At 57.9% G+C, this 57,671-nt stretch carries 47 protein-coding genes, 1 pseudogene and 2 riboswitches; of the genes and pseudogenes, 28 read left to right on the forward strand and 20 right to left on the reverse strand.

The window, feature by feature from the left end; genetic code table 11:
* The coding region (locus JFN91_RS06385; protein ID WP_199388380.1) for an Ig-like domain-containing protein at positions 1-1,883 on the reverse strand (1,883 nt) is incomplete at its 3' end.
* Positions 1,884-2,207: 324 nt separating this feature from the next.
* Between JFN91_RS06385 and JFN91_RS06390 the strand changes: the two genes are divergently transcribed.
* From JFN91_RS06390 to JFN91_RS06400, 3 genes are read left to right on the forward strand one after another with little or no spacing between them, the layout of a single operon-like run.
* A complete protein-coding gene (locus tag JFN91_RS06390) occupies positions 2,208-3,302 on the forward strand; it encodes a glycosyltransferase family 4 protein (RefSeq protein WP_199388381.1) in 1,095 nt (364 codons plus the stop codon).
* Positions 3,303-3,317: 15 nt separating this feature from the next.
* Positions 3,318-4,448, forward strand: coding sequence for a glycosyltransferase family 2 protein (locus tag JFN91_RS06395; RefSeq protein WP_199388382.1), 1,131 nt, complete (start codon positions 3,318-3,320; stop codon positions 4,446-4,448).
* The gene (locus JFN91_RS06400) at positions 4,445-5,056 is read left to right on the forward strand and encodes a YdcF family protein (RefSeq protein WP_199388383.1); all 612 of its coding nucleotides are present in this window, start codon (positions 4,445-4,447) and stop codon (positions 5,054-5,056) included. Before JFN91_RS06395 ends, JFN91_RS06400 begins: the two co-directional genes overlap by 4 nt.
* 56 nt (positions 5,057-5,112) lie before the next feature.
* Here JFN91_RS06400 and JFN91_RS06405 read toward each other — a convergent pair whose 3' ends face one another.
* Positions 5,113-5,598: a fibronectin type III domain-containing protein gene (locus JFN91_RS06405; protein WP_199388384.1), complete on the reverse strand. Its 486-nt coding sequence runs from the start codon at positions 5,596-5,598 to the stop codon at positions 5,113-5,115.
* A gap of 633 nt (positions 5,599-6,231) precedes the next feature.
* A riboswitch (cyclic di-GMP riboswitch) is annotated at positions 6,232-6,308 on the forward strand.
* Between the two features lie 76 nt (positions 6,309-6,384).
* Between JFN91_RS06405 and JFN91_RS06410 the strand changes: the two genes are divergently transcribed.
* The 3 genes from JFN91_RS06410 (at position 6,385) to JFN91_RS06420 (ending at position 9,724) form a co-directional block, all read left to right on the forward strand.
* The gene (locus tag JFN91_RS06410) at positions 6,385-7,518 is read left to right on the forward strand and encodes an Ig-like domain-containing protein (protein ID WP_199388385.1); all 1,134 of its coding nucleotides are present in this window, start codon (positions 6,385-6,387) and stop codon (positions 7,516-7,518) included.
* 140 nt (positions 7,519-7,658) lie between these two features.
* Positions 7,659-7,735: riboswitch (cyclic di-GMP riboswitch) on the forward strand.
* A gap of 94 nt (positions 7,736-7,829) precedes the next feature.
* On the forward strand, positions 7,830-8,984 hold the full coding sequence (locus JFN91_RS06415; protein WP_199388386.1) for an Ig-like domain-containing protein: 1,155 nt from the start codon (positions 7,830-7,832) through the stop codon (positions 8,982-8,984).
* Between the two features lie 38 nt (positions 8,985-9,022).
* Positions 9,023-9,724, forward strand: a complete 702-nt coding sequence (locus tag JFN91_RS06420) for an Ig-like domain-containing protein (protein ID WP_199388387.1) — start codon at positions 9,023-9,025, stop codon at positions 9,722-9,724.
* 265 nt (positions 9,725-9,989) lie between these two features.
* Here JFN91_RS06420 and JFN91_RS06425 read toward each other — a convergent pair whose 3' ends face one another.
* Positions 9,990-10,715, reverse strand: a complete 726-nt coding sequence (locus JFN91_RS06425; protein WP_199388388.1) for a Crp/Fnr family transcriptional regulator — start codon at positions 10,713-10,715, stop codon at positions 9,990-9,992.
* A 260-nt stretch (positions 10,716-10,975) separates the two neighbouring features.
* On the opposite strand from JFN91_RS06425, the gene prsK reads away from it, so the two are divergent.
* Together prsK and prsR are read left to right on the forward strand one after the other, a co-directional pair.
* The gene (prsK, locus tag JFN91_RS06430; RefSeq protein ID WP_199388389.1) at positions 10,976-13,048 is read left to right on the forward strand and encodes an XrtA/PEP-CTERM system histidine kinase PrsK; all 2,073 of its coding nucleotides are present in this window, start codon (positions 10,976-10,978) and stop codon (positions 13,046-13,048) included.
* 10 nt (positions 13,049-13,058) lie between these two features.
* On the forward strand, positions 13,059-14,417 hold the full coding sequence (gene prsR, locus JFN91_RS06435; RefSeq protein WP_199388390.1) for a PEP-CTERM-box response regulator transcription factor: 1,359 nt from the start codon (positions 13,059-13,061) through the stop codon (positions 14,415-14,417).
* A gap of 34 nt (positions 14,418-14,451) precedes the next feature.
* Here prsR and JFN91_RS06440 read toward each other — a convergent pair whose 3' ends face one another.
* The 8 genes and pseudogenes from JFN91_RS06440 to JFN91_RS06470 form a co-directional block, all read right to left on the reverse strand.
* Positions 14,452-15,477 (reverse strand): radical SAM/SPASM domain-containing protein, encoded by a 1,026-nt coding sequence (locus JFN91_RS06440; protein ID WP_199388391.1) that lies wholly within the window; start codon positions 15,475-15,477, stop codon positions 14,452-14,454.
* A gap of 236 nt (positions 15,478-15,713) precedes the next feature.
* Positions 15,714-15,944 carry a hypothetical protein gene (locus tag JFN91_RS06445; protein ID WP_199388392.1) on the reverse strand — a complete coding sequence of 77 codons (231 nt, stop codon included), beginning with the start codon at positions 15,942-15,944 and terminating at the stop codon, positions 15,714-15,716.
* 227 nt (positions 15,945-16,171) lie between these two features.
* Positions 16,172-18,424: a methyl-accepting chemotaxis protein gene (locus tag JFN91_RS06450; protein WP_456237437.1), complete on the reverse strand. Its 2,253-nt coding sequence runs from the start codon at positions 18,422-18,424 to the stop codon at positions 16,172-16,174.
* A gap of 959 nt (positions 18,425-19,383) precedes the next feature.
* Positions 19,384-21,108 (reverse strand): choice-of-anchor D domain-containing protein, encoded by a 1,725-nt coding sequence (locus JFN91_RS06455; protein ID WP_199388394.1) that lies wholly within the window; start codon positions 21,106-21,108, stop codon positions 19,384-19,386.
* A gap of 223 nt (positions 21,109-21,331) precedes the next feature.
* A complete protein-coding gene (locus tag JFN91_RS22250; RefSeq protein WP_328746019.1) occupies positions 21,332-22,867 on the reverse strand; it encodes a VTT domain-containing protein in 1,536 nt (511 codons plus the stop codon).
* A 45-nt stretch (positions 22,868-22,912) separates the two neighbouring features.
* Positions 22,913-23,110: pseudogene (locus tag JFN91_RS22480) on the reverse strand (4Fe-4S dicluster domain-containing protein); the annotation flags it as partial.
* A gap of 52 nt (positions 23,111-23,162) precedes the next feature.
* Complete coding sequence (locus JFN91_RS06465) at positions 23,163-24,098, reverse strand: sulfurtransferase (RefSeq protein WP_236015014.1); 936 nt, start codon at positions 24,096-24,098, stop codon at positions 23,163-23,165.
* Positions 24,099-24,364: 266 nt separating this feature from the next.
* Positions 24,365-24,760, reverse strand: coding sequence for a hypothetical protein (locus JFN91_RS06470; RefSeq protein ID WP_199388397.1), 396 nt, complete (start codon positions 24,758-24,760; stop codon positions 24,365-24,367).
* Positions 24,761-25,340: 580 nt separating this feature from the next.
* Between JFN91_RS06470 and JFN91_RS06475 the strand changes: the two genes are divergently transcribed.
* Both JFN91_RS06475 and JFN91_RS06480 read left to right on the forward strand, forming a co-directional pair.
* The gene (locus tag JFN91_RS06475) at positions 25,341-26,609 is read left to right on the forward strand and encodes a M20 family metallopeptidase (RefSeq protein ID WP_199388398.1); all 1,269 of its coding nucleotides are present in this window, start codon (positions 25,341-25,343) and stop codon (positions 26,607-26,609) included.
* 63 nt (positions 26,610-26,672) lie between these two features.
* Positions 26,673-27,329, forward strand: coding sequence for a trimeric intracellular cation channel family protein (locus JFN91_RS06480; RefSeq protein WP_199388399.1), 657 nt, complete (start codon positions 26,673-26,675; stop codon positions 27,327-27,329).
* Between the two features lie 165 nt (positions 27,330-27,494).
* Here JFN91_RS06480 and JFN91_RS06485 read toward each other — a convergent pair whose 3' ends face one another.
* Positions 27,495-29,252 (reverse strand): sensor histidine kinase, encoded by a 1,758-nt coding sequence (locus tag JFN91_RS06485; protein WP_199388400.1) that lies wholly within the window; start codon positions 29,250-29,252, stop codon positions 27,495-27,497.
* A 245-nt stretch (positions 29,253-29,497) separates the two neighbouring features.
* Here JFN91_RS06485 and JFN91_RS06490 point away from each other — a divergent pair, with 245 nt between their 5' ends.
* A complete protein-coding gene (locus JFN91_RS06490) occupies positions 29,498-29,725 on the forward strand; it encodes an ABC transporter permease family protein (protein ID WP_199388401.1) in 228 nt (75 codons plus the stop codon).
* Between the two features lie 116 nt (positions 29,726-29,841).
* Positions 29,842-30,834, forward strand: a complete 993-nt coding sequence (gene chrA / locus JFN91_RS06495; RefSeq protein WP_199388402.1) for a chromate efflux transporter — start codon at positions 29,842-29,844, stop codon at positions 30,832-30,834.
* A 95-nt stretch (positions 30,835-30,929) separates the two neighbouring features.
* Here chrA and JFN91_RS06500 read toward each other — a convergent pair whose 3' ends face one another.
* From JFN91_RS06500 to JFN91_RS06520, 5 genes are all read right to left on the reverse strand, one after another.
* A complete protein-coding gene (locus JFN91_RS06500; RefSeq protein WP_199388403.1) occupies positions 30,930-31,466 on the reverse strand; it encodes a DUF2939 domain-containing protein in 537 nt (178 codons plus the stop codon).
* A gap of 537 nt (positions 31,467-32,003) precedes the next feature.
* Entirely contained in the window at positions 32,004-32,216 is a 213-nt protein-coding gene (locus tag JFN91_RS06505) for a type II toxin-antitoxin system HicB family antitoxin (RefSeq protein ID WP_199388404.1), read from the reverse strand.
* 709 nt (positions 32,217-32,925) lie between these two features.
* A complete protein-coding gene (locus tag JFN91_RS06510; protein WP_199388405.1) occupies positions 32,926-33,984 on the reverse strand; it encodes a DUF354 domain-containing protein in 1,059 nt (352 codons plus the stop codon).
* Between the two features lie 78 nt (positions 33,985-34,062).
* Positions 34,063-34,680 (reverse strand): hypothetical protein, encoded by a 618-nt coding sequence (locus JFN91_RS06515; protein ID WP_199388406.1) that lies wholly within the window; start codon positions 34,678-34,680, stop codon positions 34,063-34,065.
* Between the two features lie 421 nt (positions 34,681-35,101).
* Positions 35,102-35,356, reverse strand: coding sequence for a hypothetical protein (locus JFN91_RS06520; RefSeq protein WP_199388407.1), 255 nt, complete (start codon positions 35,354-35,356; stop codon positions 35,102-35,104).
* Positions 35,357-35,538: 182 nt separating this feature from the next.
* Here JFN91_RS06520 and JFN91_RS06525 point away from each other — a divergent pair, with 182 nt between their 5' ends.
* The 6 genes from JFN91_RS06525 to JFN91_RS06550 are packed head-to-tail and all read left to right on the forward strand — an operon-like array spanning position 35,539 to position 41,632.
* Positions 35,539-35,997 carry an acyltransferase gene (locus JFN91_RS06525; protein WP_199388408.1) on the forward strand — a complete coding sequence of 153 codons (459 nt, stop codon included), beginning with the start codon at positions 35,539-35,541 and terminating at the stop codon, positions 35,995-35,997.
* A complete protein-coding gene (locus tag JFN91_RS06530; RefSeq protein ID WP_199388409.1) occupies positions 35,994-36,236 on the forward strand; it encodes an acyl carrier protein in 243 nt (80 codons plus the stop codon). The genes JFN91_RS06525 and JFN91_RS06530 overlap by 4 nt, the downstream gene beginning before the upstream one ends.
* Complete coding sequence (locus tag JFN91_RS06535; RefSeq protein WP_199388410.1) at positions 36,214-36,972, forward strand: SDR family NAD(P)-dependent oxidoreductase; 759 nt, start codon at positions 36,214-36,216, stop codon at positions 36,970-36,972. The genes JFN91_RS06530 and JFN91_RS06535 overlap by 23 nt, the downstream gene beginning before the upstream one ends.
* Positions 36,972-38,393 carry an AMP-binding protein gene (locus JFN91_RS06540; protein WP_199388411.1) on the forward strand — a complete coding sequence of 474 codons (1,422 nt, stop codon included), beginning with the start codon at positions 36,972-36,974 and terminating at the stop codon, positions 38,391-38,393. The genes JFN91_RS06535 and JFN91_RS06540 overlap by 1 nt, the downstream gene beginning before the upstream one ends.
* A complete protein-coding gene (locus tag JFN91_RS06545; RefSeq protein WP_199388412.1) occupies positions 38,390-40,723 on the forward strand; it encodes a LuxE/PaaK family acyltransferase in 2,334 nt (777 codons plus the stop codon). Before JFN91_RS06540 ends, JFN91_RS06545 begins: the two co-directional genes overlap by 4 nt.
* A 30-nt stretch (positions 40,724-40,753) precedes the next feature.
* On the forward strand, positions 40,754-41,632 hold the full coding sequence (locus JFN91_RS06550) for a polysaccharide deacetylase family protein (protein WP_199388413.1): 879 nt from the start codon (positions 40,754-40,756) through the stop codon (positions 41,630-41,632).
* Positions 41,633-41,681: 49 nt separating this feature from the next.
* Here the strand turns inward: JFN91_RS06550 and JFN91_RS06555 are convergent, their stop codons facing one another.
* The gene (locus JFN91_RS06555) at positions 41,682-42,038 is read right to left on the reverse strand and encodes a hypothetical protein (protein ID WP_199388414.1); all 357 of its coding nucleotides are present in this window, start codon (positions 42,036-42,038) and stop codon (positions 41,682-41,684) included.
* 416 nt (positions 42,039-42,454) lie between these two features.
* On the opposite strand from JFN91_RS06555, the gene JFN91_RS06560 reads away from it, so the two are divergent.
* The 4 genes from JFN91_RS06560 to JFN91_RS06575 all read left to right on the forward strand — a co-directional run bounded on the left by JFN91_RS06560 (position 42,455) and on the right by JFN91_RS06575 (position 48,052).
* Complete coding sequence (locus tag JFN91_RS06560; RefSeq protein ID WP_199388415.1) at positions 42,455-43,942, forward strand: B12-binding domain-containing radical SAM protein; 1,488 nt, start codon at positions 42,455-42,457, stop codon at positions 43,940-43,942.
* Positions 43,943-44,588: 646 nt separating this feature from the next.
* Complete coding sequence (locus tag JFN91_RS06565) at positions 44,589-45,290, forward strand: PEP-CTERM sorting domain-containing protein (RefSeq protein WP_199388416.1); 702 nt, start codon at positions 44,589-44,591, stop codon at positions 45,288-45,290.
* Positions 45,291-45,526: 236 nt separating this feature from the next.
* The gene (locus tag JFN91_RS06570) at positions 45,527-46,216 is read left to right on the forward strand and encodes a PEP-CTERM sorting domain-containing protein (RefSeq protein ID WP_199388417.1); all 690 of its coding nucleotides are present in this window, start codon (positions 45,527-45,529) and stop codon (positions 46,214-46,216) included.
* A gap of 519 nt (positions 46,217-46,735) precedes the next feature.
* Positions 46,736-48,052: a tyrosine-type recombinase/integrase gene (locus JFN91_RS06575; RefSeq protein ID WP_199388418.1), complete on the forward strand. Its 1,317-nt coding sequence runs from the start codon at positions 46,736-46,738 to the stop codon at positions 48,050-48,052.
* 249 nt (positions 48,053-48,301) lie between these two features.
* Here the strand turns inward: JFN91_RS06575 and JFN91_RS06580 are convergent, their stop codons facing one another.
* On the reverse strand, positions 48,302-48,667 hold the full coding sequence (locus tag JFN91_RS06580; RefSeq protein WP_199388419.1) for a hypothetical protein: 366 nt from the start codon (positions 48,665-48,667) through the stop codon (positions 48,302-48,304).
* Between the two features lie 290 nt (positions 48,668-48,957).
* Between JFN91_RS06580 and JFN91_RS06585 the strand changes: the two genes are divergently transcribed.
* The 6 genes from JFN91_RS06585 (at position 48,958) to JFN91_RS06610 (ending at position 56,929) form a co-directional block, all read left to right on the forward strand.
* Positions 48,958-49,509 (forward strand): hypothetical protein, encoded by a 552-nt coding sequence (locus tag JFN91_RS06585; protein ID WP_199388420.1) that lies wholly within the window; start codon positions 48,958-48,960, stop codon positions 49,507-49,509.
* Between the two features lie 276 nt (positions 49,510-49,785).
* Positions 49,786-51,342, forward strand: a complete 1,557-nt coding sequence (locus JFN91_RS06590) for a class I SAM-dependent DNA methyltransferase (RefSeq protein WP_199388421.1) — start codon at positions 49,786-49,788, stop codon at positions 51,340-51,342.
* Positions 51,332-52,666, forward strand: coding sequence for a restriction endonuclease subunit S (locus tag JFN91_RS06595; RefSeq protein WP_199388422.1), 1,335 nt, complete (start codon positions 51,332-51,334; stop codon positions 52,664-52,666). Before JFN91_RS06590 ends, JFN91_RS06595 begins: the two co-directional genes overlap by 11 nt.
* Before the next feature lie 43 nt (positions 52,667-52,709).
* Entirely contained in the window at positions 52,710-55,790 is a 3,081-nt protein-coding gene (locus tag JFN91_RS06600; RefSeq protein ID WP_199388423.1) for a type I restriction endonuclease subunit R, read from the forward strand.
* A gap of 88 nt (positions 55,791-55,878) precedes the next feature.
* On the forward strand, positions 55,879-56,451 hold the full coding sequence (locus JFN91_RS06605; protein WP_199388424.1) for a tetratricopeptide repeat protein: 573 nt from the start codon (positions 55,879-55,881) through the stop codon (positions 56,449-56,451).
* Between the two features lie 55 nt (positions 56,452-56,506).
* Positions 56,507-56,929, forward strand: coding sequence for a hypothetical protein (locus JFN91_RS06610; protein ID WP_199388425.1), 423 nt, complete (start codon positions 56,507-56,509; stop codon positions 56,927-56,929).
* A gap of 363 nt (positions 56,930-57,292) precedes the next feature.
* On the opposite strand, the gene JFN91_RS06615 is transcribed toward JFN91_RS06610, so the two are convergent.
* Positions 57,293-57,658 (reverse strand): hypothetical protein, encoded by a 366-nt coding sequence (locus JFN91_RS06615; protein WP_199388426.1) that lies wholly within the window; start codon positions 57,656-57,658, stop codon positions 57,293-57,295.
* Positions 57,659-57,671 lie beyond the last annotated feature (13 nt).

Below are 57,671 nucleotides of genomic sequence, written 5' to 3' on the forward strand. Positions count from 1 at the left end.
ACTCCGTTGCGGTAGAACTCCACCTTGGTGACGGCGACGTTGTCGGAGGCGGCGGCGGTTACCGTGACCGTCCCGCTCACGCTGGAACCGCTCGCGGGCGAGGAGACGGCGACCACCGGGGCGGTGGTGTCGGGTACCGGGTTGGCTACGCTGACCGACGAGTTCGTGGATGTGGTGACGTTGCCGACGGCGTCGTAGGCCTTGGCGGTGAGCGTGTAGCTGCCGTTGGCGACCTGGGTGGTGTCCCAGTTGTAGCTGTACGGGGATGCGGCGACGGTGGCCTGCAGCACGTTGTTCCGGTAGAACTCCACCTTGCTCACCCCGACGTTGTCACTGGCGTTGGCCGTGACCGCCACCGTGCCGCTGACCGTGGTCCCGGACACGGGGGAGGCGAGGCTTACGGTCGGGGCGATCAGGTCGTTGGAGACGTTGACCGTCAACACCTGGGACTGCCCCAGGTTCCCCGCCGCGTCGTACGCCTTGGCCGTCAGGTTGTACACGCCGTTGGCGACGGTCTTGCTGTCCCACGTGTAGGCGTAGGGAGCCATGTTGGTGGCCGAGAGCAGGGCGTTGTTCAGGTAGAACTCGACCCTGCTCACGCCCACGTTGTCGGTCGCGTTGGCGGCGATATTCACCGACCCGCTCACGGTCATGTTGTTCGCCGGGGAGGTGAGGGAGACCGCCGGGGCGGTCAGGTCGTTGGCGACGGTGACCGTGATCGTCTGCGACTGCCCGATGTTGCCCGCCGCGTCGTAGGCCTTGGTCATCAGGGTGTAGCTGCCGGCGGGGAGGGCGCTCGTGTCCCAGGAATAGACGTAGGGGGAGGAGGGTACGGTCGCCTTCAGTGCCCCGTTCACGTAGAACTCGACCTTGCTGACCCCGACGTTGTCGGTCGCGTCGGCCGTGACCGACACGGTGCCGGCAACCGTCGCGGCGTTTGCCGGGTAGGTGAGGGCGGTGCTGGGAGCCTGCATCTCGGCGACGGTCACCACGTTGGAATAGGCGCTCTCCTCACCGGCCGCGTTGTAGGCGGTGACGGCGAAGCTGTAGGAATGGGCGGGGTCGAGGCTGCCGATGGAGGCCGTGGTGACGTCGTGCACGTCAACCGGCGCTGGCCCCTGGAACGGCTGCGTCGCGGAGTCCGGCTGGTAGTGGACCTTGTAGCCGACCACGGAAGTGTCCGGCGAGGGGTCCCATTGCAGGGAAACCGAGGACGCGGAGGCCGCGCTGCTCATCCCCATGGTCAAAATGGCGGCAACCACGGCGTTGACGCACATCTTCTGCAGCCGTACCGCGTGGTTGATCTCGCTTCTGCGTACGTACCCCTCGGCGACGAGGACGTCACCGATCTTTCTGCCGGTCTGCCCCTGTTTGGCAAGAGCCCGTTCCAACTGCACGCGCGTGATGTGCCCGGTGGCGACCAGCAATTCGCCCAGTCTAAGCGGCGTATCGGCGGGAGCTCCCTGGTTCTGCTGCCAATCGAGAAGCCCCCTTAGCTGCAGCTCGGTGAGCATGCCCAGCCGCAAGAAGACTTCGCCGAGACGCTCCCCGGTCCTCTTCTGCTCCTCGATCGCCTCATCGAGTTGTGATGCTTTTATCTTCCCGGACTGTACTAAAAGGGCGCCCAGCAGTTTCCGGTCGCCTGCCGCCAGCTTCACCGCGTCCTCCATCCGGGTTAAGTGCGGCTGGATGAACAGCGGAGCGGCGACGTCTTCCGGATTCAGCACACCCATCCTGACCAGGACGCCGCCCAACAGCTCGTGGGTGGTCTTTTGCTCCTTCAGGGCTTGGTTGAGGGCGCGCTTCGACACGAATTTGCCATCGACCAGTATCTGGCCGAGCGCGCGCCTGGAAATCCGTTGGAGAAGGTTCGGGCTCTGCATGGTCAGCTCCTTTCTGCGGGAGGGGCTTCTGTCTCGCTCCGCAGTGGCGTTTTTCTAACTTACGCCTAAGAGTGCTGCAACATCGCCAAGTTCAGTCGGTAGGGACGGGGGGCTGGTAAGGTGCTGGATATCCGGGAGCTACCTGATATTGTAATTGCTTTGCGCCCGCATGGCAATGTCAACGTGATCTGTTCTTTCTCCCATTTATCTCAGCCAATTATCTCCAGGACAGGTGTTTACGCACTCGCTATGCCTAATTTGCCTATGTCATTGGGGTAGCAGATTCAGATTGCATAATTTTCATTGTGACTTTATATTTTTAGCATGATAAAGCTCTGTCACATAATCTCGGGCGACCTGTGGGCCGGCGCCGAGGTGATGGCCTGCCATCTGCTCCGGGAGCAGGCCGGGGACGCGGAGCTTCAGCTCAAGGTGCTTGTTTTGAACGAGGGACGGCTGGCCGCGGAGTTGAGGGAGGCGGGGTGCGCCGTGACCGTGCTGGACGAAAAACGCTACGGCTTCGCTTCCCTGCTCGGGCTGGTGCGCGGTCACCTTGAAAAGATGCGCCCCGACCTGATCCACTCCCACCGCTACAAGGAGAACCTGCTCGCGCTTTTGGGGAGCGCCGGACTGGGCGCCCGGCTGGTGGCCACGCAGCACGGGCTTCCCGAGACCGGGAAAGGGCGGAGCGCGCTGACCTCCATCAAGACGAACCTGAACTTCTTCCTGATGCGCGGCTTTTTCGGTAGGACGGTCGCAGTCTCGGACGATATCCGCGATTACTTCGTGACAAGGCTCGGCTTTCCGGGGCACAGGGTCCAGGTGGTGCATAACGGCGTCCCGGCGCCCCGCGGTGCGGCTCTCGCGAAAAACGACGCTGCACCCCTGTGCATCGGCTCTTCCGGACGGCTCTTCCAGGTCAAGGACTACCCCCTCATGGTCGAGGTGGCAGACATCGTGCGCCGGGAGCGCGACGTGGTGTTCCGCCTCGCGGGCGAGGGGCCCTGCCGGGACGAGATCCTCGCGGCCGTCGATCGTCATGGGCTTCGCGAAGACTTCACCCTGACCGGCCATATCGACAGGATGGAGCCCTTCTACCGGGGGCTCGATCTCTACCTCAACACTTCCCTGCACGAAGGTATCCCCATGACCATACTGGAGGCGATGGCGTGCGGGGTTCCGGTGGTCGCGCCGGCGGTAGGCGGCATCGGCGAGATCGTGTCCGACGGGGTGGAGGGGTACCTGGTACGGGACAGGGCACCCGCTTCCTTCGCCCGCCGCTTGATCGAACTCATAGATGACGCACCGCTGCGCGCTGCCATGTCACGCGCCGCGCGCCAGAAGGTGGATGCCATGTTTTCGGTCCGGAAGATGGCGCAGGACTACCAACGGGTCTACCGGGAACTCCTGGCGGACTGAAACCGGAGCGCACCCATGCCGATTCTCTTATGCAGCTGCATCTTCCTGGTCTTCTATGCCTACTTCGGCTACCCGCTCTCCTTGTACCTGCTGTCGCTGTTGCATCGGCGCGGGGTGGAAAAGGGCGACATCACGCCGAGGGTCACCTTCATCATCACCGCCTTCAACGAGGAAATGCGGGTCAGGGAGAAGCTCGAAAACACGGTGGCGCTCGACTACCCCGCACACCTGCTGCAGGTGATAGTCGCCTCCGACGGTTCGACGGACCGCACCAACGACATCGTGCGCGAGTTCGCGGGGTGTGGGGTCCAACTCGTTGAGGTGAAAAGGCGTGGCGGTAAGGAGAACGCCCAGCGTGAGGCGGTCGCCGTCGCGCAGGGGGAAATCCTCGTTTTCTCCGATGTGGCGACCATGATCGAAGCGGGCGCCCTGCGCCGGATGATGGCCAACTTCGCCGATCCCACGGTCGGCTGCGTGAGCAGCGTGGACCGGGTGCTCGGGCGGGACGGAAAGCCGTGCGGCGAAGGGGCCTATGTGCGCTACGAAATGTGGCTTAGGAAACTGGAGGGGAGGGTGAACTCGCTGGTGGGACTGAGCGGGTCCTTCTTCGCCGCGAGAAAGGAGGTCTGCCGCGACTTTTCCCCCGATATGCAGAGCGACTTCAGGACGCTTCTCAACAGCATGCGGCTTGGCTTACGCGGGGTAAGCGACCCGGAGGTGATCGGCCTGTATCAGGACGTCACGGACACCAGCCGCGAATTCGACCGCAAGGTGAGGACGGTGCTCAGGGGACTCACGGTCTTTTTCAGAAACCTCGAGTTTTTGAACCCGTTTCGCTACCGCCTGTTCGCGTACCAGTTCTGCTGTCACAAACTGCTGCGCTGGCTGGTCCCTTTCTTCCTGCTGGCATCCCTGCTGGTCAACGCGGCACTGGCCCCGGTCTCCGGCCTCTACCTTCTGCTCTTCCTGGCCCAGGCCGGCTTCTACATGTCGGCCCTTGCCGGTTGGAAAAGCCCTCCTCTGACCCGAAGCCTCGCCGTCAAATTGCCGCTGTATTTCGCCACGGTGAACCTCGCCATCGCCGTTGCCTGGCTGCGCTACCTGCGCGGCAACCGCCTGGTGATGTGGACTCCGTCGCAAAGATGAAGTTCGCGCGCATCAACATCGCGGCAGCAAGTCTCTGCTGCTTACTTTTTTTCGTGGTCATCCCGTCGTTTCCCCGGGTACGGGCCGTGCTGGCCGCCCCCTTGTGCGTCACCGATGCTGCGGCCGTGGGTGATGCCTGCTACGTGCTGGCGGGAGGAGAGAGCGTGTGGGAGCGTCTCAACGCCGCCGCCGACCTGATGCACTTGGGGCGGGTTCCCTGCATCTACCTCATGGATGATCCTTCCCGGGACCAGTACAACGTCCCGGAGGGACGCTCCTGGAGTAGGGGGAAGTGGTACGCCGGCTACCTCGTCTGGCGCGGCGTGCCGCAGGAGCGGATCCGGTTCGTTCCCAAAGCGGCGGGTTTTTTCGGCACCCGCACCGAGGCGGCAAACCTGGCTTCCTCTCTTCCCCCCGGGGTGCGTCGGGTGGTGATCGTGAGCTCCGCGCCGCACATGCGGCGGGCACTTCTGGCCTTTCGGCGCGCTCTTCCCGCCGCCGTGGCGGTAACCCCCTACGCCGCCACGGAGCTTGCCTCCAGCCAGGAGCTCTACTACCCTCTATGGATCGAGTACCTGAAGCTGGTCGTTTACAGCATGATAGCGTGACCTGAGACGCAGCGGGCCCGGTTCCATCGCGATTTTGGAACAGGGCCCCGAGGGCTTTAAAGGGACATGATGGTGACCGGGGTGGACCAATCGCCGGCGCCGGCGCTGAAGATGCCGCGCATCCGGATCCAGTAGTTCTGGCCGCTGACCAGATCGTTGATGTTTATCTTGCTGCAGGTCTTGACGTTGCAGTAGCCGGCCCAGTTGGCTTCGACGTTGGGATCTTTATCCGTCAGCTGGACCTCGTAGCTTCCTGCGCCGGCAAGCGCCCTCGCTTTGACGATGATGGAGCCCCTGCGCTCGCCGTGCTTCAGCGTGATATCCGGAAAGGGGAGCTGCCCCGGGTGGAGGGTACGGCGCTCTTTCTGGAAGTTGAAACCGCTGCTTTGCAGCGCCAGGATGTTGCCGGCGGCGACCAGTTGCACGTAGTTGGCTATTTTGCGCAAAACCTGCTTCGTTTCATCCCTTACCTGGTTGCGGTATTTGATCTTTTGCGAGTCGTGGTACTTTGACTCGTCCACCGCACGTTGCAGCCTTCCCACGCAGTCTCCCAGCTCCGCCAGGGAACACCCGACCCACGGCTCCGGAAAGTTAGGATTTCCCGTAAGGGCCATCAGGACTCTGCGGGCCAACTCAAGGAATGCAGCGATGGCACTAGGAAAGCTGATAATGACCTTGTCGTTAGGCATGGCTACCTCCACATTTAAAAAAATTAATTTAGACAGATGTTATCTCGGGATTTCACCGCGTCAAGCAAGGTTTTTTCCCGCGGGCAGCATCAGGGAGACTGCTCGACCCTGTTGCCTTTGCCGCTGATTAGGTTTGGTTTTGTGTTGAACGAGTTTGGTTTTCTGTTGAACAAGTTACGTTTTTCGCTGAACAAGTCTGGTTTTTGCCGGTGTATCTTGCCGCAACTGTTAACTTTTTCCGGACAGTCCGAAATGCAGGGTTGAAAATCACCAAGCTGAGGTTGTTTTTTTGCTGCACCGTGCGCTCTTTGGGCAGCTTGCTGAGCGCCCCAACTTTGTGAAGCTGCCGCGCAGGCGCAGAAGGGGGGTGAGCATGAAACCGAGCCAAATAAAAACAGCGGACCAGGTTCCAAGAAGCGTTTTTTTGTGATTTGAAATACAGTCGTGAAGGTCTTCTTCAGTTAGAAAGGGATAAAAAATTGAGGTACACGATAATACTAAACCATCCGCGAGGGTGGGACGGAAAGCCTACAGGGTCTCTCTGAGACAGCCGGGTCGCCGAAATGCCTGCACTACAGGTCGGTGCCCCGGTTTTTTTGCGCCTTGCGTCCGGGTTCCCGCCTCTTGTGGAGGTCACTATTGAAAGCATTCGTACCGCTGTTCCTTCTCGCTCTCATTCTCATTCCCGCCGCAGCTTTTTCGTCCTCGGTAAGCCTTCAGTGGGACCCTTCCGCCGATCCCGACCTGGCCGGTTACCGGGTTTATTACCAGGCCAACAGTCCCGTCCAGCCCTTTGCCGGCAGCGGCGCCGTGGAGGGGGCCGCCCCCATCGATGTCTCCACCGGCACCACCGCCTCCATAAGCGGCCTCGATCCCCGCAATTCCTACTATTTCGCGGTCACGGCCTACAATGCCAGCGGAGCGGAAAGCGTCTACTCCAACGTGGTACAGGTAAAGGAAATGGTGCCACCGGTGGTCGGCATCATCTCACCGGCCCCGAACGTCACCGTTACCGGCTCGGTTGCCGTCAACGTCAGCGCCGTTGACAACGTCGGCGTCACCAACGCGGAACTGTACGTCAACGGCAAACTCCTTGCCGGCGGCAACTCGGCTCCCTACGTGTTCAACTGGCCCACCGCCTCGCTGGCCCCCGGCCAGTACACTCTCACCGCAAAGGCGTACGACGCGGCCGGCAATGTCGGCACCGCCGAGCAGGTGGTCTTCGTTTCCGGGGACGCGGCGGCCCCGACGGTCACCATCACGGCGCCGTCCAGCAACAAGCAGGTAAGCGGCATCGTGACCGTGACGGCCGGCGCCACGGATAACGTGGGGGTTACCGGCCTTGCCCTTTACGACAACTCCACCCTCGTGTACGCCGCCAACCAGAGCCCGCTCAGCTACAACTGGAACACGGCCACAGCCGGCGCCGGGAGCCACACCCTGGTCGTGATAGCGTCCGACGCCGCGGGGAACGCCGGATCCTCCAGCGTGACCGTCACCGTCTCCAACGACGTCACCCCTCCCAGCGTCAACATCCTTTCCCCTTCCTCCTCCACGCTCAGCAATGCCAATCTCAAGGTCTCCGCTTCGGCCAAGGACAACGTCGCGGTTGTCAGAATGGAGGTCTACCTGGACGGGGCCCTGCTTCTTGGGACCAACTCGGGTTCCATCAGCGCATCGGCCAAGGTCGCCGCCGGCACCCATACGGTTGCCGTCAACGCCTATGACGCGGCAGGAAACAAGGGGAGCAGGACGGTCTCCGTCACCAGGTAGCCTTCGGCCCGGCGAGCGGGTCCCGCCGGGCACGGCGGGCGCTACCTGTTACCGCTTTATTAAAAACGTTGCTTTCCTTTTATAAATCAACTACTATGCGCCACCGATGGCCGTGATGAGAGGCCATCCATAACACAGGTAGACGATAATACTAAACCATCCGCGAGGGTGGGACGGAAAGCCTACAGGGTCTCTCTGAGACAGCCGGGTCGCCGAAATGCCAAGTACTGGTGCTGCGGTCCCGGCTTTTCTTTTTTCCTCCTTCCTGGCGAGAAACGCCCAAGGCCCACGCCGACCCTTGGGAGTCAACGATGGGAGTAAACGGAAAAGCGGGCTGGTCCCGCGTCGCTGCGATTTTTTCCCTCCTGCTGCTGTCCATTCCCCACAACTGTCTTGCCACCAGCGTCACGCTGGCGTGGGACCCAAGTCCCGATGCCGACCTGGCAGGGTACCGGATCTACTACCAGGCCAACAGCGACCATCTCCCCTTCCAGGGAACGGGAGCCGTGGAAGGAAAGGCCCCGGTCGACGGCGGCAAGGTGACCGTGGCGAGCATAACCGGTCTTGACCCCGCCAGCTCCTATTACTTCGCCGTTACCGCCTACAATTCCCTCGGCCAGGAGAGTGTCTACTCCAACATCGTCCAGATCCCCGAGACCCTCCCGCCGCTGGTCAGCATCATCTCCCCCGCGGACAACACCTCCGTAGCCACCGCCCTCGAGGTCAGCGCGGCCGCAACCGACAACGTCGGCATCGCCAAGGTCCAGTTCCTGGTGAACGGCACGCAGGTGTACGAGACCAGCGCCGCTCCCTATACGTATACCTTCAACGCCGCCCCCCTTGCCGGGGGGACCTATACCATCGCCGCCAGGGCCGTCGATCTTGCCGGCAATGCGGCGCTCTCGCAACCGGTGCACGTTTCCGTGCCCGGCGACGTGATCTCGCCCACCGTTTCCCTGGCGGCGCCTTCCTCCGGTAGCAAGGTAGCCGGGACCATCAACGTTTCGGCAAGCGCCGGGGACAACGTGGGGGTCACCAGGCTCGAGCTCTCCATCGACGGCACGCTGCTGCTTGGCAGCAACCAGAGCCCGGCAAGCTATCTCTGGAACACCACGAGCTTTGCCGACGGCAGCCACGTCATCACCGCCAGGGCGTACGATGCGGCCGGAAACAGCGGCGTCGCCTCCGCCACCGTCGTCGTCGACAACGGCGCCAGCCAGGCCGCCCCGCCTCCGCCTTCAACCTCAACCTCAACCTCAACCTCAACCTCGCCCCCCGCGGCTCCGCTTACCCTGGCAGACGCCCAGTTCGCGTTGCAGATCGCCTCGGGGCAGCAGATTCCTACCGTCGAGCAGTTGCAGCGCCTGGACTTGGCGCCTTATCTGAATGGCCTGTCGGTTCCCAACGGCAAGGTTGATACGGGCGATGTCGTCGTTATCCTCGCCAAGCTGACCGGAAAACTGTAACCAGGGTGAAGCTCGCGGTTTAAGCAGCAGGAGGAGCTATGCGCATTTTGAAACGATCGTTGTTGGGGGGAGGGATGCTGGTGCTGACTGCCTGCGGCGGCGGGGGAGGGGGAACGGCCTCGACTCCAGATGTCACCGCCCCGACCGTCGCGCTTTCCGCCCCGGCAAACGGTGCCACGATGACCGGGACCACGACCGTTACGGCAGATGCCGCCGACGATGTCGGAGTGGCCAGAGTCGATTTCTACCTGAACGGCGTCAAACAGGGGAGCGACACTACCGCTCCTTACAGTTACAGTTGGGACCCGTCGACACTTGCCAGGGGGAGTTACACCTGGGCTGCGAAGGCGTATGACGCCGCCGGCAACGAGCGCGACTCCGCCGCCGTTACCGTTACCGTCCCGGTTTATGCCACCATGGCTACCGTCGTGACCGGCACCGGTGCCGTCGGCACCGTATCCCTTGCCGGCATACCCGTTGCCGCACCTTACGGCGTGAACTTCATGGTCACCATGCCCGCAGGGGGCACCCTGTCCGGAGTCAGCACCTCCGGTCCCTATGCCGGTAGCGGGCTTGCCACCATCTCCGGTGCCAACAGTCTCATTCTCGCCAGCAGTCCGGTCGCCTCAGGGCAGATCATGACCATCACCTTTGCCAACGTGCCCTTCGGTGCCCAAGCCGCCGATTTCGACATAGCAGTATCAGCCGTCTATGACGGCGGCGGTAACTTGATTCAATAGGCCTGCGACGGTAAAAGTCACCCTTGGCGAAGACACCTTTAGAGAACTCGGGAAATCATCGCATATGCAGCCCACGAAGCGCTGCAGGTGTATCGACGTTCCCCCCTTTTGCGAAGGGGGGACAGGGGGGATTTGATTTGCGGGCGTGAGAGGTGTCGCCGAATTGAGCAGGTGAAGGATTCGCGCCGTCATAGCGCGCGGAAAGGAAGGGAGTTCGGAGTTGGGACCAGGATCAGCCGTAGAACGTTGAACATCCGTTGCCTTTTTACTGTCTTTTGCCGTTGCTCCGTGTATCGAAGAAGTTCTTGTTGAGCAGGATCGCCTTGCTGTCGAGGATGCTGATCACGTCCGACCTCTCCAGGCTGCGCAGCACGCGGCTCATGGTTTCGCGGGTCACCGAGGCGTAGCTGGCCATCTGCTGGTGGGTCATCTTCACGTCGATGATCACGCCGCGGTCGTCGCGGACCCCGTACAGCTCCCCCAGCCGGTCCAGCAGGGACAGCACCCGGTCCTGGGCGTTCTCCGCGTTGAAGCTCAGGATCTTGATCATCTCCCAGGATTCGCGCAGCCGGCTGCACAGCAGTTCGATGATCTTCTTGCGGATCGCGTCGTTGCTCATCAGGTGCTGCTGGAAATCGTCCTTGTGCAACAGCCCGATCACCGAGTCCTCGTGGGCGATGATGGTGGCCGGGGAAGTCTTGTTGTCCAGAAGCGACATCTCGCCGAAGAAGTCGTTCTTCTTGTGGATGGTGATGATCTGCTCTTTACCCTCGTCGTTCATCTTCACTACCCGCACCTTGCCCGAATAGATCAGGTACATGTAGCTGGAGGTGTCCTCCTCGTAAAGCACTATCTGTTCTTTTTCGTAGTTCTTTTTTCTAAACAGCTTCTCAACCTGGTCCACCTCGTTAGCGGTGAGGGACGAGAAGAAGGGTATGCTGCTGATGATGTTGGTTTCGTGCTTGTGTCTTTGCGATGTAGGACAAGTCATCACAGTGCCTCCGGCTCTCATTTTACCTCAGCCGTTCAAATGTTTAACACAAACAATTAGCACTTGTCAATTTATGCCTTAAGCTGTATAGGTATAGCAGGCACTGGCCTTCATTTCCTGTCTGTGCTGTGGCGGCTCACAGTCTGCCCGAAGGTGCTTGACGAGCGCCAAAGACATCGGCTCCGAGCTTTGACTTGGTCTTCAGCCGGCAGAGCAGATGAGGTGGGAGGGGCATCCGATGGCTCCCCCAAGAGGTGGCGATGGCGCTTATGCTGATTTCAGTGTTGCTGCTGCTGGTATCCGTGCTGCGCATCGTGCTGCTGGAGCGACGAAGCGGAGCGACAAGCTACCTAGCCGCCCCCTTTTTCGCCATAGCGGTCCTGGAACTGTTCGATTTTTTTGCCCTCAATTACTTCCAACCGGAGGTGGACTGGAAGCGCTGCGCGCTGTTCGTCGAGGCGCTTTTGCCGTCCGTGTGGCTCATCCTGAGCCTCACCTATGCCCGGGACATCCCGGAACGGGGGGTGCCGCTGAAGCACCGCCTCCTGGTCGGCGCCAGCCTGATGCTGGTGCTGGTCCCCGCGTTGCTGCCGGTAGCTTCCTTCTACTACGCGCCCGATTTTCCCGCCGAGCCGGTGCTGTTTTTGGCCGACGTCGGCTATTTCTTCTACGTCGCCATCCTGGTGCTGCTGGTGGTGGCACTGATGAACTTCGAGGCCACCCTGGCGAATGCCTCATCGGAGGCGCTGTGGCGGGTGAAGCTCGATATCGTCGCGCTCGGCTCCATGCTCGCCGTGCTCGTCTTTTACTACTCCAACGCCCTGTTGTACCGCTCCCTCAACCTGGAGCTCGCGCCGCTGCGGTCCCTTTTGTTCGTGATCGCCTCGGTGATGATGCTCTACGCCCGTTCCCACTGGCGCGGCAGCGCCCGCGTCAAGATCTCCCAGGCAGTCGTGCTGAAATCCGTGGTCATGGCGGTGGTTGCCGCCTACCTGATCATGCTGGGCGCCCTAGGGGAGGGGATGAAGTACTTCGGCCCCCTGTTCCCGCGGGTGCTCATCCTGTCCCTGGGGTTCGTCGCCGGGATACTGTTGCTGCTCCTGCTCCTCTCCGACCGCGCCAAGCGGGAGCTGAAGGTGCTGCTGCACAAGCACTTCTACCAGAGTAAGTACGATTACCGCGCCCAGTGGCTGGGGCTTACCGAGAGACTGTCCACCTTCGAGGACGGCGACGACCTGGTCAAAAGGGTGCTCCTCGCCTACTGCGAGATCTTCGGCGTAAAAGGCGCGGCCCTGTACCAGCACCAGCAAGGGTGCGGCTGGTACTGCGTCGCCTCCACGCTCGAACTGGAGCCGCTTCGGGAGACCATCAGCGACGACAACCCGATCCTCACCTCGCTGCGGGAGCGCCAGTGGGTCTTCTGCAGCAGCGACCCCAACCGCGAACTGACCCCGCGCGAGTGGGACTTCCTGGCAAGGTACGGCATCTCGTTCGTGGTGCCCCTGTTCGAGGGGGAGAGTCTTTCCGGCTTCATCGTGCTCGGTGCGCAGGTCGTGCCCGACGAGCAGTACCGCTACGAAGACTTCGACCTGATGAAGACCATCGCACGCCAGGTGTCGGTGGCCATGCAGCACCAGCGCCTCTCCGAGCAGTTCACCCAGGCCAAGGCCATGGAGGCCGTGGGGAGCCTGGCGACGTTCGTGGTGCACGACCTGAAAAACCTGGCGGCGACCATTTCGCTGGTGCTCGAGAACGCGCGCGAACACATCGACAACCCGGAGTTCCAGCAGGACATGCTGAACAGTCTGGGCAACACCACCAGGAAGATGCATCACCTGATCGGCCGTCTGCGCAATCTGGGCGAGAGCGAACTGTTGCAGCGCCGCCCGGTCGACCTGCTGGCCCTGACCCAGAGCTGCGCGGCAATGGTGCAGGGGAGGGCCATCTCGGTGCAGGGAAGCCAGCAGGTTGTATTGGGGGATCGGGAGGAACTGCAGAAGGTACTCTTGAACCTGTTCCTGAACGCGGTCGAGGCGTCTCCACACGAAACCCCCATCGCCGTGGAAGTTGGGTGCAACGGCACCCCCTTTGTCAAGGTGACCGACCAGGGGTGCGGCATGTCGCCGCGCTTCATCAGAAACGACCTGTTCGTGCCGTTTCGCACGTCCAAGCGGACCGGTCTCGGCATCGGTTTGTACCAGTCGCGCCAGATCGTGACCGCTCACGGCGGCAGGATCGACGTCGCCAGCGTGGAAGGGGAGGGGACCGTGTTCACTGTCCACTTGCCGGTCGCCGAGGACGATGCCGCTTCCGGCGTGATTGCTGCTGCGTGAAGGAGGAGTAGTGAGAAAGCTTCTGATTGTCGACGACAACGAGGATATCAGGCAGCAGTTGAAGTGGGGCTTGAACCAGGAGTACTCCGTACTTTTGGCGGCCGATGCCCGGGAAGCGCTCTCCCTGTTCAAGAGCGAATGCCCCGCCGTGGTGGTGCTCGACCTGGGGCTCCCTCCGTACCCGGACAGCTCCGTCGAGGGGTTTCGCTGCCTGGACGAGATGCTGGGGTTGAACCCGGTGACCAAGGTGATCATGCTGACCGGCAACAACGAGCGGGAAAACGCACTGAAGGCTATGCGCATGGGCGCCTTCGACTTCTACGCCAAGCCCCCCGTCCTGTCCGAGCTCAAGGTGATGATCGGGCGCGCCTTCCACATCGCCAACATCGAAGAGCAAAACAGCGCCCTTTCCTCGCACACGGAGGCCGAAGAACAGTGGGGCATGGTCGGCAAGTGCGCCGAGATGCAGGCGGTTTTCACCACCATCAGGAAGGTGGCCGCCTCCAACGCGCCCATCCTGATCGTGGGTGAAAGCGGCACCGGCAAGGAACTGGTGGCGGCCGCCATCCACGAGGCGAGTCAGCGCCGCAAGGGGCCGATGGTGGCGATCAACTGCGGCGCCATCCCCGAGAATCTCCTCGAGAGCGAGCTGTTCGGGCACGAGAAAGGGGCCTTCACCGGCGCCCACACCGCCGTGCGCGGCAAGCTCCAGTACGCCCACAAGGGGACACTCTTTCTCGACGAGATCGGCGAGCTCCCCGTGAACCTGCAGGTGAAGCTGCTGCGCTTTCTGCAGGAAGGGACCATCCAGCGTGTCGGCGGGCGCGAGGAGATCCCCATTGATGCCCGCACCACCTGCGCCACCAACATCGACATCCAGAAGGCGATCGAGGAGGGGCGCTTCCGTGAAGACCTCTACTACCGCATCGGCGTGGTCACCATCAAGCTTCCCCCCCTGAGGGAGCGCGGCGACGACGTCCTGATGCTGGCGGAGAATTTCCTGAAGCTGTATTGTAAGGAGAACAAGAAGAAGGTGCGGCTGTCGCCGGCGGCCATTTCCTTCCTGAAGAGGCATGATTGGCCCGGCAACGTGCGCGAGTTGAGGAACCGCATCCAGCGGGCCGTCATCATGTGCGACGGCTCCAGCATCGGCCCGCTTGACTTAGGCTGTGACGAGGAACCGCCGCCGATGCCGGTTTCCAGCAGCGACAACCTGTCACTGCGGGAAGCGCGCGAGCGGATGGAACGGGAGATGATCCTGACCGCCATAGAGCGGCAGTCCGGCAACATCCTGAAGGCCGCAGAGGAGTTAGGCGTCAGTCGTCCCACGCTCTACGACCTGATGAAGAAGCTCTCGATACACCAATGATCGGGGATGCCAAGGGTCGCGGGGTAGGGCCGCTTCAGTAAAAGTTGCAGTCGCGGCACAGGGCGTTGTCCCCGCGGGCGCTGGCGAGACGGAAGTCGCGGAAGGCGTCCCCATCCCAGATCTCGGCCAACTCCTGTTGCAGGATGTTCCCCAGCGCGACGGTTCGCTGCGAGTCGAACAGGACGTGACAAGGATAGACGTCGCCGTTGGAGCGGATGAAGATGTACTCCCAGGGGTCGAGGCAGCGCAGCATTCCCGCCGGCGGGTGTGTGGGGCGGGCGACGCAGTAGCGGCAGACGTGCACACCGAGCTTTCTTCCCATCTCCTTCAACCCATCGTCGTCAATGCCCGCCTCCTGCTCCGGGGAGAGGCGCATGGCGGCCGCCTCCGCATCGATCGGAATCAGGTTCATCAGGTCGAGGCCGTCAAAGCCAAGCCGGGCGGCGCAGCGTACCAGATCCTCCAGTTCGTCGATGTTCTCCCTGCTGATCACTGAGATCATACGGGCCTGCAGGGTGCGGGGGCGCCTGGATGTGCGTTGGGCGTTGAGCGCGACGATCGATTCCTGCCAGCGCTCGTGGTTCGCCCCCCGCCGCAGCGCCTGGAACCGCTCGGGCCGGGTGCTGTCGCAGGACACCAGCAGCGACCTGATGCTTTCCCGCGCGAGGATTGCCTCCCGGTTGGCCGCGGTGAGCAGGGTCCCGTTGGTGATGAACTCGCAGGTCATGTCGCGCCGGGCCAGCATGTCGACCAGCCCGAAAAAGTCCGGGTGCATGAGCGGTTCCCCGATCCCGCTCATGAGGACGCGCGGCACCTTGGGGATGCGGTCCAGGACAACGAACAGCTCTTCCCGGTCCAGGTGCTTCCCCTTGCCGGAGTCCCTCGAATTGGAACAGGAGGGGCAGCTGAGGTTGCACATGTTGGTTACTTCGATCTGCACCCGCGCGGGGAGCCAGCGCGGCTTGTCCGGCTCGACAAACCGCTTGAGCTCCTTCTTGCGCAGGTGATCCCAGGCGAGCCCCTTGATGAGGCCGGCTATGCTCTGCGAGAATGCGTCCATTGGGTGGGTATGCTTGTGCAGGGTGTGTTGTGACTCATGAGTTGCAAAGGGTTCTTTTTCTCATGGTTCAGAGTCTACCGGCTTTTGGCGAGGTTGCAAGAAGGGGCGGGCGGCGCCCGGAACAAAGCAGGGACGGCAACGAGGGGGGAAAAGCCGGACTGCGGGGGGCAGAGGCAGCGGTTCGAAACGTCGCAGGGGCGGCGGTTATGCCGGCCCTGCGACGTTTCCGGATTATTTCAAAGCCCCGGAGGGGCGGGGGGAGGGGTCCAGGCTGCAGGGGGGCGGGGGACACGGCTGCCGATGGGGCTGGTTTCGCAACTGGGGCAGCTTACCGTGCCGCTGCCGAAGCAGACGCTGCAATCTGATTCCCAGATATCCAGTACCGGCACGTAGTACCGGTTGCCGGTGCCGCCGCACTCGGGGCAGGTGATCACCTTCTTACCTTTACAGTCGATGCAAATTCCCATGATTACAACTCCTTTCGCGCTTGCGCACGTTCTGGCTCATCGAGCTGGAGTTGTGCAGTATAGAATATGGTTGGCGGTTGTCAATTAAAATAAATAAATATTAATGCAGCCCGGTTCACAGATTGCTCTCACGAACCAGGAGGCAGGGAGGCGAGGGGGGATGGGCAGGTCGGTAGGCCTACTGAGGCCGCCTCGTCTCTTGGACGAGGCGGCCTCTCGTTTATGGTCTAGAAGCGTTCGAAGTCGTTGTGGTCCAGGCTCAGCGCCACTCCCTTGTCGATGGCGGCCTGCTTGCCGCGCGCTTTGGTGCTGACCTTGGCTTCTGAAGCCGCATAGGTCATCGCCGCGGCTTTGCGCCCGTTGTGCCGCTTCATCCCCTCCGGAACCCGACCTGCATGGCCGTCGTTGTCCCTGACCTGGAAGAAGGAGACCGTGCTCTGCAACTGGGCGGCTTGGGAGGAGAGTTCCTCGGCGGTCGAGGACATCTCTTCGGCCACCGTCGCGTTCTTCTGGATCACCTGGTCCAGCACCTGTATCGCCTGGTTGATCTGCTGGGCACCGCCGTCCTGCTCCTTGCTGGCGGCGCTGATCTCCTGGACCAGTTCCGCCGTTCTTTGGATGTTGGGCAGGATCTCACCCAGGAGAGCTTCCGCCTTTTCGGCGATTTCGACACTCGAAGTGGAGAGTGTGGAGATCTCCCCAGCCGCCTTCTGGCTCCGCTCGGCGAGCTTTCTCACCTCGGCTGCCACCACCGCGAAGCCCTTGCCGTGCTCCCCGGCGCGCGCCGCCTCGATGGCGGCATTGAGCGCCAGCATGTTGGTCTGCCGCGCGATCTCCTCGACGATGGAAATCTTGCCTGCAATCTCCTTCATGGCCGCGAGTGTCTCGGCCACCGCCTTGCCTCCCTCCTGCGCGTCCAGCGCCGACTTCACGGCGATCTTCTCGGTCTGCATCGCGTTGTCCGCCGTCTGCCTGATGTTGGCGCTCATCTCCTCCATGGAACTCGACGCCTGCTCGGCCGAAGCCGCCTGCTCGGTGGCCCCCTGCGAGGTGTTTTCAGCGTTCTCGGCCAACTCCTTGCTCCCCAGCGTCACGTTGTCCGCCGCCTGTTTCACGTCGAGGACCACGTCCGAGAGCTTTTGCACCATCGCCGCCAGGTCCTTGAGCAGTTCGTCCTTCTCGGAGCGCGGCGTCACCTCGACGCCCAGGTTGCCGTCGGCGATTTCCTTGGTGATGCCGATGACCCGATCCATGGCAAGCTTTACGCTCTTCAGGCTGTCGTTGATGCGTGTGAAGTCGGAGTGGGCCTCCCTTGTGTGCTGGTCCGGCTGCGCGATGGCGAAATCGAGGTCCAGGTCCCCCTGCGCGAGGAGGTGGAGGTTCAACGCCATTCTTTCGATCTCGGCCTTGGTGTAATCGCGGTTCCTGATGATCGCCGTCAGGTCCTGGACCACCTCCACGTAGCCGATCTTCTCCCCCTTGCGGTTCATCAGGTAGGTGGTGTCCTGCTTGCATCCGGAGCCGCACCAGTCGAAGTAGCTCTCCGGCACTCCCCGATGCAGCTGCTTGATCCCGCACCCTTCCGTGTTGCAGATATTGGCGGCCGCGTTGCTGCAGGGAAGCCCCAGCGCGGTGCGCCGGTCCCTGATGCGCCCTTCTTTCACCAGCAGCGCCTCGAACGGTTTGTTGAGGAAGGTCCAGTTCATGTCGTTGTCGGTGACGTGGATCGGGAAGGGGACCGCATCTATGATCGCCTCGTACCAGTCGTTTTTCTCCACCACCACGTCCAGGGTGCGGTTCACCCCGTCCACGATGGCCCGGTATTCGCCCTGGTGCTTGGAAGCGTCGGAGCGGGTCTGGAAGTTGCCGGCGAGGGCCGCGTTGACGAGCGTCTCGGTGTCCACGATCATGGCCCCCACGGCGTCCTTGACCCTGGAGAGGCTGTCGTTGATCTTGACGAAATTGTCACGCGCCTCCACGGTGTGCTGGTCCGCTTCCGCCACCTTCAGGTCGAGGTCAAGATTGCCCAGCGCGAGTTTGGTTAGGTTTGCGGCCATGCGCTCCACCTCGGCCTGGGTGTAGTCCCGGTTCCTGATGATCGCGGTGAGGTCGGTCACCGTCTCGACGTAGCCGATGCGCTCTCCCTTGCTGTTCAGGAGGTAGGCAGTGTCCTGCTTGCATTCCGAGCCGCACCAGGTGAAGAAGCTCTCGTTCACGCCCTTGTTGAGCTGTTTGATGCCGCACCCTTCGTTGTTGCAGATGTTGGCGGCCGCGTTGCTGCATGCATGCCCGACGGCGGAATCGCGGTCCTTGATGCGCCCCTCGCGCACCAGCAGCGTCTCGAACGGCTTGTTCATGAAGGTCCAGTTCATGTCGTTGTCGGTGACGTGCACCGGGAACGGAACCGCGTCGATGATGGCGCGGAACCAGTCGTTCTTCTCGGTGAGGCGATCACGCTCCTCCTCGAATTCCCTCGTCATGGTCTCCACGGTCCGCGTGCTGTTCTCCGCGAGCCGGTCACGCTCTCCTTCGAACTCCCTGGTCATCGTCTCGACCGTTTTGGAGTTTTGCTCCAAGAGGCGGTTTCGTTCCGCTTCAACGGTGCGCGCCAGGTGCCAGCCTAGGGCGAGGGTGAGGGCGAATGCCACGGCACCGGCACCAAAGCCCAATGACGTCGAACCACGCCCCGTCGCGAGACAGCCCGAGGCACCCAGGATCGCCGCAGCAGTGAAAGAAATCAATACCTTTACCTTGAGTTTCATCTTTTCCATCCTTCCTGTCCTTGTATCTGGTTTAGTGATGGCGTCGCCTCGACGCGTTGATGTGTGGCTCCCGGCACGACGGAAGAGGCGAGGCCGCCGGCGTCGTGTTCGAGAGGGTGTCTTGATAAGTTTTGGCACCATCCCGAAGTGATTTGAAGCTGCTTTCGGCGGGGCGCCGAATAAATGAAGGGGAAAACGATTAGCTCAGCTGAATATGGAAAGGGCGGGAAAGAGTGAGGAGTGTATTTGGCTGTATAAGGCGAGGAATAAATTGAGAAAAAAAGTATACACAATCGAAATTGTAAGACATTATTTTTCTGTTACTTATCCTGTAAACGGTAAAGGTGACACGCTACTTTTCCATTTCCAGTCTCACGGTTCTTACTAAAGTAACCAGGTCCACTTTTACTTGTAAAGGACACTACCCTCAGTAGTTCAGCCTCCACGTACCGCTTCAACCATTGTGCATGCCGTCCACGAAGCGCCGCCCGAGGCCTGACGTCCCCCTTTGCAAAGGGGGACAGGGGGGATTTGCCCGCCCCGCGGTGCCATTTTTTCTCTCCGCTACGCAGTCAACGAGTCATGGAACGCGATCAACAAGTCATTGGCGAAGGAGGCCGGGAGAGGGGAGGCAGGGGCGGTAATGCCCCTGCCTTTAACGAATGGAAGGTGTATCGCTAGGGGATGTCGCCGACCGCCTTATTGTTCGTCTCGTCTGTTTCCGTTATGACGTTGGCAGGGTCGATCACGCCGATCAGGTAGAGGTTCCCTGGGTCCTTTGTTCCGGTTGCGTAACGGAGTGAAGTTGCCTTGCTCGCGCCTGCCGCGATGCTTGTGACCTTATAGGTTCCGATAAACGTATCCTCGCCCGACAGGGTCTGGTCGTTAGAGAGATAGAGCTTCACCATTACATTGGCGGCGCTTGCGGTACCAATGTTGAAGGTGGTAAACGTGCCGGAGACGGAGAAGCTGCCGCGTTTTTGTGTCTTGGTCACCTTGGACCATGCCCCGTAGAGGTCAGGGAGCAGGTTCACTCCGCGGCCGGTGATGGAGACGGTTGTCGTTCCGTCGGGATCGTTGGAGGGGATCACCAGGGAAGCGGACTGGGGTCCTTCAGCGCTCGGGGTGAAGCTTACCTGGACGGTGCAGTTCGCGGAAGGCGATACGGTCACCCCGGAACAGTTGTCCGTTGCCACCTTGAAGTCGGCGGCTCCTGAGAGCGCGAGCGTGCCCACGACAAGGGGAGCGGTTCCGGTATTGGCAACGGTGAACGTCTGGCTGGTGGTGGTATTAAGGCTGCGGCTGTTAAAATCATACGGGCTCGGCGAGACGGATAGGTTGGGAGTGCCGGTCGTGGAGGCAAGGTTCACGATGCTCACACCCCAAAGGGCCATCCCGGAGTAGCTTCCCCCCCACGTCATGCTGTGGGTGCTGTTGTCCCAGGTGTCGTGGAGGTGCACCGTGTTGGGATCCTCGTAGCCAACCCCGACGATGGAATGCCCTTCCAGGTTGAGGAGTACGGGGCGCCCGGCGTCGATCTCGCCTTTGTACTGGGCAAACGAGAAACCACCCGCATGTACGTTGTCGGTCATCTGGGTGTAGCAATCGGTGACGGTGTAACCCCGCGCCTCGTAAAAGAGCTTCCTTCCGTAGGTGCCGTCCAGCCTCGCTACGCTGCTCCCCATTGCGGAACAGGTCAGTGGCGTCGCCGCGTCTATGTAGTAGAACGAGGTAGAACCGTCGACGTTGTTGTAGGCGGACTGGCTTGTCTTCATGTAGTCCCCAACCGAGTCGCCCCACGTATGTTCCGTCCATGTTCCGACGTAGGGGTCCTTGAGGTTGCTCAGGTAGGAGATCCAGTAGTCATCGATGGAGCCCCGGGTGGTTCTGCCGTCGATCCCCATGTGGGACGCGATGAGCGGATTGTTGGGGTACACGTCACCGGTTTTGTCGGTCCATTGTCCCCAGGCGGAATCTTCTGTGAGCGGGACGACGCCGCCGCCGGTCGGGCCCGTATAGATATTCGGGTATCCGGTACGGTCGTAGTACCCGGCGATCATGGAGCCGGAAACGGCGGAACAGCCGAAGACCCACTGGAAAGCAGGCACTTCCACCAGCGAGTTAATCCCCGCAGCAGGCATGGGTGCCGGCAGGGAGCTCGTCGCGCGGGTGTGATAGCCGTAGGGAGGTTTGGGCGGGCCGTTTATGTCGGCCCGCTGCAGCACGCTGTCGTCGCTGTAGAGGGTGGCCTGGGTGCTGAAGTAGGGATTGATCCGTTTCAAGGGGCCTTGCGCTACGGGAACCTTGTCCGCGGGAGGTTGGGCGTAGACGGTAAGGGGGAAGAGGGTGGCAAGGAGCGACATTGCTACCAAAGAGCAGAATGCTGTCAACGGTCTTTTCATAGACGTTCCCTCCATTCGCGTTAATGGCAGTTCTGTATGGTGCCCGGGCACTATGCCGACGGGTGCTGTGTGGATTCTATCAGCAATCTGAAAGGAAACAGTGCGTTAGTAGATAACGTCGGGACCCGGACGAAATGTCACATCGAGCAGTATCGCTTGGGATTGAGGTGGGTGAGTCTGGTGGCCTTTGCGAAGGGGAGACAGAGGGGCCTCTACGCGATGGTCACGGCCTTGCCCTCTTTCGATACCAGGCCGGGAGCAGCATGACAGCAGCAATGAGCGCCGCACCTGCAAAGAGCGCCGGTGAAGCCTTTCCCTTGAGCAATTGCGGCAAGGAACTGGAGAATACGATGAAGGCTATGCAGGCCGGCAGCATGAACAGAAAGCTGGCAGTGACATAATGCCAGTACGGGATCCTGGTCAGGCCGAAGGCGTAGTTGAGCAAGTTGAAAGGGAAGAGGGGGACCAGCCGGGTAACGGCGACGATCTTCCATCCCTGTTCAGCGACCTTCCGGTCAAGGTTCTGCCACATCTCCCCGCTCAGCCTTGCTGCCACCCAGTCCCTTGCCAGATACCTCGCCACCAGGAACGACGCAGAGGCTCCCAAGGTGGCCCCGGTTATGGCGTAGATGACTCCCCACAGGGGGCCGAACAGCAAGCCCGCAGCGATGGCCATAGGCAGGCCGGGCAGAAATAGCACCGGCGTGATGCCGTACAGGAGGATGAAGATCACCGGAGCCAGTATCTCGTGCCCCTGGAGCATCTGCTTGAGAGTTGCCGGATCGCAGACCTGGTTCCCTCCGGCCAGCCGAAACAGCAACGCCGCTGCGGCTATCACCAGCACCATGGTAGCGGCCTTTACGCGTTTCGTGGTTTCAATTGCCACCTCTTTTCCTCCTCGTTCCCGCATTACCGCGAAATGTCCCCTGTTGCGAAATCTGCGTTTCAGTGCCAGCCGGTTCAGATAGGTGAAGGGAGCCCGCGACACCTTCGACCTGCCGGCCTTGGCGAGTTCCGGCGACAACCAGAGGTCGAGCGCATGCATCGTCGTCGTCTTGCCGCGGTAGGTTTCCGCGCATGCCGCGCAGTACGTTACCATCGCTCTTCCCGCCGCTTCGGCGGCGCGAGATGCGGCTGCATCCTCGAGCGCATTCGGGAGTACGAAGTTCACTCCGCCGCCGCGTCCGCAGCACTGGGTCCTTTGCCGCGCATGCTTCATCTCCTCCACGTGCAGTCCTCGGTGCGCAACAAGTTGCCGGACTGCGTCCTGCATCGACTTCATCCCCCTCGACACGCACGGGTCGTGGATTACCACGCAGGGGGACCCGCTATCGGGGATGGCGCCCGGTATGCCGGCCAAGACCTCGTAGACTGTCTCCACCTTGAAGTGGCCACCGTACTCACTGAAGATCCGGTGACAGTTGGGGCAAGCCACCAGCACCTTTTTAATCCCTTTTTCCAGCAGATAGTCCGTGATCTCCTTGAACGAGGTGTCGAAATGCTCCTTTCTGCCCAGGCTGTGCGATGGCTTCAGGCAGCAGTCGAGTACGATGCCTAGTTCGGGAAGCGTCCGCCTCAACTCCTCGTACACCTTCCACACCACGCCCGGGCGGGAGCCGGGGAGGGCGCAACCCGGAAAAAAGATGGCGCTGCAGCTCTCCGGCAACCCGTAGAAGGTGAAGGCGCGCGAGGTGCCTCTTCGTTCATAGGCGATCAGTGGAGCGTGTCGCGGGTCGTCAGCCCCCTTTGCTTGCCGCACTTCCCGCCGACGCTCAAGAAAAAAAGCGGCGGGGTCGATCCCAACTGGGCAGACTGCGGTGCAGAGCCCGCAAAGTGTGCATTGGAAAGGATCGTACTCCGCTTCTCCACTTGCCAATTCCTTGGGGGTTCCGGCTCGCTGCAGGAAACCACATTCCTTCACACAGATATTGCACCCGGTGCAACGGCCGACATTGCCGGCGGTTGCACTCGTTGCCACGGGTGTCTGGTCAGTTACTGCCATTAGCTGTTCCGAGGGTGGGGAGGAGACTCCCCACCGCAGTTGAGATGGATGATCAGGGAATTGCCGCTACGGTAGGCGCAGTGCTGCAACCGGTGACGATCGGGAGGGAAGGATCCTTGGACCAGCCGATCCAGGAACTGTCGTAGTTGTGCAGTTTGTCCAGGGACCAGCCCAGGAGATAAAAAGTAAAGAGTGCCTGCGTGGAGCGCACCCCGGACTGGCAGAAGAAGTACTGCTCCTTTTTGGGATCCGCTCCGAGTTTTTTCAGGGTGGCGGCAGCCTCCTCAGCCGAAACCCACTCAGCTTTGTTGGCTTTCTGCTTGAAGAGCTCCCAGTTGGCGAATTTCCCCCACGGGATGCGTCCTTTACGATGGGCTCCTTTTTTCAGTTCTTCGCCGCAGAATTCCTTCTGTTCACGGTCGTCCCAAAGCTGCCCCTTGGGCGAGTCTTTGAGCGCCACTATCTCCGGGGTGTCGACCCTCAAGCGGGGATAGGTGACTTTGGCAATGAAGTTGCCGCCATGGCGCTTCTCAGGGGCCAGGAAGTCGGTGTCGTATCCCGCGTCTTTCCAGGCCTTGGTCCCGCCGTCCAGAACCCTTACGTCGGTTTTACCGTAATAGAAAAAGGCCCACCAAAGCCGCGTCGCATCGTACTTGGCGTCGTAGACGACGACCTTCGAGTTTTTGTTGATGCCGAGTTGCCTTGTCAGTTTTGTGAACCCTTCGGCATTGATGAGGTTACCGGTGATGCCGTTTTGAGTCTCGGCCGGAGCTTCGTAGTCAGGACGATCCACCATGAACGAACCGGGAATATGGCCGACGCGGTACTCAAGTTCGTTTTCGGCCGCAAGGATGATCAGGTTGGGATCCTTGGAGTCGACGAGGTGCTTCAACTCGGCTGCCGTGATCAGCGCGTTGCCCCGGGCATAGCCCTTATACCCCTGCTTCGTCCCCGATGCATACGCCCCTGTGGATAGTAACAATAACATCGCAATAGTCAAGAAAAGCCTGGCTGCGGACCCTTTCATTTTACAACCTCCATAGTAAAGTAATTCGTGACGACATCACTAACTAAAAAAGTCGTAAAAATCAAGGAGAATTGTCAAAGTGCAAAGCTAAAGTAATGACTCTTGGAATTCATGCGTGGGTAAGAGAGGTAAAAGTGCGATCCAGGGAGCGTGTTCCTCTCTTCGTGAACGGTGTATGGGCAAAACAGAAGAGGTCTTTGCCTGTTCCTGTCCATGCACCGCTGCTCCTACCAGGGGAAAGGGGGGCTTGGCGCGTTTTGCCTCCGTTTCTCATCCGGGTCATGTTTCCCGACAAGGTTCGCCATGCCCCGAAGCAGGCTCATCTGGAAGATGGATTCATTGCGGGCCGTCTCCAGTACCCCTTCCTTGTCGCGGGCGCCATCCAAAAACTCATGGTAGATGCTGAGGTGTTGATTATGGGTTGCCTGTATCTTCTCCAGGTTGGGCAACAGGCTGTAGATCTTTTCCAGGATGGATGGGTCATTACTCAAAAGGGTGAGGAGGTCGCCGTTTGCGCGGATAACTTCCTCGTCCTTTGCCCCGCCTTTACGATTTCTTCCCATGTTGTCGGCCTCCCTTAGTAGATTGGACTGCTCCAATGCATTAGCGGTTGCAAGGCGCATTGCAAGAACATCGGAAGTCGGGCTTTCTCGAGATCGAGGCGGCAGCAGGGGGGCAGCAAATGGCTTGAGCGGCCCCTCATCCGCCTTACGCTGAGCATCTGTGGGGGGGGGCGCTGTAAAGCTTTTGTGGGGTTGTTGGAGTTGGTTTCGCTGCGAGGAGATTGAGGGGGCAGAAAGCAAAGCCCCCTGCCAAACTTCAGCAGGGGGCTTTTACTACACAAACCAAGGAGGCTTCTATCTATCACAAGCTTTTTCTAATGTAAACAAAAATTAACGGTGCTGTTGTCTTTTAACCACAGCTTTCTGAAGAACAGGATGTTCCCTGTTTGGTGATGCACGTAGAGGCAGATACTGATACTGACAAGGGATCGTGGGACTACCGATTTTTCGATGATTGCTGTACCAAGCCTTTGTGGTTTACTTTACAAACCCGTGCCGTCGACAGAGACCGGCGACTGTTGCGTGGGCTTACAAGCAGCGGGGGAATCGAGGCGAGCACAAGAAGAGTGCCCGCGCCATGCGAGACGGCCGCCGGTGGCACGTAAAAGTAGCCTCTACCAGCGTAGCGAGGAAGACAGGTATGGACACAAAGACAGCAACTCCCACGGATCTCGTCCTGAAGAATCTCGATCAACTGCTCCCCGACCTGGAAGCACTTTACAAGGACGTGCATGCCCACCCCGAGTTGTCGATGCAAGAGACGCGAACGGCAGCGCTGGCGGCGGACTGGCTTGCCAAGGCAGGTTACGAGGTAACGACCGGTGTCGGCCAGACGGGAGTGGTTGGCCTGCTCCGCAACGGCGAAGGGCCGACGGTGATGCTGCGTGCCGACATGGATGCACTACCTATTAAAGAGGCAACCGGTCTTTCCTACGAGAGCCAGGAGACCGCGGTTGATGCAGAAGGCAAAGCCGTGCCTGTGGGACACATGTGTGGCCATGACATGCATGTGGCTTGGCTCGCCGGCGCCGCCGCCCTGTTCGCCCAGGAGCGCAATGCCTGGCACGGGACGTTGATGGTGGTCTTCCAGCCTGGCGAGGAGACGGCGCAGGGAGCCCAGGCCATGATCGACGATGGCCTGCTCGCCCGTTTTCCCCGACCGGTTGTGGTGCTTGGGCAGCACGTCATGCTCGGAGCGGCAGGCGACATCGCCGGAAGTGCCGGCCCCATCACCTCGGCAGCGGACAGCCTTCAAATCAGGCTGTTCGGTCGTGGCGCACACGGATCGATGCCGCAAGCCAGCGTTGATCCCGTGGTCATGGCCGCGACCATCGTCCTGCGGCTGCAGACCATCGTTTCCCGCGAGGTCGCCGCAACCGAGGCAGCGGTCGTCACCATCGGCGTCGTGCAAGCCGGCACGAAGGAGAACGTCATACCGGACGAGGCGATCATAAAGCTGAACGTCCGGACCTTCGATGCCGGTGTGCGCGAGCGCGTGCTGGCTGCCATTGAACGGATCGTAAACGCCGAGGCGGTAGCCTCAGGTGCTCCCCGGAGTCCGGAGATCACGCCTTTGGACCGGTATCCGCTCAATGTGAACGACGAGGCGGCAAGCCAGCGGATCGCCGAGGCGTTCCGTGCTCATTTCTCCCCGGGGCGCGTGCACCATACCGGACCGGCGCCGGCCAGTGAGGACTTCGGTTGTTTCGGTACGGCCTGGCGCGTGCCGTCGGTTTTCTGGTTTGTCGGCGGCACCGACCGGGAAACCTATGCAAAGGCCAAAGAGGGGGGAACGCTCAATAAACTGCCGGTCAACCATAGCCCCCAGTTCGCGCCAGTGCTCCATCCAACCTTGGAAACCGGTGTCGAGACCATGGTCGTCGCCGCGCTTGCGTGGCTCACCTCATAGGGGGTAGGGAAGCCGGTCCACGGTGTGGTGAGGATTGCGGAGTTTAAAATGAGAGAGGACGGGATGGCAACACTTCTCCTGGTGCTTGATCTCACCGGTACGTTTGTCTTCGCACTGAGTGGAGCAACGGCTGGAACAAAACGCCGCCTCGACCTGTTCGGGGTCCTGGTCCTGTCGTTTGCCGCAGGCAATGCCGGGGGCATAGCCCGCGACTTGTTGATCGACGCTACGCCACCGGCGGCAATCAGCAACTGGTACTACTTGGCGGCTTCGCTGCTTGCTGGAATGGTAACCTTTTGGCGCCCCTCGATCATCGATCGTTTGCGCAACCCGGTGCTTTTGTTCGACGCCGCGGGACTGGGGCTCTTCGCTGTTGCCGGCACACAGAAAGCTCTCGTATTCGATCTCAACCCTGCCATGGCAGCGGTGCTCGGCATGCTGACCGGGATCGGAGGCGGCATGAGCCGCGATCTGCTCCTGACCGAGGTTCCCACCGTACTGCGTTCCGACATTTATGCCGTGGCGGCGCTGGCTGGCGCCGTCGTGGTTGTTATCGGCTCCGCGTTTGGGCTCCCGGCGACGGCCGTGACCATTGCCGGCGCCGTCCTCTGTTTCGGGCTGCGGCTCATGGCTATCCGCTGGGGCTGGCATCTCCCGGTCGCCAGGGGACCAGCGCCACCGGACACGCCGGTGTCGAAGGAAAAGAAGGACGATGCGTGATTTCGGGGATCTTTCTGCTGTTTCCGTTAGGAAGTGCGAGGGGACACGCCTAAGTTTATAACATTCTGTAGCATATAATCTTATACATGCCCCCTGACCTTCAGGTCAGGGCGGGGAAGCATAATTTCATGGGTGTCCCCTTGCTGCCCTCAGGCTTTTACGTTCTCAGGACGTTCCAGGCCAGTCCGGCAAGGAAAAGGAAAATGTGGCGCCGCCTCCCACTTTGCCTTCGGCCCAGATTTCCCCGCCGTGGCGTTCTACTATGCGCTGGACCGTCTTAAGCCCGATTCCTTCCCCTTCGAACTCGGAATTGTGCAGGCGTTGAAAGGCGACAAAGAGCTTGTCTTTATACTGCATGTCGAATCCAGCCCCGTTGTCCTTGACATAGATGACTAACGTCTGCCCCCGCATCGAAGTGCCGAATTCTATCTTCGCATCTGCAGTCTTCGAGGTGTACTTCCAGGCGTTGCCCAGCAGATTCTCGAGCAGCTGCCGCAGCAGTTCATGGTCACCCAGCACCCGCACATCCTGGGCAACGAATGTTTCCACTACGCGATTCGGATCCGTCTCCTGAAGACCGCCCAGTACCGAAGCTGCCAACTCACTCAAGTTGATCGGCAGCCGTTTCAGTTCTGCCCTGCCAACCCTGGACAGCTCGAGGAGGTGGTCGATCAAGTCCCCCATCCGGTTGGAAGCGGTCCGAATCCGGTCCAGGTACGTTTTTGCTGTAGGCGTCAGCTGGTGGGCGAATTCCTCGTGGAGAATGGCGCTGAAACTGTTGATGTGGCGCAAGGGGGCGCGCAAGTCGTGCGAGACGGAGTAACTGAACGATTCCTGTTCCCGGATCGCCGCCTCGAGTTTTGAGGTCCGCTCGGCAACCCTGACCTCGAGCAGGTCATTGGCCTCTTCCAGGGCTTTTTGTTTCTCGAGGAGTTCCTGGTGCAACCGTTGACGTTCCGTTATGTCCACGATCATCGCCTGTTTCGCGATCACCTTGTTCTTTTTCCAGATCGGTGCATTGGACACCTCGTACCAGCGCATGTCCTTCGGGCTTTGTACCACCCACCGGTGGTTCTGCCCGGCAAAGACGATTTCATTGACACACCAAGGGCAGACAGCATCGAGACCGTGGAGAGCTTGATAGCACAAGTCGCCGGTGGCGTCCCTGCCGATATGCTCCTTCATGGCCTCGTTGAGAAATTCAATGCGATAGTCGGCAGTGCAAATGTAGACCAGACCATGGAAGGCCGTCACCATGGCACGGCAATGCTCCTCACGCTTGCGCAGGCGTTCCTCTTCCCTGCGCCGCAGCACCGCAGCGGTCATGCCGTCCGCTAAAGCCTCTATCAGCGCGAGAACCTCTTCGGTAAAGCGGTCCTGGCGCCGGTCGTTCAGCAGCAACAGGCCGACTATGCTTTCGTCGTGACGCAGGGGTATCAACGCCACCGACTCATACCCCTCCTGGCTGCACCTGTTCCTGGTTTTTGTTAGGAGATCCCCTTGCGGGGTGTTTTTCAGCAGCATGCTCGTGCTGTTGGTCCAGAAGCTCCCCCTGGAGGTGAAGAACGGCTTACTGGCATCGAATCGTCCGCAGAGGATGTTGCCGCACATGCACTCAAGGATAGGATTGGCGGTGCTATCCTTTGTTACGTCACCATCGACGTCTCGAGCACACAGGTACGTCTCCGCTTCGACAAATTCCGACGAGAAGCCAAGCGTTTTGAAGAGAGGGAAATCATCTTCATCCCGTATGCGGACACCAGCAGCTTCACATCCTGAGAGTTGCTGGAAAAATGAGAGCACAGATGCGATAGCGTCCTGGGAGGTTTTTGCCGTAGCGAGTAGGTTCAGCAAGCGGGTGGAAGCCGCGTGGTGGCATGCACCATCTTCTTTCAGTTCCTGCACTAATGCTTCCGTCATCATGATTCCGGCGACCTCGCTTTCGGTTCATAGATCGTGGTTTTACGTACTTGCTCTTTTGCGGCCGCAGCCACTGGCGGCAAAGCGCATCACTTTGGTGCCCACTGTGATAAACCTTGGAAAGAGTGCTGATCCGCCGATTTATAACACATTCTGAGAAAGGTTAAAAAGCGAAATTTAACCATGTCTAATTTTTTGCTGCGAAAAATCGGCAACGTGATCCGAATGAGGAAGTGGAGTCAAATCGTATGCTGCCCACTGTCGGGGCCTGCGCCCTGATAGGTACCGGATTAGGTGTCGGCCTTTGTGGCATTGTCGGTGAACTTGCCGCGATGGCCGGCTATCCGATTCGAATGATGTGGTTCACCCCGCTGCTAGGCGCTGTGACGGTCCTCATGGTCAGCATGGTAACTGCCGCGCTCAGTGCACGGTCGCTGTTGAAGCTGCAACCCGTCATCGTCTTTGCCAGGCGCTGATGCTTGTATGAGGGGGGAGCGCAAACGGGTTGGTGTCGCGTTGGCGCTGCTCTAAATTTAGGTATAAGATGTTGATTAACGGATACTGCGTGGGCAGGTAAAGGTTGCCAACTGACATGAACGGTGACAGTGACAAAACAACGGTGGAAGGTGGCCCTGGACTGGTTCCGGTCGGGTTTTGGGAACTGGTGGCATATTTCCTGCGCCTTGGTGCGAGCGGGTTCGGCGGCCCCATAGCGCTTGCCGGCTACATGCAGCGGGATCTCATCCCGCACCGGTGGATCTCCGAGGACGAGTACCGGGTAGGGCTCGCCTTCTCCCAGATGATGCCCGGGCCGCTGGCCGCACAACTGGCCATGTGGATCGGCTTCATCCGTCATGGGGTGGTCGGGGCCTCGCTGGTCGGCATCGTATTCATCCTGCCGACCTTACTGATCGTCATCGTCATATCCTGGTTGTACGTAAGTTACCACGGGCTTGCGGTGGTGCAGGCGCTGTTCTATGGCATGGGTCCGACCATCATCGCCATCGTCGCCCTTTCAGCCTACCGGCTGGCGCGCATTACCGTCGGTTCGGATCGGCGACTCTGGGGGATCTTCGTCGTCGTGGCCTTGATCACCATCGTTGCCCGCACCGAGATCGCCCTGCTCTTTGTCGCAGCGGGCCTCATCGGGGTGCTCCTCTACAGCACGCCTGCCAGCCCGAAGCAAGGCGCCAGTCATCTATCTGCCCTTGCCGTCGCCCCTGCGGTGCTGGCGGGGGCCGCTTCCCTTCCGCTTCTCCTTGAGTTGGGGGCCTTTTTCGTAAAGGCCGGCGCCTTTACCTTCGGCAGCGGCCTCGCCATCGTGCCGTTCCTGCACGAGGGGGTCGTGCTGAAGCACCACTGGCTTACCGAGCGGGAGTTTCTGGACGCAGTCGCGGTAGGGATCATCACCCCCGGGCCGGTGGTAATAACCGCCGCCTTTGTCGGCTTCCTGGTCGCCGGATTATCTGGAGTCTTGATTGCCTCCGCCGGCGTGTTCCTGCCGGTCTATCTGTTTGTGCTCTTTGTCGGCAGGTACATCATACAGCTGGCTACAGGAACAGAGCAGGCAGGTGGTAATCAATAAAATCAGCAGTTTCATTCTTTTCCTTTTGAGCTTTGTTCAAATCTCGAACCGTTTCACTATTTCTATTCCCCGTTTGGCCACGGCCTAGCACTACGTCACTTCATGGGCTTTGGGATCATAATCTGAGTGATTTTCCAGTGTCCTTCTGAGCTCTTTACCATTTTAAATTTCAGGGAGTCGTCCTGCTTCTTGGAGACTATGGCCATCTTCCCTTCCACCTTGACATCAAAATCAGACCAACTGCCCTTGCTCAAGCCTTTAATGGGACTTGTGCCCTTGTCACCTTCCTTTTTCTCGGATTCGGCAGTCGTGATGGCGGTCTTGATTTGTCCCTTCATTGCTTCCTTAATGCTAGGGAGCATTACCGTCACGAGGCCCTTGGCCATGTTCTGTCCGGCTTCTTCCCAAGGGTTGCTGGTCGGTTGGTTCATCTCTTGAGAGTTCATAAGGTCTGAGGCTAGATGGTCGACAACAGAGTCGACATCAAGGTATTTAAAAGCGGCATCAGGATCATGGTTCTGGACAGCTTTTTTAAATTGGTAAAGGGAGTATTGCGGAGTCCCTTTGACAAAGGTAAACCCTGCTACGAGCACTGCAGCAACCGAAACTGCGACGATCACTAGCTTTTTCAATTGGAAACCTCCTGATATTGTTTTTCAATGGTAGTGGGTGCTTGAGGCAGGAATCCTGTCGTTGCCACGGACTGAGTTGTTACTCTTTACGGAGATATCACTCTACTTGTTGTAATTTTGCTCGATGGGGGGGGCCTGTCATGGGTGATGTGGCGGTCGGCCATGAGTGGAATTCTTCCATTTGAGGGTGGTCAGAAAAACTATCATCTTCCTCCACCCAACTCTTGGTGGCTAAAGCACTTTAAATTAAGATATATTTTCTATCAAGCTAATTTTACTGGCAACGGGCCAATGGTTGGGGACTAGCGCAGGGGGGGGGGCGGGGCATTGATTCTGGAAAGCCGGTACGACTAATCCGGATTAGGTGGGAGGCAAAGGTCTTTGCAGATTTTCGCTGCTAGAAGGTCGCTGATTTCGGCGTGGCGGGGGACGGCGGATCGGGCGTTGTGCTCGGGGTTGCACCACCAGGAGTGTCTGCTCCTTCCCTGAGCAGGAAACAGCCATGGGCGCGAAGATGTCGGAGGAGCGCCCTCCTTTTCATATCGCTATTTTCTCTTCCTGGAAATTAGCGCCCGCGGCTAATAAGGCTTCTTGCCTGTTAAGTTCTAGCGCTTCGGCAAGAGTGGCTTTTAGACTCTCCATGAGTTGGTCCCTGGACCGCTCCTGGCAGTTGACTCCAGGCACCTCCTCGATCCAACCAACCCACCATTCACCATCCTGCTTGATAAGTGCCGTAAATTCCTTACGCATCGAAACCTCCAGAAGGCTCGTTGATAAATACCAGTGAAGGATAACATACCGGCGGTGTCCGCGAAAGAAATTGTAAGGGCGGAGCACTAAGGAGACAGGCACCAGGCGGAGCCAGTCTCCTCCTTCGGGGAAGGACTCTAAGGCGGGAAACCAACACCTATCGCCAAAATAGAAAGGGTTTACAGTGTATCACTGCAAGCCCTTTCTATTTGGAGGAGGCAATCGGATTTGAACTGATGAACGAATAGGGAGAGGGGACGTGCTCGATTTTTTTGAATTTGCACAACTGTCGGATCAAATCTCAAAATCTCAACAACGTTATATCCGAATTTTGTCTTTTTCGGCGCTTTACTGCTTTGCAGTCACGTCCACCTTTTTCGCCAGATCGGAAACCAGAGCGCAGACCGCCTTGTCCACTTCGAAATTCACGTACTCTTTTCCCGTCCCGTCGGGGCAGGGCATTGATTCTGGAAAGCCGGCACGACTAGTCCGGATCAGGTCTTCTTTCGGGGATATGGCGGGAAACGCATAATCATGGGGGGGGGCGCCTGTTGCAGTTCTCTCTATCAACTATGCAGTTCGCTGCGACAACTAGCTTCAAATATGTTGCAGTTGTTGTAAACAACCTCTATGTCCTGCTCAAACGTGAGGGAGCTCCCAACGGATCGCAAACGGGGCGTGGTGGGGTGGGGACGGGACGTTGCAAGAGCTAATGGGGGACAGGGGGGTGCCGGTCAATTACCTCCTCTATCCGATCCAGTATGGCCGGCAGAGTTTGGCTGCCGCGAAAACCTCCCTGGCACTCTGTCCTTTTCCGGATGGCGATGGCGCCGGCTATGTCTTCAAAATTGACAATGAGCTTTAGACGCCCCGTCTCCACAAGACGGCGGTCCACACACCCGGTCTGCCCCGAAAAAACGCTATAGGCCGGAATGCCAAGCGCCGCCGCTTCACGGACCATCGTGCCTCCGCCGCTGACCACCAGGTCTGAATGCCATACCAGGTCCAGTCCACTCACAGCTTTCTCCGGAATGATCATCTTTCCGCTGTCCAGGAGATGACGCCAGGCCTCACATATCTCTTCACGCTGATTCTCGTTTCTAGGCAGCATGATGATTGCGGTATTCGGTGTGGCCGCCGCTAACGAGATAACATCATCGAAAAGCACCTCGCTTTTCACATTGTGATAATGGGCAGTGGTGGCAGGAGGGCGCATCGTGACGATGATCCGGTCAGGCGCTATCGCCAGTTCCCCGAGGATGTCCTTGCCTGGAACGAACGCCGGGGCGTATACGTCCTCCTTGATGCCTGGGTAGCGCCAGATGTTGGTGCAGTTCGCCGTGATCGCACGCTCTGGTATGGCTTCGGGCATGAAGATGTCGTCAATAGTAAAAGGAAAGGAGAGGTCGATGAATTCGTAATCCAGCATCACTATGGTAGGTATACCCGCCATTTTCGCAGCGGCCACCTGCGCCCTGGATCCATGTGATAGTGCAAGTGTCGGCTTTTCCTGACGCACTAGCGGAAAAAGTTGCAAAGCCCGGTGCAAAAGCCCTGCGATTTTAGCCAACTTGTTCTTCCCGTAGTCCCTGCCAATCATGACGTTGGGGATCCCGTGCAGGTCAGCCAACTCTGCTACCTGAAACCGGTCACGAGCGGTTACCCAGACTCTGTGGCCCCTTTCCTCCAACCCTGAGATTATGGGAGCGAAGAAAGGGACGTGAGGTGAATTATCCAGGTCTATCCATATCTTCTGAGCCTTTGTCATATGATCTTCCTCTACCACCCGCGATAGGGGCGAGAGTTATCTGCGGTCGGTCCGAAAACGGATCCATCCGGCTGGCGGTTAGCAGGGGCGTTTCGAGGCGGTGCGCTGCAGCGGTTCCTTGAACGGCACCAGAGAGCGCCACGTGCGGCACGCTGTGATTCCGCAGTGGCCGTCGTGCCCGTCGCTTGGCATTGAACTACCGATGTCGGCAAACTGCATCGATCCTACCCACCACTCAAGCCCCACGGTGTACAGGCAATCCTCCCAGTCATCCCACACCAGCTCGAAATCGCGGTCCCGAAGCCAGGCGTCCAAGTCGTTGCAGCAGTTACAGAGGTGAATCTCCCAGTCCGACCAATCTTTCAGGTGGCTTTGGTCATCTCCAACTGCGAGGTTATGGCCCAGGAATTCCAGGAGCTCCTTGTGCAGGAAATCGCATATCTCCGAAGTTTCCCGTCCTTGCGAGGTAAAGTGAGCCAACCTGCTTTGGAATACCTCGAATTGCTGGTGTCTTAGCGGCACCTCCAGGTATACCTCCCAGATGTCGTCCTTTGCTGGCCGTTGGGGTGCCTCCCCCGGCACGTACGTGCAAAAGCCGGTCTTTGGGGAGTATTCGACGCAGATCTCGGAACCCTTCACTTTGTGCGACATCAGCATGGAAGTGAAACGGGTAGGAAGAAAGTCGTTATCTTTCATCAGCCGTGCTCCTTCCCCTCCTGTCTGTCATATGCTTATCTGTGCCTCACATCGTCTCTCAGACGACAAAGGCCAGGCGAACCGGTCGTAGATCTGGTCGTTTCCTCACATCTTGCCCGAGGCAAGCCACATCACTACCTCCCCGGGCAAAGAAACTTGGACACCTGATGCTTCTTCACAATCACCGGATGCAGAATTGTAAAACCTGCACTTGGTGAACCGGTCGTTACAGAAGTTGCTAAAAATATGCTCCGTCACTGCACGCGAGGTAGTTACAACTTCGTTGGAGAAGGGGCATGAGTCAAACTGCTTACACCGTGGCATGTCGAGACCTCCTTTGCACGCTTGAGTTGTTCGTCCTCCCCATTCACCTGCATCGCTAACCCAGGGACCTGATACTGGTTTAACGGCTATGAGCTGTTCAGAGAGAAGGTTTAGTAAAGTAAAAGAAAATGTCAATCCCTGCACGGGACACGGTGTGTATCAAGGTTTCGGGTTGTACGCACAGTCTGCTGGGGGTGATGGCACCATAGCCCTTTTGACCTATCGGAGAAATACTGGTTAACAGCCCTCCATATTCGGAATAAACAGAGACATTTACTGATGCTGCGGTCATGAGCACTTCCATCTTTTTCGCCACATGCGGTGCATTAGATTGGTTGATGCTAATTGACATGCGACTGAACCACCTTACAATCCCTTGGGTCGCATCCGTCACTCATATGCTTCTTAAAAAGGGTAATAAAGGCCATGCAGAAGACACTTCTGAGGCGAATGTTCAACAGGCTCTTGGGCCGGCTAGCCATGATTCTGCCGGGGGCCACTTCAGTCCGACCGGCATTGCACCGGCTAAGAGGTGTGAAAATTACCGGAAGGGTTTTTATCGGAGACGACGTTTATCTTGAAAATGAATATCCGGAGAACGTGGAAATACAGGAGGGGGCCCAGATAGCGTTGAAGACCATCCTGATCGCGCACACGAGAGGGGCGGGCAAGATCATTATCGGCAAAAACGCCTTCATCGGAGCGAACTGTCTTATCACCGCTGCAGGTGGACAGACCTTGACTATTGGTGAAGGCTCTGTGATCAAGGCTGCTACCGTCGTCTCCACGCAGGTACCAAGCTTTACCCTCTTTGGCGTTGCTCAAGGAAGAGCGTTGGCCAGGGTCACTGTACCATTGACCATGGATACGTCTTTTGAAGATTTTCTCTCCGGGTTGAAGCCACTGGCATCGAGTCGCGTACAAGACGGTTGCCCTGAGCACCAGGTAATCTCACCATCACAAAAGGATGATACTCTGGACAAACGATCATGAACAATCTCGACATACTGATCTCAATATTCTCAGATGCACTCAGTATCAACCCATCGGAAGTCAGTGAATCTCTTAGCTACGGGGATACATCCTGGGATTCGGTGGCTCACATGGTAATCATTGCAGCACTGGAAACCGCCTTTGACATAATGATCGACACAGAGGATGTCATTGATATGAGCAGTGTTGCAAAAGCCAAGAGCATCGTGGAGAAATATGGAGTCGATCTTGGGGCTTGAAGGCAGGGTTTGTTTCGTCACCGGTTCCACACGGGGCATCGGATGGGCTACGGCTCGGGAACTGGCACGCCAGGGAGCGACGGTAATACTCAACAGCCGTTGCAATCCGGAATTGCTGGCGCAACGCAGGGATGAACTGCGCGAGGAATTCGCCACGGAAGTGGGCTCTTGCCTAGGAGACGTGGGAGATTCGGAGGCGATGAAGGATTGCTACGCTTCCATTTTCAAGAACTACAGGCGGCTCGACATCCTGGTAAACAATGCCGGCATCCTCGATGATCGGATCCTCGGGATGATCTCGTCACAGCATATCGAGCAGGTATTCCGCGTCAACGTCCAGGGCATCATTGTCAACATGCAGTACGCAGCACGACTGATGGCGCGCAACAACACCGGTTCGATCGTCAACATAAGCTCCATCATCGGACGTTTCGGCAATGCCGGGCAGGTCGTCTATGGCGGTAGTAAAGCAGCCGTCATCGGCATGACCCTGTCCGCAGCCAAGGAACTTGCCGTCTCGAACATCCGGGTCAATGCCATCGCGCCGGGTTTCATCGATACCGATATGATCAAGGCGCTTCCCCCGGGAAAACACCGGGAACGACTCCAAAGCATCAAGATGGGGAGAATTGGTACCCCTGAGGACGTGGCATGCGGGGTGCTGTTCTTTTGTTCCGATCTGTCGGCATATGTTACGGGACAGGTACTGGGAGTGGATGGGGGGATGCTGATCTGATGCTATGGGACATCGAGACAATCACCGCTGGTGGCTGGTTACATGATGGACGTAGTAACCGCCGGATTTTGTACCGCGAGCTTGGGCAGACTATTGAAGCCGTGGAAAAGGTAATAGGCGCCAGGGATAAGCTCCTTGTGGCCCTTGTTGCCGACAATTCCCCGGCGTGTATTGCCTGTTATCTTGCGGCCCTGCGCTGCGGCCACGCGGTTTTACTGTTGAATGCAGGCGGCGATGCCTCGCTGCGCGAGGGGCTCCTCAGGAGGTATCTCCCTGAGGTTATGCTGCTGCCGCGATGGACTGCGCTGCCGAAATTCTATAAAAGCGTCTCCGTCCTCGGAGGTTTCGTCTGTTGCTTCCTGGAGCACTCTGCTCCTGGCCCGATTCATCCCGATCTTGCTGTCCTTTTGACATCTTCGGGCACCACCGGGAACCCCAAGCTGATCCGACTGTCTCATGGCAACCTTCAGTCAAATGCCGCGTCTATTGCATCCTATCTTGGAATTGATGCGGCGGAAACCGCAGTGACCAGTCTTCCTATCAGCTACTCGTATGGTCTTTCTGTCGTCAACAGCCATCTCTTGCGCGGTGGTAACCTCGTCTGCACCGATGAGTCGGTGGTCTCAGGTCGGTTCTGGCAGTTGTTCAGAGAATGTGGTTGCACCTCTTTTGCCGGTGTCCCCCATTCCTACCTGATGCTGGAACGGTTGCGACTGGATCGCATGTCATTACCGACGTTGCGAACGCTTACCCAGGCTGGAGGCAGGCTGGCAAAGGATAAAGTAGAGCACTTCTCTCAGCTGGCGGCAAGGATCGGCTGCCGTTTCTTCGTGATGTACGGCCAGACCGAAGCGACCGCACGCATATGCTACGTGCCATGGGAGCGTCTGGCTGAGAAAGCGGGGTCGGTCGGTATCGCCATCCCGGGGGGAAGCATCCGCATAGTCGGTGAGGGAGGGCACTCTCTCGAGCCCCGTTGTGAAGGAGAAGTGGTATATGAAGGCCCCAATGTCATGATGGGGTATGCTGAAAACAGGGACGACCTTGCCATCGGAGACCAACTGTGCGGAGTGCTCCAGACGGGGGATATCGGTTACCTGGATGATGATGGGTTCCTTTATATAACCGGGCGGTTGAACCGCTTCGTCAAGGTTTTTGGCCACAGGGTGAACCTCGATGACGTGGAGAGGATGCTTGAGGACGCGCTGTCAGTGCCAGTTGCCTGCGTCGGTAGCGATGATCACCTCTTTGTTTTGCTGGAGTCGTCCGACGATCAACTGCGGCATGAGGCGCGGCAGCGCATCGCCTCCTTGTACCACATTCACCACTCTGCCCTGGAGGTGCAGTTGCTACCATCCATTCCAGTGACGGCAGCGGGTAAGAAGGACTATCCCGCCATGCGACGGGAACTGAAGTTGTGACGGATATCCTGGAAACTCTTTTCCGCAAGCCGCAGTACTCGATCAAGCGCCATGAGAAGGACGCTTTATTGCTGCAAGAGCTTGCTACCCTCCATGACCGCCACCGCGGTGCTTGTGAGGCGTACCGCGCGATGTCGGATGCCCTTCCTGAGACCAAACCTTCCGCTTTGAGTGATCTTCCCTTTTTTCCCGTTCGCCTCTTCAAGGAACTCGACCTGCGCAGCGTGTCAGATGATCTGGTTACCAAGATACTTACTTCCAGCGGCACTACTTCGCAGCAGGTGGCTAGAATCGCGGTGGACAGGGAAACATCGATGTTGCAGACCAAAGCCTTGGCCGCCATAGTCACCTCCTTCATCGGGCCAAAGCGCCTGCCGATGATTATCGTGGACTGCCAGGCCACCATCCAGAAACGCTCAGAGTTGAGCGCACGGGGCGCGGGGCTGGTGGGGTTGTCTAATTTCGGGCGGAACCACTTCTATGCCCTGGACGATGAGATGCGCCTTGACCTATCTGGCCTCCAGGGATTTTGCCGCTGCCATGGTGACGGACCGGTACTGATCTTTGGCTTCACGTTCATGATCTGGCAGTACCTCATTGGGGCGCTCGCCGACCAGGGAGCATCCATCGCCCTGGAACGCGCCATTCTCATCCACGGCGGCGGGTGGAAAAAGCTCCAGGAACAAAGCGTCGGCAATGATGTCTTCAAGCAGGCCGTGCGTGAGCGCTGCGGAATAAGAAGGGTTCACAATTTTTACGGGATGGTGGAGCAGGTTGGAAGCGTCTACATGGAGTGCGAGCACGGTTTTTTCCATGCCCCCAATTTCGCGGACGTTTTGATGCGGGACCCCGTGGACTGGCGCCCGCTACCCCCGGGGCACCGGGGGGTGATTGAAACTGTCAGCGTGCTGCCCAGAAGCTATCCGGGGCAGGTTTTGCTGACCGAAGATGTCGGCACCGTTCACGGTGTCGACGACTGTCCCTGCGGGCGTTTCGGAACCCGCTTCAGCGTCGAGGGGCGTTTGCCGAAGGTCGAGTTGCGCGGCTGCAGTGACACTCACGCCTACGACGCGGTTTCAGGGGCAAGCAGCGGGGGAGGGACGGAACTTTTCCCTACCTTGCATGAATGCTCCGCTGCGGATCTTTTGCGCGACGATGCCTTCTTCACAGGTCCAATGAGGCCGGCATTTTCCGCCGAGGCTGTGGCATTTCTGGACTCGCTCTCCCGAACGATCTTTTCACTTCGGCAGGAGGATGATCCCCCGCATTTCGCGGCTCTTGCTTTTTGGCTGCGTCGGTCCAACATCTCGCGTCATGTTGAACAGTTTTGCCAGACAGTCGGCGCATGCGAAATAGCGGTACCGCGCGGAACCGCCTTTCATGTTGCCCCATCAAACGTGGAAACCATTTTCTTATATTCCTGGGCCCTCTCGTTGCTTGCAGGCAATCGCAATGTAGTGCGTATCCCTCAGGAAGTTTCTCCACGCATGTTCACCCTGCTGCAAGCCATGCGCGACCTGGCCCAAGATGCACGGTGGAGTGGCATTGCGGAAACCAACCGGTTCCTGTCCTATCCCAGGGATGACAGTTGCAACCGATATTTTTCTGAACGTGCCGACCTCCGCATTATCTGGGGCGGAGATGCGACCGCCCTTCATTTTCGGGCGCTTCCCGGCAAAGCGGCGGTGAAGGACGTCGTTTTTTGCGACAAGGTCTCTTTCTGTGTAGTACAGGCAGAGCGCTATTTGCGTCTGTCGGATGAGGAGGTGAACGAGGCGGCACGGCTGTTTCATAACGACGCCTACCAGTTCGACCAAAAGGCCTGCTCATCTCCCCAGATCGTTTACTTCGCCGGTAACAGGGAGGCCTGCCATGACGCCAGTTCCAGGTTTTGGCGCGCGCTCCGCGAGAAAGCGCCGCCAGGAGGAACCGGCAACGATACATCTGCCATGGACAAACTTGTTTTCGGTTACCAAACTGCCGTTCGCGCGCGGGGAGCACATTGGCCCAGGGGTATCCCTGACGCGGGACCGGTCGTCATGCGGGTCGAAAAAGGTGCCATAAGCGACTTGCCGGCAACCTGCGGCGGCGGGTTCTTCTTCGAATGTTTCGTCACCGACCTTGAAGAATTAGCTTCCCTGGTGCAGCGCAACGCCCAAACTCTGACCTACCTCGGCCTCACCACAGAGGAAATTAGGGCAGTGGGCAGTGTCCTTTGTGCAACGGGGATTGAGCGTGTTGTGCCGGTCGGGAAGGCTTTGGACTTTGCGCCGGTTTGGGATGGGTATGTCTTGTTCAGTGAGCTGACAAAGAGGGTGTCCATTACCTGATCAAACCTCAAACTGAATGGGAGAACGGGCATGACCATACGGAACTCAGCAAATAGCAGGGAAACCCTCGCCTGCCTCATTATAGATGATCCACTTCTCAGGCCCACATACGGGTGTTTGGATTATCAGAAGCTTCTTGACGCGATGAAAGCCCATGATTTTTTCACCGAGATCGCCTTCATTCCAGGGAACTACAAAAGGAGCGACCCCAGAACCATACGGCTTTTTGCCGACAACCCTGATCGTTATTCCATATGCATACATGGCTGTAATCATACCAGCAACGAATTCGGGGGGTACGACTACGATCATCTGTGCATGTTGTCATACACGGCTTTGCTGCGGATGGAACAACACCAACGGCTCACAGGGTTGCCATACGACCGCGTCATCGTGTTTCCGCAAGGTCGCTTCTCTTCTGTTGCAATGCAGGCTCTCAAAGATGTGGGTTACGTTGCTGCGTTCAACTCAACCATCTGGGCAATAGACGGGGAGGGGCCTTCGGTTCTTGAAGGTCAACGTCCGGTCACGAAATATTACCATGACTTCCCATTGTTCTTACGGCGGTATGCGCGGGATAAATCGGCTTTTCTTGCTGACATAGCAGCGGGCCGCCCCATCCTCATTGTTGACCACCACGGGGCTTTCAGGAATGGCTATAGACAAGTGACAGACTTCGTCGACTGGATCAACAACCAGGGCAATATCAGGTGGACATCGTTATGCGACATAGCCAAGCACTACCTCGGGGAACAAGCCGCAGCGATCGGTCCGATCGGCGGTCCCGGGGCAAGTATAGGCATGGACGTTGGTTCCGCAATACGCCGTTTCCTATGTGAGGCCAGGGATAACTACATAGAAACGAGCAATGTTCTTAGTAAGGCCTACAAAATGCTGCGTCGACAGTGAGCTGTGAAGGCTTTTTTGAGCGGGTAAGTGGCGGGAACCCGAGGGGCTTCTACTGGTTAAAGTGACCGGGAGGAGTATCCATGAAGTAAATCCCCGAGCAGTCGGCGTAGATTTTATCCACTGCCCACAGCACCACGAGTATTTCTTCGAGTTCCTGTGAAATTCGATCCAGCGCAGCCCCCTGCAATTCCGTCTCGGTGGCTTCTCTCAGCATCGCTTCCAATCTTTCGAACGCGGCAAGGTTGCACTGCCGATGTTGGCAACTCTTGAGCTTTTGGTCCCTCAGAAGAAGTCTCTTTACCTGAATGAACTGGAACTCGAGTCTAAGTTTGTCGCGTTGAGGAATTGTGGAAACCTTGAGTGTTTCCGAACACCTCTGCACTGCTTGGTACCTTTTGCCGGGCATAAGCTGTTCCTTTCCATCTTTTTGTCCGTCCACCTTAAAGCAGGTTTTCGAAGTGCAAAGCCCCCTACCAGTTTTCGATAGGGGGCTTCTACTACACGACGATTAGAATTAAGCATATACAATGTATTTGTTCAAATGTAAACAAAAAAATTAATAAATTGTTACCGTTTTGAAACTTGAGCACCCTTTGCCCGCCCGCCTCCCCATTAGCGCCAAAAACATGGTCATCTAGGGTTTTAGCTACATTGGAAATGCTGCAGCCGGTGCTACCCTCGTACCGGAACCAACCCTGAAGAGTTCACAAGCTTCGTAGGCGTGACATGCGTGGAAAATTCGACTTCTTTGCCCAAAGATGGAGCTGATAGATTCAGGCGGCGCAGGTAAACGAACTGGCCTACCGCTAACGGGAACCCTTCATGAACGTCCTTCTGGTCTACCCGCGCTGCCCCGACACTTTCTGGAGTTTCAGGCACGCGATGAAATTCATCGGCAGGAAGGCGAGCTTTCCCCCCTTGGGGCTGCTCACCGTCGCGGCGATGCTGCCGCAGGAATGGAATAAAAAGCTCGTGGACGAAAACGTTCACCCCCTTTCCGACCGGGACCTGGCGTGGGCTGACTACGTCTTCTTGAGCGCCATGACCGTTCAAAGGGAATCCGCCCTGGAGGTGCTCCAGCGTTGCCGCCGACTGGGACTACAGACCGTTGCTGGCGGCCCGTTTTTCACAGCGTATGCGGACCAGTTCCCGGATATAGATCACCTTGTACTGGGGGAGGCAGAGCTTACCCTGCCTCCCTTTCTGGAGGACCTGAAAAAGGGTGAGGCACGGCACCTCTACTCCGCGAAACGGCGCCCCCACCTGAGACAGACCCCGATCCCGCTATGGGATCTGATCGACCCGCGCGACTACGCCGCCATGAACATCCAGTATTCGCGGGGGTGTCCTTTTGACTGTGAATTCTGCGACATCACCGCTCTTTTCGGACGCGCGCCCCGGAGCAAGGAGCTTGAACATCTAATCGCCGAGTTGGATGCCCTATATGTCCGGGGATGGCGAGGGGCAGTATTCCTCGTCGATGACAACTTCATAGGCGACCGTGCCAAGTTGAAGCGGTACGTTTTGCCCGCCCTTGTTCAATGGATGGTGACGAAGCGATACCCCTTTTACTTTTACACCGAAGCTTCCATAGACTTGGCTGATGACGGGGAGCTTATGGCTTTGATGGTAAGGGCGGGGTTCCAAGAGGTTTTCATAGGTATCGAAACCCCTGACGAAGGCGGCCTGGCCGCAGCCGGCAAGACTCCCAACCGTGGCCGCGACTTGCTGGAGTCGGTAAAGCGTATTCAACGGGCGGGCCTGCAGGTGCATGGCGGGTTTATCGTTGGCTTCGACAGCGACCCCGCAACCATCTTTGAAACTCAGGTCCGCTTCATCCAGCAAAGCAGTATTGCCACCGCCATGATCGGTATGCTGGTCGCCCTGCGTGGTACCAGGCTCTACCAGAGGCTGGCAGACGAGGGGCGACTGCTGGGGGAGGTGAGCGGTAACAACACCGCCATACAGCTCAACTTCGTTCCCCGGATGAAGAGCGAGGTGCTGATCGCGGGCTACAAGAGAGTCCTCGAGGAGGTTTACGCCCCGGAAAACTACTACCAGAGGGTAATCGGGCTCCTCAGGATATACCGGCCTCAGCACCTGGGAAGGTTCCACCTCCAGCCAGGGTACATAGCTGCACTCTTCAAGTCGATGATGCTCCTGGGGGTGGTAGGGAGGGAGAGGTACCATTTCTGGAAACTCTTCTTTTGGTCACTGGTGGTAAGGCCACGCCTTTTCCCTCTTGCCATAACCTATGCGGTGTATGGCTACCACTTCAGGAAGGTGTCGGATACAATTCGGGAGAGTTGAAGTAAAAAGCTGGGTCACGGCCCAGGATGTGAGCACGACCGTCATGGTGGCTCTACAAGTGCTGCCCTCGGCACAGACCTTTGAGCAGGGATTGCCGGCGCCAACCTTGTAGATCCCCAAAAGAGGAGGCCTGAGATGCGGGACTGGTCGGCGATGGCTCTACTTGCCTTGCTGCAAATGCTCTCGCCTCTCAGGCCTCGCCAACCCTCGACCTCTGTCTGGAGATCACCATACCCCCAGGATCACACTTGTATCCATAGCGCTTTATCCCTCACGTCGTCTACATCCATTGCAGCTACCAAATATCTTGCCACTGACTTGGGAGTCGGGTGATTTGGGCCATCTCTCCTTGTAAGGGGGGCGCTGCAGCTAACCAGATCTCTCTATCAGAGTCAGTGAAAGGAGCATCGCAGTCATCCACAAGAACAGGAGCAAGAGTGGCTAAAAGCCCGCATTGTAACTCACAATAACGAGGCTATAGTTTTACCCGTTTTTAATGCAGGACTCAGACGGCACACCTCGTCTCCGACAAGCAATCCGCCAGATAACGAGGTGGCTAGCTAAGACTCCTGTGGCCTTGTTCCTCTCGCCTGCACTCAAAACTCGCTGCGGCTAACGCTGCATACTACAAACAGGAGGTACGCCAATGAAAAAAATGGCATCATTACTTGCGGGGGCGATGTTGATGTTGGCTGCAGGAGGGGCCAGTGCATACACCATTAACTACAACTTCGCAACACCGCTGCCTCAGAACGGAGGGTATAGTTCTCCCTACGCTGGTGTTCAGGTGGAAACCTTTGATTCCACCTCTTTGCTCTGGAACTGGTCGGGGGACTACACTATCCGTACCGGTTCAGCCAGTGGCCTGGCAGCTGCTCCGGCATACATGAATCCGCTTTCAACTGCCGATGCTACCCGATACATCGCGGTGCCTTTGGTAGCTTCGACCGGCACTGCTACCGCAACGGAAACTACAGCGGTTCTGGGCGATACCTTTAACTACTTTGGGCTATGGTGGGGCTCTATCGACGGGGTTAATGGCGGTCTTGGTATTAATAATGTGCTGAATTTTTATAGAGACGGTAATCTGGTCGAAACCGTCACCGGGGATCAAGTGATTGCGCACCTGGTAGCCGCAGGGAGCTGGACCAGCGCTGACAACAACAGGTACGTCAACCTTTTGGGTCTACCTGATTTTGATTCATTTTCAGTGAGCAGCGTTGGCAGAGCCTTTGAGGCCGACAACATTGCTGTTGGTGTTGTCCCTGTCCCCGAACCGTCCAGTGTCCTCCTCCTCGGCGTCGGCTTTGCCTGCCTCGCTTTCTGGAGAATGAAAAAAACAGTGTAGGGATATCAATGCTGCACAAAAAGCGCCTTCACAAGGACGGCCTTTTTGTGCAGCACAGTGCCCCTGTCACCAGCCTCAGTACCTTTTCGCCACCACATTCTCTCATCGATAACCCGGTCAACCCTCTTACGTCTCCCGGAATTCGACCCCAGAATTCCCCCCTATCGGCATTACGGGAAGCTAAAACAAATCCTGGGGCACATGCTTGAGGCGGTACGCAATAAAGAGGTACTTTGATGCCCAGTAAAAAAGAGATCAGCATGAAATTATATTTTTCCTGTGCTATCGCTGCGATGGCATCACTGGCTACATTAGAAGCAAGGGCCACCACACTGACCTACAATTTTGACCAGAACAACTCCAGGCTCATGGGCGGACCATGGGCGAACATTACCTTGGAGGATGCTAAAGATGGCAAAGTTCATATCACAGTTGACCAGCTTCGGGCAGGCTACGATTCAACGGGGCCGAACTTTGGCCTTCAAGATTTTTCATTCAATGAGAACACCGGTGATCCGGATTTCCTAACCCATGTCAGCTTAGAGTTTTTCTATCCAAACACTTGGACCTACAGGTACTCCCCTGGTAGTGAGTTTGGGGGGACGGGACCTTATGGCAAGTTCGAATTGCTGACGTCCGGCTCTGGAAAGGACTGGGCAAGTTATCTGGATTTTTACCTGAGTTCTTCGGCGGGGCCCTTGTCTGCGGGTGCTTTTGCGGTGACGTCCCCCAACACGGAATACATGTTTGCTGGTCAGATAGGAGGTTTTTCTGATGTCGGAGCGGACGGCAAAACCTATCGAAGCGCCCAATTCGCGTCCTCGGGTAGGCCTGTCCCTCCTGTGCCTGAACCGGGCACCGTGGCCTTGCTGGGAACTGGCTGTTTTGCTTTGGCAGTTTACGCTAAGCGTCGGAAAGCCGCTTGACGCCAGAGGTAACGTTTAATCGGCATCAGGGGGGCACCGCAGCAAAAAAAATCGATTTCTATTTTAATAGTCCTGTGCTTGTCCTACACGGAAAAGCGCCCCTGTCGCGGCTTCACGACAGGGGCGCAATAAGTTGTGGCGAAGAAAGGTAGCCGCTGTCAAGACTAGCAGTGGCCAAAGCACGCGCCTACAGTGCCGTCTTTGTTGCGATGGGGGCTTGGCGGCGGAGATTATTGCCGGTAAAAGCAAAAGGGCTCACAGTGTGTCACTGTAAGCCCTTTTCTATTTGGAGGCGGCAATCGGATTTGAACCGATGAATGAAGGATTTGCAGTTTAAAAAAACTCCACTTTCACCCCGTTTCAACACTGTTCATTGTGTTTCCTTGCACCTTTAAAACCCTTGACTAAACGCATATTTAACTGTAATTTGTTGCTCAGGGTGTTTCACCGCGGACCATCCTAGCCCACAACATTATTGCAGCGATTTTGCAGCGATCGCTGCAAAAAAACGAGGGACAAATGGCACGTTCCAAGAGCACGATGTTTACCGACACCATGATCCGGAAGCTGAAAACCGAAACGGCAAAGTACACCCGTTCCGATGGAAACGGCTTTACCATAAGGGTTCTTCCTTCAGGCGTGAAGGTGTGGCTTTACCTCTACAGCCTGGACGGCAAGCGCTGGGAGATGAGTTTCGGAACTTACCCGCAGGTTTCACTGGAAGAGGCGCGGGATCAATTCGAATCGGCACGTAAGAAGGTGAAGGCCGGAGTGAACCCCCTGGCCGTGCCCGAGCCGGTAGTCGAGGTCCCGAAACACGATCTGACCTTCGACGAACTGGCCCGGGAGTACATCGCCAACAACGTCGAGGGGCAGCTGGTCGACATCTCGGTGTACGGCATCAAGCGCATCCTCCTGGGCACGGGCAAGCCGGGGAACTTGGACGATTTCAAGACCTGGCGCTCCAGGAAGGTTGCCAGCATCACCCCGGAAGACGCCGCCAAGCTCGTCAAAGACGTTTCCGCAAGGTCGGCCGCTGCAGCACGGAACCTGATTAGGACCGCGCGCCCGATGTTCTCCTATGCGCTCGCGCGCGGCATGATCCAGACCAACCCCTTCATCCTTGGGAGCGTGAAGAGCTTCCTCTCCAAGCCGGTGCAGGTGAGGTTGGTTCCGGGTGTCAGGAGCAGGACCTTTAGCGAGGACGAGATCAAGCACTTCTGGAAGGAACTTTCCAGGGCAAGCGGGAGCGCCGAGATCCGGAACGCCCTGCGCCTTATCCTCCTCACGGGCCAGCGACCAGGCGAGGTGCTCGGACTCCATTCCGACGAGATTGATGGGAACTGGTGGACGCTTCCCAAGGAACGAACCAAGGCGCGCTACGATAAGAACCGCATGGACCACAAGGTCTTCCTGGTGCCCGAGGCGCTCGCGCTGATCGGGGATAAGAAGGGTTACATCTTTGAATCCAGGGTGAAGAAGCGGGGAGGGGGCGCCGTCGAGCTGAGACCGATCTCGACCAACGCCCTGGGGCACGTCGTTCTCGTGAACAACTACCTGGGGCTCCCGCCCTGGGGGCCGCACGACCTGCGCCGCACCTGCCGCACCTTCATGTCCGACATCGATGGCATCAGTGCCAGCGCCGCCGAGGCGATCCTGAACCACGCCAGGGAGGGGACCAAAAAGAACTACGACCACCACCGCTACCTGCGCCAGATCGAGACGGCGCTGACCCTCTGGAGGGACAAGCTGGTCGAGGTCATCGGCGGGCCGCTGGTGCCGGAATTGCCAGACAACGTGATACCGATCCGGCGCAAGGAGACCGTGGCAAAATAATAGCGGCCGCATCTAGATTTTGTGATGGTAAGCACCAGCCACTCTTCCCTCATGACCCAAAGCGAGGACCAAGGCGCGTTACGACAAAAACCGGATGGACCACAAGGTCTTCCTGTTGCCCGAGGCCCTGGCCCTAGTCGGAGATAAGAAGGGTTACATGTTCGAATCCAGGGTGAAGAAGCGGGGAGGGGGGGCAGTCAATCTGAGGCCTACTTCTGATCATGCAGACCGGGCTAAAACACTTTCCTATCATCTGCAATCCCGCACCCTTTCGGCCATATTATCTGGGTCCCAGTACAGCTGTTCACCATACCTAACTCGACTTCCTGTGCCCTCAGGCTCGATCAATACCGCACCATAGGCTCCATGGCTACCATTGTAATTATCTATACCTCCCCTAACAATCATAAGCCCTGTGCCTGTTTGTACGGTCGATACCTGAATGCAGTCTTTTAAAAAAAGATCCCCTATACAACCCGCCACTGCCCTGGGGGCTTTCGGGCTTAAATACTCCACAACCAATTCCTTCTGGACCAGCTCATAAGGGGAGTAAACACAACCAACCTCGAGAGCACCTACCATCACGACCATGACGACCCTCGCCGAAGCTTTCATCTTGCCCCCTTGGGTTATGTTAGCAGTGCGTGAAGCTACTTTTGTAATAAGCCTTGTAAGCCACAAATATAGCCCAGATGTATATCTCGTCAATAACACAGCGCAAACAGGTGCTAAACTAACAGACGGTAACCACCCAAACCCATGTTCCCAACCCGTGCTTAAGGAGCTTTCTTTGCCGGGGTTAATATGGTATTGGTGAAGCGTTTGCCGCCACAAACGGGAGCAGCGACCCCGATGCAGGGGCAGGCGCTGAAGAAATTGCAGGAACGTGAAGCTGGGAGGATTTGATGGCCGCTGGTTATTTATCTTGGAACTGTGCCCGCCCGATTGCCAAAGAATATTTTCAATTTTGGCCCGATGGCGAAGACATGCTCTGGGCGAAATCTTGTTGGGCCGCTGTTGAAAAATCGGGACTGGCCGTATATCACACCGAACAAGAGGAGATGGTTTGCCTGTCCTACGTCGGTTTGCTGGCCCTATTTTATCAGGAGTTTGCATGGCGGCTGGGAGTCGAGACATACAAACCACTGAGTGAAGACAATATAACCGAAATTTTCTATGCATCTCTTGATGAAATAGATTCCGGCCTGGTACAGCTCCGGGAGGCCCTGCAAGATAGGTTTGGCCTCATGGAGTTATACCGTATGACCCTCTTAAGCGTCGAAGCTGGAAGGCAGGGAGCCAGGATTCCATCCGAGCTCGCCTCTGAATACGAAAGCTGTTTCACGTATGGTCCTGAGTCTATGGGACTTCCCTTTGAGAGGGCCTTTTCTTTTGTCAACGGGGCAATTCTGCATCCGGAAGAGTTGTGTTCTGTTACCATTCCCCGGGCGCGGTGATTTAGTTAGCCTCAAACTTGCTCTTATGCAGTCCACCAGGACTTTGCAGCTTCATGTGCAATGCTGCCCCTCCCATCACGTGACCTCCCTGTTTAGCAAAGCCACCCATATCAATTGTCACGCCACGACCACCATTTCCCCGACCTCAGCTCCTTCATCAACTTTGTGGCCGAACGCCCCCAATCGTTTATCCCACCTAATTTAACATCGACTAACCTCAACGATTGCGCTATATTGCCCCAGCACATCCCCCGCTTATAGGAGACCCCCTTTTCCATGATCGAAGACATCAAGAAAACCCTCTGGGCCACCGCCGATAAACTGCGCGCCAACATGGACGCCGCCGAATACAAGCACGTAGTCCTGGGCCTCATCTTCCTAAAATACATCTCCGACACCTTCCAGACCCGCCGCGACGAACTAACCCGGCGCTTTACCGATTCTGCGGATAGTTACTATCTCCCGGACGCGGGCGCCTCCCTGGTGGCCGAGGAACTGGAAGACCGCGACTACTACCGCGAAGTGAACGTCTTCTGGGTCCCGGAAGCCGCCCGTTGGGAGAGCCTGCGCTCCCAGGCGAAGCAGGCCGACATCGGCAAGCGCATCGACGACGCGCTCACCCTGATCGAAACGGAGAACCCGAAACTGAAGGGGATACTCGACAAGCGCTACGCCCGAGTCCATCTTCCCGACGGCAAGCTGGGTGAGCTGGTGGACCTGATCTCCACCATCGGTTTCGGCGAATCCGGCCAGAGCGCCCGCGACCTCTTGGGCCAGGTCTACGAATATTTTCTCGGTCAGTTTGCCAACGCTGAAGGCAAGCGCGGCGGCCAGTTCTACACCCCCGCCAGCATCGTTAAGACCCTGGTAGAAGTCCTCGCCCCCCACCACGGCCAAGTTTACGACCCCTGCTGCGGTTCCGGCGGCATGTTCGTGCAATCGGAACGATTCATCGAGGCCCACGGCGGCAAGATCGGCGACGTCTCTATCTACGGCCAGGAGTCCAACCCTACCACCTGGCGCCTGGCGGCCATGAACCTTGCCATCCGCGGCATCGACTTCAACCTGGGCAAGGAACCTGCCGACACCTTCGTCCGCGACCAACACCCGGATCTTCGCGCCGACTTCATCCTCGCCAACCCCCCCTTCAACGTCTCCGACTGGTGGCACGGCAGCCTGGACGGCGACCCCCGCTGGGTCTACGGCACCCCGCCGCAGGGTAATGCCAACTACGCCTGGCTGCAGCACATGCTGCATCACCTGAAGCCGACCGGTCGCGCCGGCATCGTGCTGGCCAACGGCTCCATGTCCTCCAGCCAGAACTCCGAAGGTGATATCCGCCGTGCCATGGTCGAAGCCGACAAGGTCGAAGTTATGGTTGCCTTGCCCGGGCAGCTTTTCTTCAACACTCAGATCCCCGCCTGTCTCTGGTTTCTAGTCAAGCAGAAGACTAAAAGGCAGGGAGAGGTGCTCTTCATCGATGCCCGCAAACTCGGCACCATGATCAGCCGGGTCCAGATCGAGTTCACCGACGAGGACATCAAGATAATCGGCGACACCGTGCATGCCTGGCGCGGGGATGGCGAAACTGATGCCGAGTATGCCGACGTGGCGGGTTTCTGCCGAAGCGTGAAGCTGGCCGAGATCGCCGAGCATGGGCATGTACTGACCCCAGGGCGTTATGTCGGAGCGGAGGCGGTGGAGGATGACGACGAAGCCTTTGTTGAGAAGATGCAGCGGCTGACGGAAACCTTGGGTGAGCAGATGGCCAAGGGGGCGGAACTGGATGCCTTGATTCGGCAGAAGCTCGGGGGGCTTGGGTATGATTTTTAATGACAACCCGCAATGCTCATCATACTTATCAAAGCTGCCTACTGGCTGGACCTGGACAGTTCTTGATAGCTTAGTGGATCATAATCGGGGCATCTGCTACGGTATTGTCCAACCAGGCAGTCATCATGCTGATGGAGTGCCTATGGTGAATACCGGTGATGTATTCGATGGCCATGTAAATAAACTTGTGTCGTTTAAAGTTGCGCAGTCCATCCACCAAAAATTCAAACGGTCTACACTGAAAGGTGGAGAATTGTTAATAACCTTAGTTGGAGCAAATTTCGGTAGAGTTGCAATTGCGCCGCATACCTACGCTGGCTTTAATTGTTCGAGAGCTGTCGGCGTAGTGCCTGTCAACGTTGATGCTCAGTATGTGATGTTCGCGTTGAGATCTCCTATTTCCCGCCGTTTCATGGATGATCACGCAAATACAACAGCACAACCTACTTTTAACTTAAAGGATGTTGCAGCAATTCCCATTCCATTACCTCCAGAAAGTGAGCGAAGGCGAATAAGTGAATTTCTCGTTGATCTTGACGACCGCATTGCCCTGCTCCGCGAAACCAACACCACCCTAGAATCCATCGCTCAAGCCATGTTCAAGTCGTGGTTCATGGACTTTGACCCCGTCCGAGCCAAACAAGAAGGCCGCGAGCCGGAAGGGATGGAAGCTGACACCGCCGCGCTTTTCCCTGACAGTTTCGAGGAATCGGAACTGGGGCTGGTGCCGAAGGGGTGGCGAATTGATAGTATCTATGCAGCGGCTCAGGTTATCTACGGTGCACCATTCGCGTCCTCCAAATTCAATTCTGAAGGAGTAGGTAAGCCTCTGATTCGTATTAGGGACCTTAAAGGCGAAACACCAAGGGTTTTTACACAAGAAGTACACCCGAAAGGATACCTAGTAAAACCTGGAGATATTGTTGTCGGCATGGATGGTGAGTTTAGAGCCTATCTTTGGGGCGGTGAAGACGCATGGTTGAATCAAAGGGTCTGTGTCTTTACTCCTTCATCAGAATTTCCTCCAGCCTTTGTGCACCGTAGCATAATCCCGATTCTTGCTGCTGTTGAGGCTTCTGAAACTGCAACAACTGTCATTCACTTGGGGAAAAATGACATAGATCGTTTCAGAATCTTGGTCCCAGATGGTGAAGTTCTCAGTGCATTTGGAGAGATAACCGGCCCAATATATAACAAGATTGTCGAACAAAAACAGATGGCGCGGACACTATGTGGCCTCCGTGATACTTTGCTCCCGCGTCTGATCTCCGGCCAGTTGCGCCTGCCGGAGGCCGAGGCACTCGTCGAGGAAGCCGCAGCTTGAGTGATCAGTCGTCCTAACCGTTCCACCCTTGCAAGGTGACGAAATGACCGAAGACCAACTCGAACAGGAAACCTTAGGCTGGCTCTCCGAGACTGGCTACCAGCACCGCCACGGCCTCGACATCGCGCCTGATGGAGTCTCGCCCGAGAGGGCGAACTACAGTCAGGTGCTGTTGGTTTGCCGGCTCCGCGAGGCGATCGCTCGGCTGAACCCGACGATCCCGGTCCTAGCCCGGGAGGACGCCCTGCATCGGGTATTGAACCTGGACATCCCGGTTCAATTGGCGGCCAACCGCGCCTTTCACCAACTCCTGATCAATGGGGTCCCGGTCGAGTACCAGAAGGACGGCGAGACCCGCGGCGACTTCGTGCGCCTGATCGACTTCGACGACATCGACGCAAACGACTGGCTGGCGGTCAACCAGTTCTCCATCAAGGGGCCCAAGTACACCCGCCGCCCGGACATCGTCCTCTTCGTCAACGGCCTCCCGCTCGTCCTCTTGGAACTGAAAAATCCCGCCGACCAGAACGCCGACCTCTGGAAGGCCTACGACCAGATCCAGACCTACAAAGAACAGATCCCCGACATTTTCCAGTACAACGAGGTGCTGGTCATCTCCGACGGCACCGACGCCCGCCTGGGCTCCCTCTCCGCCAACGTGGAGCGCTACATGGCCTGGCGCACCATCGACGGCGAGACGGTCGACCCCCTCGGTCAGTTCCGCGAGCTGGAAACCCTGGTGCGCGGCGTCCTGGCTCCGGCCTACTTCCTGGAGTTCCTGCGCTACTTCGTCCTCTTCGAGGACGACGGCACCCTGGTAAAGAAGATCGCCGGCTACCACCAGTTCCACGCGGTGCGCTCCGCCATCGAGCAAGTGGTCACCGCCTCCCGCCCCGGGGGGAGCCGGAAGGGCGGGGTGGTCTGGCACACCCAGGGCTCGGGCAAGAGCATCACCATGACCTGCTTCGCAGCGCGGGTGATGCGCGAGCCCGCAATGGAGAACCCGACCATCGTGGTCATCACCGACCGGAACGATCTTGACGGGCAGCTCTTCGGCGTCTTCTCCCTCTCCCAGGACCTCCTGCGCGAACAGCCGGTGCAGTGCGAAACCCGGCCCGACCTGCGCGCCAAGCTCGCCAACCGCCCCTCAGGCGGCATCGTCTTTGCCACCATCCAGAAGTTCATGCCGGGAGAGGACGAGGACAGCTTCCCGGTCCTCTCCGACCGCCACAACATCGTCGTCATCGCCGACGAGGCGCACCGCACCCAGTACGGTTTCGAGGCGAAGTTCAAGGGGGACGCCAAGGGGTACCAGGTGGGCTACGCCCAGCACCTGCGCGACGCGCTCCCTAACGCGACCTTCGTCGCCTTCACCGGCACCCCGGTCTCCTCAGAGGACCGCGACACCCGCGCCGTCTTCGGCGACTACATCAGCATCTACGACATGCAGCAGGCCCGCGACGACGGCGCCACCGTCGCCATCTACTTCGAATCCCGGCTGGCGAAACTGGGCTTGAAGGACGAGATGCTGCCGGAGGTAGACGCCGAGGTGGACGAACTGGCCGAGGACGAAGAGGAAGACCAGCAGGCGAAGCTGAAGAGCAGGTGGGCCGCCCTGGAAAAGGTGGTGGGCGCCGAACCGCGAATCCAGCAGGTGGCGGCCGACCTGGTGGAGCATTACGAGGAACGCTGCCAGGCGCAGACCGGCAAGGCGATGGTGGTCGCCATGAGCCGCGACATCTGCGTCCATCTCTACAACGCCATCATTGCGCTCAGGCCCGACTGGCACGACGAGGATCCGGAGAAGGGCGCCATCAAGATCGTCATGACCGGCTCCGCCAGCGACCGGCCACTGCTTCGCCCCCACATCTACTCGAAACAGGTCAAGAAACGCCTGGAAAAGCGCTTCAAGGACCCGGGCGACCCTCTGCGCTTGGTCATCGTGCGGGACATGTGGCTTACCGGCTTCGACGCCCCCTGCGTGCACACCATGTACATCGACAAGCCGATGAAGGGGCACAACCTGATGCAGGCCATCGCCCGGGTGAACCGCGTCTTCCGCGACAAGCAGGGCGGCCTGGTGGTCGACTACATCGGCATAGCCAACGACCTGAAGCAGGCCCTCAAGGAGTACACGGCAAGCAAGGGGAGGGGGCGCCCCACCGTCGACGCCTACGAAGCCTACGCCGTCCTCGAGGAAAAGCTCGACGTGCTGCGCGCCATGCTGCACGACTTCGACTATTCAGGCTTCCTAACCGCAGGCCACACCCTCCTGGCCCACGCCGCCAACCACGTCCTGGGACTCGAAGACGGCAAGAAACGCTTTGCCGACACCGCCCTGGCCATGTCCAAAGCCTTCACCCTCTGCTGCACCCTGGACGAGGCGAAGGCCGTACGCGAAGAGGTCGCCTTCTTCCAGGCGGTAAAGGTCCTACTGACCAAAAGAGACGTCAGCAGTCAGAGACACACCAACGAAGAGCGCGAGGCGGCCATCCGCCAGATCATAGGCTCCGCCCTCGTGTCCGAGGAAGTAGTCGACATCTTCGATGCCGTAGGACTCGACAAGCCGAACATCGGGATCCTGGATGAGGAGTTCCTGGAGGACGTGCGCAACCTCCCCGAGCGCAACCTGGCCGTGGAACTTTTGGAGCGCCTCCTGGAGGGAGAGATCAAGTCCCGCTTTTCAACTAACGTCGTGCAGCAGGCCAAATTCTCCGACCTCCTCGCCAACGTTATCAAGCGCTACCAGAACCGGGCCATAGAAACCGCCCAGGTCATAGAAGAGCTGATCGCCATGGCCAAGAAGTTCAGAGAGTCTATCGGCCGCGGCGACGAGCTCGGACTCAACGCCGACGAACTCGCCTTCTACGACGCCCTGGCCAACAACGAGGACGCCGTCCGCGAGATGGACGACGAGATCCTGAAGAAGATCGCCCAGGAGTTGACCGAGAACCTCCGCAAAAACGTCACCGTCGACTGGTCCGTCCGTGACAGTGTAAGAGCCAGTCTGCGCCTGATGGTGAAACGCATCCTGCGCAAATACAAATACCCCCCCACAAAGCAGGAAGAGGCCGTACAACTGGTCCTCGACCAAGCCGAAACCCTGAGCGCTGCCTGGTGTTAGTGTGTTGGCAATACCCGCCAACGTGATCAACTGTTGCCAGTAGGATGAACTGTAGACCCTCATGGCAAACTACAAGGAGTTTAATGTAATGTCAGTATTCGATTTGTTTAAAAAAAACAGGAAAATGACGCTGAACGCGTTAATACAAGGTGATGTCAAGATTACTATAGGTGCACTTCTTGATCTTGATGAGATTCAGTGCCGACCAGACATAATAAATGCCGCGATGAAACTCCTCTGTAACGAAAAACACGCTGAAGATGGTTATAATATTTTGGGTGAGTTAGCCGTTGAAGGAGATGCCGAAGCTCAGTTCATTATGGGGGATATTTGTGAATCGATGCTTAATCGTCCCGAGCAAGCAGCTATATGGTTCCAACGTGCAGCTGATCAAGGATTAGCTAAGGCTCAGAGAAACTACGCAGATATGCTTATGGTTGGTAAAGGACTTGCTTGTGATAGGGCAAAGGCCTTTTGTTATTACACAAAAGCAGCTGAACAAGGTATTCCAGAAGCTCAATTTGTGTTAGGCGAATTCTTTCGAAACGGAGATGCTGTCCCGAAGGATCTTGAAAAAGCGGCATACTGGTATGGTCAATCAAGCAAAAATGGATTCAAGCATGCTGAGACACGTTTAAACCAAATTTATGCCGACAACTAACAAAGCTAACGATACAGTAGGAGCGACTTCTTCTAGCCAGGCCTAAGGAGGGCGCATGAGTGACTTGACTACACATGGTGGCGGCAAAGCCCGACGTTTTAGCTGGGCCTGCCATGGGGACCTCATCGCGATAGTCAACGAGAAAGGGCGCACGCATACCTACCATCTGGATGAGGTATTCAGGATATACAGCTGGTTATTTCAAAAGTTTGATAATGGCTGGTTCCCATTAGCTAATAACGTCAAAAAACTTGGGGGGAACGAGGAGATTGCTGGACTCGGTGTAGCGATCCTGAGCCAACGTCCTGGTGACATAGCACATGCTCAGGGAGCCTCTTATCTAGGGGTGTTGCTAGAGGATATAGGTGTGTTGGAATGGAATCTGGCAAAAAAGGGCATCCAGTGGCGCATCATCAAACGAGTGCAGAGTCTGGATGCTCTAAGGGCTAAGCTGCACTCCTCGAGGAGAGGCATCTGATGGGCCCACTCATCACCCGACCCGAGAGCAGAACCCATCGCCTTAAACTAATAGAAAAAAAGTTACAGAGTCAGGCGCCAACATTCTACGCAGATCTAAAAATGGCCGGGATGCTGACTTCATTTATAGACGACGAAGAAAGGAAGCTCATGGCGGATTATGCCACATGGGTCAAGGATTTTGGCTATGAGCTAGGTGAAGAACCTGAAGCTTTACCGTATATCCAGAGAACAGTACGGAAGGTTAAACATCCTTGGCTCCGAGCGCTAGAAAGTTTGCAGTACTCTGACAATCCTACTTTTCCAAGGGAGGGGCAGTAAGATGTCCGGCTACCTCAGTTTGCCAAGCTGAGAAGGGTACTGTCTAATCGTCTTGCGATGCGTCCGTTTGCCTCTGATCGAACATCCTCTGGATATCCGAAAATGCAGACAGGGCATTAGCCACCTGAACCAGGCTTTTGATCGCCTCACGGTTCACAGCGTCTTCCCCCAATTCTTGAATGCTGAAAATGATGGTATCGCGTAAAGTGTTTGCCCAGATGGCGTAGCGCGAAAAGGTGGCGTCGCCATCGCATGCCTGATTTAGCGCGGCGCGCTCCAGGCGCAGATACAGAAACTCCAAACCTCCTGGTACCCCTCCGTCCGAATAGGCGTCACTTATCCTGAGTTGGACCGATTCTTGATATCCCCTTATCAGGTCTTGAATCTGCTCTTCTATTGAAGCGCCCATGTATGTCCTCCCT

The sequence above is a fragment of the Geomonas anaerohicana genome, assembly GCF_016458305.1.
Classification (GTDB): Bacteria; Desulfobacterota; Desulfuromonadia; order Geobacterales; family Geobacteraceae; genus Geomonas; species Geomonas anaerohicana.

Coding starts and splice junctions, on each gene's coding strand:
- JFN91_RS06390 (WP_199388381.1), top strand. CDS start 2,208: ATGATAAAGCTCTGTCACATAATCTCGGGCGACCTGTGGGCCGGCGCC.
- JFN91_RS06395 (WP_199388382.1), top strand. CDS start 3,318: ATGCCGATTCTCTTATGCAGCTGCATCTTCCTGGTCTTCTATGCCTAC.
- JFN91_RS06400 (WP_199388383.1), top strand. CDS start 4,445: ATGAAGTTCGCGCGCATCAACATCGCGGCAGCAAGTCTCTGCTGCTTA.
- JFN91_RS06415 (WP_199388386.1), top strand. CDS start 7,830: ATGGGAGTAAACGGAAAAGCGGGCTGGTCCCGCGTCGCTGCGATTTTT.
- JFN91_RS06420 (WP_199388387.1), top strand. CDS start 9,023: ATGCGCATTTTGAAACGATCGTTGTTGGGGGGAGGGATGCTGGTGCTG.
- JFN91_RS06425 (WP_199388388.1), bottom strand. CDS start 10,715: ATGACTTGTCCTACATCGCAAAGACACAAGCACGAAACCAACATCATC.
- prsK (WP_199388389.1), top strand. CDS start 10,976: ATGGCGCTTATGCTGATTTCAGTGTTGCTGCTGCTGGTATCCGTGCTG.
- JFN91_RS06440 (WP_199388391.1), bottom strand. CDS start 15,477: ATGGACGCATTCTCGCAGAGCATAGCCGGCCTCATCAAGGGGCTCGCC.
- JFN91_RS06445 (WP_199388392.1), bottom strand. CDS start 15,944: ATGGGAATTTGCATCGACTGTAAAGGTAAGAAGGTGATCACCTGCCCC.
- JFN91_RS06450 (WP_456237437.1), bottom strand. CDS start 18,424: ATGACGAGGGAATTCGAGGAGGAGCGTGATCGCCTCACCGAGAAGAAC.
- JFN91_RS06455 (WP_199388394.1), bottom strand. CDS start 21,108: ATGAAAAGACCGTTGACAGCATTCTGCTCTTTGGTAGCAATGTCGCTC.
- JFN91_RS06465 (WP_236015014.1), bottom strand. CDS start 24,098: ATGTTATTGTTACTATCCACAGGGGCGTATGCATCGGGGACGAAGCAG.
- JFN91_RS06470 (WP_199388397.1), bottom strand. CDS start 24,760: ATGCGCCTTGCAACCGCTAATGCATTGGAGCAGTCCAATCTACTAAGG.
- JFN91_RS06475 (WP_199388398.1), top strand. CDS start 25,341: ATGGACACAAAGACAGCAACTCCCACGGATCTCGTCCTGAAGAATCTC.
- JFN91_RS06480 (WP_199388399.1), top strand. CDS start 26,673: ATGGCAACACTTCTCCTGGTGCTTGATCTCACCGGTACGTTTGTCTTC.
- JFN91_RS06485 (WP_199388400.1), bottom strand. CDS start 29,252: ATGATGACGGAAGCATTAGTGCAGGAACTGAAAGAAGATGGTGCATGC.
- JFN91_RS06490 (WP_199388401.1), top strand. CDS start 29,498: ATGCTGCCCACTGTCGGGGCCTGCGCCCTGATAGGTACCGGATTAGGT.
- chrA (WP_199388402.1), top strand. CDS start 29,842: ATGAACGGTGACAGTGACAAAACAACGGTGGAAGGTGGCCCTGGACTG.
- JFN91_RS06505 (WP_199388404.1), bottom strand. CDS start 32,216: ATGCGTAAGGAATTTACGGCACTTATCAAGCAGGATGGTGAATGGTGG.
- JFN91_RS06510 (WP_199388405.1), bottom strand. CDS start 33,984: ATGACAAAGGCTCAGAAGATATGGATAGACCTGGATAATTCACCTCAC.
- JFN91_RS06515 (WP_199388406.1), bottom strand. CDS start 34,680: ATGAAAGATAACGACTTTCTTCCTACCCGTTTCACTTCCATGCTGATG.
- JFN91_RS06520 (WP_199388407.1), bottom strand. CDS start 35,356: ATGTCAATTAGCATCAACCAATCTAATGCACCGCATGTGGCGAAAAAG.
- JFN91_RS06530 (WP_199388409.1), top strand. CDS start 35,994: ATGAACAATCTCGACATACTGATCTCAATATTCTCAGATGCACTCAGT.
- JFN91_RS06535 (WP_199388410.1), top strand. CDS start 36,214: ATGGAGTCGATCTTGGGGCTTGAAGGCAGGGTTTGTTTCGTCACCGGT.
- JFN91_RS06540 (WP_199388411.1), top strand. CDS start 36,972: ATGCTATGGGACATCGAGACAATCACCGCTGGTGGCTGGTTACATGAT.
- JFN91_RS06550 (WP_199388413.1), top strand. CDS start 40,754: ATGACCATACGGAACTCAGCAAATAGCAGGGAAACCCTCGCCTGCCTC.
- JFN91_RS06555 (WP_199388414.1), bottom strand. CDS start 42,038: ATGCCCGGCAAAAGGTACCAAGCAGTGCAGAGGTGTTCGGAAACACTC.
- JFN91_RS06560 (WP_199388415.1), top strand. CDS start 42,455: ATGAACGTCCTTCTGGTCTACCCGCGCTGCCCCGACACTTTCTGGAGT.
- JFN91_RS06565 (WP_199388416.1), top strand. CDS start 44,589: ATGAAAAAAATGGCATCATTACTTGCGGGGGCGATGTTGATGTTGGCT.
- JFN91_RS06570 (WP_199388417.1), top strand. CDS start 45,527: ATGCCCAGTAAAAAAGAGATCAGCATGAAATTATATTTTTCCTGTGCT.
- JFN91_RS06575 (WP_199388418.1), top strand. CDS start 46,736: ATGGCACGTTCCAAGAGCACGATGTTTACCGACACCATGATCCGGAAG.
- JFN91_RS06580 (WP_199388419.1), bottom strand. CDS start 48,667: ATGAAAGCTTCGGCGAGGGTCGTCATGGTCGTGATGGTAGGTGCTCTC.
- JFN91_RS06585 (WP_199388420.1), top strand. CDS start 48,958: ATGGCCGCTGGTTATTTATCTTGGAACTGTGCCCGCCCGATTGCCAAA.
- JFN91_RS06590 (WP_199388421.1), top strand. CDS start 49,786: ATGATCGAAGACATCAAGAAAACCCTCTGGGCCACCGCCGATAAACTG.
- JFN91_RS06595 (WP_199388422.1), top strand. CDS start 51,332: ATGATTTTTAATGACAACCCGCAATGCTCATCATACTTATCAAAGCTG.
- JFN91_RS06600 (WP_199388423.1), top strand. CDS start 52,710: ATGACCGAAGACCAACTCGAACAGGAAACCTTAGGCTGGCTCTCCGAG.
- JFN91_RS06605 (WP_199388424.1), top strand. CDS start 55,879: ATGTCAGTATTCGATTTGTTTAAAAAAAACAGGAAAATGACGCTGAAC.
- JFN91_RS06610 (WP_199388425.1), top strand. CDS start 56,507: ATGAGTGACTTGACTACACATGGTGGCGGCAAAGCCCGACGTTTTAGC.
- JFN91_RS06615 (WP_199388426.1), bottom strand. CDS start 57,658: ATGGGCGCTTCAATAGAAGAGCAGATTCAAGACCTGATAAGGGGATAT.